The organism is Vibrio diazotrophicus (assembly GCF_038452265.1).
Classification (GTDB): Bacteria; Pseudomonadota; Gammaproteobacteria; order Enterobacterales; family Vibrionaceae; genus Vibrio; species Vibrio diazotrophicus.
Window position 1 is genome coordinate 115,344 of the sequence record NZ_CP151842.1, and the last position, 57,671, is coordinate 173,014.

Genomic DNA, 57,671 nt, shown 5'->3' on the forward strand with positions numbered 1-57,671 from the left:
GGGCATGGTCGTTGCGGCTGGATTGCTGATTTCATACTTCTGATTCAAAAACAAAAGGCATCCATTGGATGCCTTTTTTATCTTCGCTATTTTTATTTCACAAGATGCTGGTCGTATTGATAAATACTTTCTTGAATGGTCAGCCTTACTTCTGGATAAAGCATACCGTATAACTTCTTAGCCAGACGTTTTGTCTGCTCAACGTTACATTCACCATCATTGTCTAAATAGCCTTCCGATTTCAACGTCACAAACAGTGCTGAGAACACACCTTTGTCGAAGAACTCTGGAGCGTTAATGCCGTGCAGACGACCGAGACGCTGAGCAATCTCTTGGCTCTTCGCTTCTAAATCTGACTTACCAAGTTCTGGGTTCTCTACTAGCAAGTTCAGAGCAATCGCATAACGTTGCAGTGTTTCTGAAATCGTGCGACCTAGCAGCATCAACACTTGGGTTTTCGCTTGGTTAATCGTAACCATACCATAATTAATTGAGATTAAATCTTGGCGTTGTAACTCATCCAAGTAGTGTGTCACTTTCTCAGCTAATTGCTCGCTATCAAGACTTAGGAAAAGCTCTTGTTTCAAGAACGGGTAGATAAGCGCAACATTTTCCTGAATTTTCTCTACGCTGAGTTTCTGCTGACGAATCAGCATTTGAGCAATCAAAGACGGCAGTGCAAGTAAGTGAATGATATTGTTGCGATAGTAAGTCATCAGAATCGACTGGTTACGATCTAAAGAAATAATGTCGCCCATGGTATCGGACTCAATCACAAACTTGTCGAGCGATTCGGCATGATTCACCAAGCTTTCGGCATTGTCATCAGGAATCGTAGAAGTGTTGGAATAAGGAACATTACGCAGAATGTTCAAGTAGCAATCAATCTGGTTGATCAGTGTGTCTCTCGATAGAGCACGTTGACGAGAAGCAAGTAGAGCCGTTGCACACAACGTTAGCGCATTAGTTGCTGCTGCGTCGTTAATGTGCGTCATCATCTTAGTCGCAAGCTTGTTCACCACTGGGTTCATCCATTGTGGTTTCGTTGCTCCGATAGGGTCGATATCTTGAGTCCAAGTCGGTACTTGCTCATTCAAGAATTGGTTCAATGGAATTGGCTCACCAAAGTTCACATAACCTTTACCGAAGTTACGCAGTTTGCGAATAGTACGCAGTACTAAACCCGCGTTCTCTTTCTCTTTTTGCTTACCGCGCAGTTCTTTGGCGTAGGTACTGACTTCCATTACGTGCTCGTAACCAATGTAGACTGGCACAAGTGTTACCGGGCGATTTAATCCGCGCAGCATCGCTTGAATGGTCATTGCCAGCATACCTGTTTTCGCCGTCAGCAAGCGACCTGTACGTGAGCGGCCACCTTCACTGAAATATTCAACCGAGTAACCTTTAGAGAACAACTCCGCTAGGTATTCACGGAAAATGGTGGAATACAGCTTGTTGCCTTTAAAGCTGCGACGCAAGAAGAATGCTCCACCACGGCGGAATATCGGGCCTGCTGGGAAGAAGTTTAGGTTGATGCCCGCAGCAATATGCGGTGGTACTAAGCCTTCGTTGTACAAAACGTAAGACAGCAGTAAGTAGTCCATATGACTGCGGTGACAAGGAACATAAACTATCTCATGCCCGTCTTGCGCCAAGCGGCGTACGGTTGAAGCATTGTTGATGTTTAAGCCTTGGTATAAACGGTTCCAAAGCCAGCGCAAAACACGACTGCCTTTTTTCACTAAGGAGTAAGAGAAGTCTGCCGCAATTTCATCCATGATGTCATGGGCAGCTTTGCGAGCCTTCTCAATTGAAATGTTTTTAGCTTGGGCCTCGTCCCGAATCGCTTTATCAATCGCAGGGGACTGCATCAATCGGCGGAACAACACTTCTCGTTGAGGAAGATTAGGACCGGAAGCCGCTAATTTCTGACGAGAGAAGTGAATACGTGCCACGCGAGCGAGTTTATGTGCAATGGCTTCATCAGTACCGTGCGAATTTGCCATATGACGCAGTGATACCACTGGGCTAAAGCGCACCAAACAATCTCGTCCAGCGAGAATAACCGCTTGTGCTTTCTGTAAACCATTCATGGGTTGCAGGTATGGCTTTTCGCTGCCTTCTTTGCCCGGTTTTCTTCCCCATAGAACCGATGCTGGAATCACTTGTACATCAAGTTCTTGATCATTGTGATGTAGAGCCAGAAGCTCAGTGAACGTTGCGATGGAATCGCTTGGTACATGGCTATCATTCTGTAGCAACGTCGGACGAGAAGAGATAAACACGTAACGTTTTAGAGTCTTACCCTGAATTTCTAGTGGAGAAAGTGGATCCGGCAAGCCTGCGTCTTTCGCGTGAGTTTGCAGTGTCAGCAAATCAATATTTGAACGGAAAGGTAGTACGTAAATGATTGGCTTGCTAATATCGATGCCGATATCTTCAATCGGATTTGAAGGAATTACAGTCCCTTTTACTAGTAGCGTTGTCGGTAACTTTAAAAGCGAACGTGATAGTGATTGTCCAGAAGACATAAGAGTTCAAAGCCTCAAAAATCAGTACAAAAACTCAAGAGTATTTCCGTGTTCCTAAACCATAGGAGAAGGAAAATGGAGATGCACCTAAGTAGGTCTATATTTTTCGAGCTGCAAGAATACCAGAAACTGGTCAAACCTTTTAATTTTATTCAGTGATGTTTGATTTTTGCGCGGATATTCTGAATTTTTTTCAGATTGATTTTGCTAATACGTGGAACAGTAGTGTGTATAAAAAGAACCCCCAAGGGCTAATGCGCCTTTTTAAAGCAACAGGTTATTCGTACAAAGGTATCTGTGCGGCATTCAAACATGAAGCGGCCTTTCGTGAAGAAGTATTGCTAGCGGCTGTCGCCATTCCTTTCGCCATTTGGTTAGATGTGTCGCAAGTTGAACGCATTCTAATGATATCGAGCGTGCTACTGATTGTGTTGGTGGAGTTATTAAATAGCGCACTGGAAGCGGTGGTCGATCGTGTTGGTCAGGAGCACAATGAGCTATCAGGACGAGCCAAAGATATGGGGTCTGCTGCGGTATTTATTGCGATGATTATTGCTGGTTATATTTGGCTCGAAGCCCTATTTATCTAAAAAATAAGCAATTGGCTTTGCATTTAATTAATTACTGGATATACTCACAGTCAACTGTATAAAAAAACAGGTGAACTATGAAGCCGTTAACGCCACGCCAGCAACAAGTTTTTGATCTAATCAAAAGCAAAATAGATGAAACAGGAATGCCACCGACTCGTGCTGAAATTGCACGTGAACTGGGTTTTCGTTCTGCAAACGCAGCAGAAGAACATTTGAAAGCTCTTGCTCGTAAACAAGCAATTGAAATTGTGCCGGGAGCTTCTCGTGGTATCCGTATTCTATTGGAAGCGGCGAACGAAGAAGAGCAAGGTTTACCTCTAATCGGTCGCGTAGCGGCTGGTGAGCCTATCTTGGCTCAAGAGCATGTAGAATCCCATTACCAAGTGGATCCAAACATGTTCCGTCCACACGCTGATTTTCTATTACGCGTTCACGGCGAGAGTATGAAGGACATCGGTATTTTGGATGGCGACTTACTTGCTGTGCATAAAACTCAAGACGTACGTAACGGTCAAGTTGTTGTGGCTCGAGTTGAAGATGATGTGACGGTTAAACGTTTAGAGCGTCGTGGTTCAAAAGTGTTACTTCATGCTGAGAACGAAGAGTTTTCTCCAATTGAAGTCGATTTAACCTGTCAGAATCTATCTATTGAAGGTATTGCGGTTGGTATTATTCGTAATACTGACTGGATGTAATCATACCTTTCTGGCGTTATTTTTAGGTTTCACATCTGCGCGATGTATTCGAAATTTAAAGATTTGCAAATCTAATTGATATTCATTATCATCTTCTTTGTCGCGATACAAGGAAGATGATGATGCGCTCCCCCCACAAGCAAAACTCACAACGCTATCAAATCCCTACCAGTTTGGTTCAACCACTATGGCTACGCGGTCGTGAAAGCTTGGTCGATAACGGCCTTGTTTATGATCCTATTGCAGCCACCGCCTGCCAACGTTGTCATTTAGCACCGGATTGCATCAGTGGCGATATCGATCAGAAGCAACTCCTTCATGTCACCCTCACTCAACTGTGTGACAAACAAGTACATCAATTTTTAGATGCACATCCTGATGGATGGATTGTTAACGTCGGTGCTGGCTTGGATACACGTTTCTACCGAATTGATAACGGACGTTGTCATTGGATTGAGTTGGATGTGACTGAGAATCTGGTGTGGCGACAAAAGCTGTTTCACCGCAGTGAACGATATTTACATCAGTGTGGAAGTGTTGGGGAAATTGATTGGTTAGAACGTTTACCAATCCCAGAGTACGCGGCAGTTTTAATTCTGTGTGAACATGCGCTACTTGATTGTGATTCGATACAAGCATCGAGATTTATTCGATCTTTAGGACTCAATTTTGCTAATGCGAGCGCTTGTCTAGTGCTGGCAGGAGATAAAACCTGTACCCCCTTGGGACAGAAAATGGGTTCAGGCACGTATGCTCATGGATTTGCTACTCCAAAACAGGCGGTGATGAATTGTTTACCTTGGGCGCGACAAGTAACAATGGCTTCCCCATTAGATAGCAATTGTGGGCGTTGGAAATTCTGGCAACGTGTATTGAGTAAATTTGCTGGATTAAAACAACGATTTACACCAGTTGTTGTTCAAGTACATTGGTAGACGGTCGTAGCCGATAATCCTTAACTTAGTTACACTTTGTTCTCTAATGCAAGGAGCAAAGTAGTGGCATTCTTTATTCAAACTCTCTCTGATCGAGCTATGCATAGACAGGTACTGCTGCTAGCAATACCTATGGTGCTGTCAAACATTACTGTTCCTTTACTAGGTTTAGTCGACGCTGCGGTTATTGGGCATCTTGAACACGCTTGGTATCTGGGGGGTGTTGCTTTAGGTAGCACTATGATAAGCGTTGCCTTTTGGTTGCTCGGCTTTCTTCGAATGTCCACCACAGGACTCACCGCTCAGGCCTTTGGTGCCAATGACCCACAAAAACTGGTGCGAGTTTTACTTCAAGGCTGCTTGATGGCTTTAGGATTTGCCGTTGTTTTTCTTCTCCTTCATCGATTCATTTCCAACTGGATATTTTCGTTCAGTGATGCCAGTGAGCAGGTGAAATTTTATGGACAGCAATATTTTGTTATTCGAGCCTGGAGCGCACCAGCGTCGTTGATGAACTTTGTCATACTCGGCTGGTTGCTCGGTACACAGAATTCTAAGGCGCCTATGTGGATGGTGATTATCACGAATATCACCAATATTGCTCTCGATATCCTGTTTGTTGTTGGCTTCGGCTGGAAAGTCCAAGGCGCGGCTGCCGCTTCGGTTATCGCCGATTATGCCGGACTGAGCTTTGGTCTTCTTTGTATATGGAAGTATTGGCAAGCGAATCAATTACCGAGTCTGTGGAGCAAAATTCGTGGCAGCAGTGAAGGTTTGAGTCGTTTTGTAAAACTCAATCGAGATATCTTTCTTCGTTCTTTGTGCTTACAAGCTGCGTTTAGCTTTATGACATTCCAAGGCGCAGCGTTTGGTGACCATACTGTTGCAGCCAACGCCGTTCTTATGAGTTTTCTTATGATGATTTCCTATGGGATGGATGGGTTTGCTTATGCGATGGAAGCCATGGTTGGTAAAGCGATTGGAGCGAAAAGTGAAACACAACTAAAAGCGGCGATGGTTGGTAGTGCCTTTTGGTGCGTGATCATCTGTACTTTGCTAACGTTCGCCTTCGGTTATTGGGGATCGGCACTGATCCACTTGATCTCGGATATTCCGCAAGTACGAGAAGAGGCGAACGTCTATTTACCTTGGCTGGTTGCAATGCCTTTGTCTTCTATGTGGTGTTTCTTACTTGATGGTATTTTTATTGGGGCGACCAAAGGTAAAGAGATGCGTAACAGTATGGTGATATCGACAACGGCGTTTTTCTCAATGTTCTATTTGTTTTCGCAGTATGGAAATCACGCTTTATGGCTGGCCATGCTCAGTTTTATGATAATTCGCGGGTTAAGTCTGGCTATGGTTCTGGCTGGGCAGTGGAAACGAGGGGTCTTCTTTGCTTAACGCTGTTGTTTTCTGAACCAATAAAAAATCGCAGCCTATAGAGCTGCGATTTTACGTTTAACGGATGCTTCTGTTTTACTGTGAAAGCTAAAATAGGCGATTTAGACCATTCAATGCGGCTACGCGATACGCTTCTGCCATTGTCGGGTAGTTAAAAGTGGTATTGACGAAATACTCGATGGTATTTGCTTCCCCCTTTTGTTCCATGATGGCCTGACCGATATGGATGATTTCCGCAGCTCGTTCACCAAAGCAGTGAATACCTAAAATCTCTTTCGTTTCACGGTGGAAGAGAATCTTCAAGCTGCCAACATCTTTGCCTGAGATCTGTGCTCGTGCCAAGTGTTTGAATGAAGAACGACCCACTTCATAAGGTACTTTCGCGGCTGTTAATTCTTGCTCTGTTTTACCAACCGAACTGATTTCTGGAATGGTGTAAATACCCGTTGGGATATCTTCAATCAGTTTGTTGGTGGCTTGTCCTTGAGAAATCGCTTGAGCAGTGAAACGACCTTGGTCATAGGCTGCACTTGCAAGGCTTGGATAACCAATCACATCGCCCACAGCGTAAATATGGTTGACCTCTGTCTGGTAGTTGCTGTTAACACTTAGCTGACCGCGAGAATCCGCTTTCAGCCCAACCACTTCAAGGTTGAGTTTGTCTGTATTACCAGTTCGCCCGTTCGCGTAAAGCATACAGTCAGCTTTCATCTTTTTACCTGAGTTCAGATGAACGATAACACCATCTTCCGTACCTTCGATTTTGCTGTATGTCTCGTCGTTACGAATAACCACGCCGCTGTTCCAGAAGTGGTAAGAGAGTGCATCTGACGTTTCGTTGTCTAGGAACGAAAGCAAGCGGTCGCGTGTGTTGATTAAATCTGTTTTTACCCCTAAACCACGGAAGATAGAAGCATATTCACAACCGATGACACCTGCGCCATAAATAATGATGTGTTGTGGGTCGTGCTCAAGGTTCAAGATAGAGTCACTGTCATAAACGCGTGGGTGGCTGAAATCCACATCAGCAGGGCGGTAAGGGCGTGAGCCAGTAGCAATAACAAATTTATCTGCGGTGTAGTTTTCAACCGTGTGATCGCTTTTTGTTACTGCAACAGTATTGGAATCGACAAAACGTGCTTTACCAAAGATTAAGCTGCACTGGTTACGGTCATAAAAGCCTTGGCGTAGACGAGTTTGCTTATCAATAACGGTTTTAGCATGCCCAAGGATAGTTGAAAAAGTAGAGTGAAGACTTGAGTTGTTGTTGCAGAACAAAGGGTTGCTATTAAATTCAATAATACGGCTAACCGCATGACGCAATGCCTTGGAAGGGATAGTTCCCCAGTGTGTACAACCACCGCCTACGCTGCTTTCTTTTTCAATAATGGCGACATTCATCCCTGCTTTGGTTAACCCCATTGCAGCACCTTCACCGCCAGGTCCACTACCTATTACGATGACGTCAAAGTGGTTATTCAGTGCCATAGATGATCCTTGTTATAATTTGGTTAACATTGCGATAGCGAGATTTTAACTGATATGTGCTAAGCGTGAAACTTAAACCCCTTATAGAGTGGAGAGGATCACGAGATTAAAACAAATATCGTCGATTTAACGCTTAAGTCGGGCAGTTGATGAAAAATGCAACGGTTATGTTAGGAAATTGTCTGATGCTTCAAAATGGTCTGTTTTGCCTCTTAGACATGTTGGTTAATCGCGCTATAGTAGGCGACTTTAGTGACTGACTTGGCAGGGCTTGGCTTAAAATGAAATCCACGGGAATTCGCGCACAACAGAAAGAAAAAACGCGTCGTTCGCTGATTGATGCGGCATTTAGCCAATTAAGTGCTGATCGTAGTTTTTCGAACTTAAGCTTACGTGAAGTCGCACGAGAAGCGGGGATAGCCCCAACCTCTTTCTATCGCCACTTTAAAGATATGGATGAATTGGGTTTGACCATGGTTGATGAAGGCGGATTGTTACTGCGCCAGCTTATGCGTCAAGCACGCCAGCGTATTGTTAAAGAGGGAAGTGTGATTCGCACTTCAGTAGAAACGTTTATGGAGTTCATCGAAAGTAGCCCAAACGTGTTTCGTCTATTATTGCGGGAACGTTCTGGTACTTCGTTTGAGTTTCGTGCGGCAGTAGCGCGTGAGATTCAGCATTTTTCTGCCGAACTTTCTGAATATCTGATAGCGACAGGTATGAATCGTGAAGAAGCCATCACTCAAGCAGGTGCTTCAGTCACATTAGTATTTAGCTCTGGTGCAGAAGCATTAGACTTAGATCGACGTGATCGCGATGAGCTCGCAGAACGTCTGATCATGCAACTGCGAATGATAGCCAAAGGGGCTTTCTGGTATCGCAAAGAACGTGAACGAAATCGACTAAAAGGCGGGATGAATTAATGTCAAATGAAAGTAGCGGCTCAATCAATCATGGTTCAGAACGTAAAACACTGATACTTGCGTTAATCGCGGGTATGTGTGGTGACTCTTTACTGTCTTGGATGACCATCAGTGAAGTCTCTTTTTCTATTTTCCCTGTTATCGCTTTGGTGCTGTCTGTGCAGGCGTTGTATCAGGAATACCTACGTAATCCAGTTGCGGAAGACATTCCACTAGTAGGTTTGGCGTGCTTCTTTGTCGGTGCGTTTGGCCACTCGGCATTTGTTAAGGCTCAGTATCCAGAAGCGGGGTCTAACTTCTTTTCGATCATCGTAGCTTTGCTGCTCTTGTTATGGGTTGGAAAGAAGCTAGGATTTATCGGTCATTCTGAATAAGTGCACATCAGCTAATTACAAAAGTTAATTACAAAAAAACGAGCCAATCGGCTCGTTTTTCTATTTGTGAACTTTGGTTTTAAGCGTGAATTACGCTTTTCGCTCTAGCATTACACCCGCTTCCATGTGGTGGGTGTATGGGAACTGGTCAAACAGAGCAAAGCGAGTCACCTTATGTGTCTTACATAAAACATCTAAGTTTTCTTTTAGTGTTTCTGGGTTACATGAGATATAGAGAATGCGCTCATAGCCCTGCACCATCTTACAGGTATCAATATCCATTCCTGAGCGAGGCGGATCGACAAAGATGGTGTTGCAGTTGTAACTTTTTAAATCGATGCCTGCATCTTTCAGGCGGTTGAATTCACGTTTGCCTTCCATTGCTTCGGTAAATTCTTCTGCTGACATGCGAATGATTTGTACATTGTCGATTTTGTTAGCAGCAATGTTGTATTGTGCTGAATGTACCGATGGTTTTGCCAACTCAGTTGCCAAAACTCGCTCGAAGTTTTGAGCCAGTGCTAATGAGAAGTTACCGTTACCACAGTAAAGCTCTAGCAAATCGCCTTTGCTTTCTTGGGTACAATCGACAGCCCACTCCAGCATTTTTTCTGCGACTTTACCGTTTGGCTGAGTAAAACTGTTTTCAACTTGTTGGTAGATATAAGGTTGGCCGTTCACGTTCAGCTTCTCAATCACATAATCTTGGTCCAGCACAATCTTCATTTTGCGCGCACGTCCAATAATGTTCAGATTAAAGCCTTCATTTTGCAGTGTTTGTTTGAGCGCTTTAGCTGCCACAATCCACTCTTCATCAAGTTGACGATGATATAGAAGAGATACCAGAACTTCACCACTCAGAGTGGATAAGAAGTCCACTTGGAAAAGTTTACGGCGCAGAGTGTCGTTGCCTTTCATGGCGTCTATCAGCAGTGGCATTAAGTCATTAATAAGGCGACTTGCCGCAGGGAATTGATCAACACGGTATTTTTCGCGAGTTTGCTGGTTGAACATGATGTAGTACATATCATCACCTTCATGCCAGATACGAAACTCAGCGCGCATACGGTAAAACTGAGCCGGGGACTCAAAGACTTCCAACTCAGGCACACCATAAGATTCAAACATCTCTCCTAGTCGAGTGATCTTCTCATCCAGTTGCGCTTGGTAGTTGTCTGGGTTTACATCAAGAGTCGCCATTGCTTTACCTTTTTCTGGTACGTTCAAATAAAGAGCGCAGATTTTATTCAATCTCCCGCTCATGTCCAGTACTCTGACTAAATTGATAGCTTTATCGATCGTAAAAACTATAGCTTATACCAATCTAAGCTAGACAAGTTATCGATTGCTCAATACTATCAACCGCAAGCTGGTGTTATTTAGAAGCCTAGATGGCTAAATAAATAAACTTAAAAGGGAATCTGGTGGAAATCCAGAACTGACGCGCAGCGGTAAGAGAGAACGAATACTCAAATGACACTGCAATTTGTGGGAAGTCGAGTTAGTAGGTTAACAGCTCTCAAGTCCGAACACCTGCCAGCAGCTGAGCAAACCAATGGGATGGACCCATGCTCGGTAGGATTAACGCGATTTAGGACAATATAATGAATAAATCCCTTCTAGCGGTGGCAGTGGCGTCGCTGTTTTCTCATACCTCTTTTTCATACGCACAAGAAGCGACAGCTGATGAAACTGTTGTTGTAACGGCGAATCGTTTTGAAACTAAAGTAAACGAAACAATCGCACCAGTTGAAGTTGTCACACGTGAAGAAATTGATGCGATTCAAGCTCAATCACTAACGGACGTATTACGTCGTTTACCTAGTGTTCAGGTAGTGAACCAGGGTGGTGTAGGCCAAAACTCTGAATTGTATATTCGTGGGCGCGCCAGTAAAAACGTTTTGGTCATGATTAATGGTGTTCGAATCGGTAGTGCAACCTCGGGAGCAGCGGATTTGTCAGCTATTCCTCTGAACGGTGTGGAGCGTATTGAAGTACTGCGTGGTCCTCGTGCAGCGGTATACGGCTCAGATGCAGTTAGTGGTGTAATTAATATCATCACCACAAAAAACACTAACGGTTTTAACTCTGTTAAGTCTGGTTTTGGCAGCGATGGCGCGTACGATGTTGGAGCAAACTTTTCTACCGTTTCTGACTCCGGAAGTTGGTTTAACGCGTCTGCAACGTATAAAGCTGCAGAGGGGTATAATATAAAGCCATCAAGTAAAAACAGTTTCGATGCCGACAATGATGGCTTTCAGTCACAGTATTTATTAGTCGATGCAGGCACTAAGGTTTCTGATGAGCTGACTTTGAAAACGAATGGTTACTATCAAAAGCAAGATTCGGAGTTTGATAACTCTTGGGGCGGTGTTGATAGTACTGACAGCGATTTGTATAGCTTAGCGACTGTAGGTGAGTACAAAAAAGATAAATTGAACAGCCACTTTACATTAGCGACTAACCAAGATGACGCAGAGTCCTCTGGTCAAGGTGAATCAAGTCGATATACGACAAATCGATACGTAGCGTCTTGGGATAACCTATACGCAGTAAGTGATATTCTTTCTGTAGTCGGTGGCGCCGAGTGGTACGAAGATAAAGTTAAAGTAGAAGGCAAAAACTACACTCAAACCGATAGAGATAATGCGGCTCTTTATGTGGGTAGCTATCTAAATAAAGGTGACTTTTCAGCGGAGAGCAACTTCCGTTGGGATGATAACAGCGCTTACGGCACTTTCTGGACATACCAATTTGGCTTGGGTTATCAGCTTACTGAATCGCTAAAAGCTGTTGGTTTATATGGTACATCTTTCAAAGCACCGACGTTTAACCAACTTTATTATCCTTTGGAATGTGGTTCTTATGGTTGCTACCAAGGTAACGCTAACCTAGTTCCAGAAGAAACAGAAAGCTCAGAGATTGCATTAGAGGGCAATTTTGAATTGCTAACTTGGCGTTTAGCTGGTCATTACAGTGAAGTCGATAAAATGATCGCGAGTAATGGAACAACCAACGTCAATGTGAATAAAGCAGAGATAAAAGGTGTTGAAGTAAGCGGTCAGTTTGATACAGGACCTTTAGCTCATAACTTGTCTTATGACTACCTTGATACTAAAGATAAGTCTACGGGTAATGAATTGGTTCGCAGAGCCAAGCATAGTGCGAAATGGAATATGACATATTTGCTAGATGCTTGGAGATTTGATGTCAGTTATCTCTATCAAGGAAAGCGTTACGACGATGCTAAAAATACAAAGGAGCTAGACCCATATTCATTGGTCGATATCGCCACTTCGTATTATTTTGATAGCGGTGTAACTCTCAGCGGTAAGATTGGTAACGTGTTCGATGAAGATTACGAGACTGCTTTGGGATATAAAACTCAAGACCGTAATTACTACGCAAGTATTGCATACCAATTCTAACGAATCCTCAAACCGCCTTCGGGCGGTTTTTCGCTATTTGGCGTTTTAACAATCATTGCCAATTGATATAGAGCGAGTATGATCGCTGCGTTATCGTTGTTCTATCTGGTTCCCATGGTGTCTAATCAATCTATTCCTAAAGTCTTAATTTTCGACTCTGGTGTTGGTGGCTTATCTGTTTATAGAGAAATTGAAATGCGCCTGCCGCAGCTTTCTTATACCTATTTATTTGATAACGCGGCTTATCCATACGGAGAGCTAGACCAACAAGTCTTATTACAACGAGTTGAACGGTTAATCACAAGTCTAGTAGAACAAGAGGGTTTCGACATAGTGGTCATTGCGTGTAACACAGCAAGTACCATAGTACTTCCTACATTACGCTCAAAACTGTCCATACCAGTGGTAGGTGTCGTCCCTGCAATTAAACCCGCTTCCTCTATAGCGAATAAAGCTGTTGGGTTAATTGCTACCCCCGCTACTGTCACTCGCCAATATACACATGATCTTATTCGAAGCTTCTCAGCTGATAAAAATGTTGAGTTGTTGGGTTCGACACGCCTTGTTGATATGGCTGAAGAAAAGCTAAGAGGTAGAGCGATAGATTTGCAGGAACTGCAAATTATCTTAAGTCCACTGATCAGTCATATAGATGTCGCGGTACTAGGGTGTACTCACTTCCCTCTAATCAGAGATGAGATCCAGCAGGTGCTAGGAAAGGATGTATTGCTGGTGGATTCAGGTGAGGCTATTGCGAGAAGAGTAAAATCATTACTTGGTATAGAAGGAAGTGTTTGCTCAGAGAACAAACACACCATTTATTCTAGTGCACCTGCTTGGGAAGAAAGTGCACTGAATGAAAGATTAGAGCAGCTTGGGTTTTCCGCTATTCGTCAATATCCTCTTCTGGGTGTTTAGGGTCATTTGCAATTCTAACTTTAAGCGTTCTCTGCATGTAGTCGTGCTCATTTAATGCATCAATCGCAGATTGAGCATGTGTTGCCGCCATAACTACAAAGCCAAATCCTCGACGTTTACCTGTTCGCTTATCTTTCATTAGACGAACCGCAAACACATCACCATGCTGAGCAAATAAATCGCGTACATGAGATTCGTTTGCTTTGTATGGCAAATTGCCTACATAAAGAGTCTTGGTTGGTAAGGCTGAATCTTCATCTTGTTCGGTAATAGATGGGGTTGATAGGAAAAGTTTAAATACAATAGTTGCTGCCACAACACCCACAATAAAACTTACAGCTGAAGGAATGCCTGGAATTAGAGAAATTATTGCACCGCCAATAATCGCAATCGCGATATTTAAAAACATTGGTTTATTTAAGTTCATAAAAGAATACTACTTGTAAGAATAAAATTAGATGCGTATCTACGATTAACAAAATAGATACATCAATCTTACGTACATGCTTGAGTTTTTTCCAACCAATTGCTGTGACCCCCCTCAAATGTTGAAATTTTATTCGATAAACAGTACGTTGCTTGCTTTTTGAGCGAACGAAAAATTATTTGAAAAAAGTGCTTGTCATAATCTCGTACCTCCCTATAATGCCGCCACACCGACACGGAGTGAGACGAATATCACAACGTATCGAGTAAGAGAGAAAATAAAGTTTCAAATAAACGTTGACTCTCAAAAATTAAAGCGTATTATACGCACCCCTAGCGACGAGGCTTTAGAGGCTAAAATCGATAGAAAAGCTCTTTAACAATTTAAACCTATCAATCTGTGTGGGCACTCGTTGATGAAAATCAAAGTTAAGTCTTTGTTCTTGTAACAAAGCAACTTAGGTTTCAATGAACTGAGTGACCAATACAAATAACTTCGGTTATTTGGCACAGTCAATTCATTACCATTCTGTTGGAATGGTAATAGCTTTAAAATTACGTCTTACTTTCGAGTAAGAGCAGTTTTGAAGTCAGTATTCGTTGAGCCGACAAAATCTTAAATTGAAGAGTTTGATCATGGCTCAGATTGAACGCTGGCGGCAGGCCTAACACATGCAAGTCGAGCGGCAGCACAGAGAAACTTGTTTCTCGGGTGGCGAGCGGCGGACGGGTGAGTAATGCCTGGGAAATTGCCCTGATGTGGGGGATAACCATTGGAAACGATGGCTAATACCGCATAATAGCTTCGGCTCAAAGAGGGGGACCTTCGGGCCTCTCGCGTCAGGATATGCCCAGGTGGGATTAGCTAGTTGGTGAGGTAATGGCTCACCAAGGCGACGATCCCTAGCTGGTCTGAGAGGATGATCAGCCACACTGGAACTGAGACACGGTCCAGACTCCTACGGGAGGCAGCAGTGGGGAATATTGCACAATGGGCGCAAGCCTGATGCAGCCATGCCGCGTGTGTGAAGAAGGCCTTCGGGTTGTAAAGCACTTTCAGTCGTGAGGAAGGTGGTGTTGTTAATAGCAGCATCATTTGACGTTAGCGACAGAAGAAGCACCGGCTAACTCCGTGCCAGCAGCCGCGGTAATACGGAGGGTGCGAGCGTTAATCGGAATTACTGGGCGTAAAGCGCATGCAGGTGGTTTGTTAAGTCAGATGTGAAAGCCCGGGGCTCAACCTCGGAATAGCATTTGAAACTGGCAAGCTAGAGTACTGTAGAGGGGGGTAGAATTTCAGGTGTAGCGGTGAAATGCGTAGAGATCTGAAGGAATACCGGTGGCGAAGGCGGCCCCCTGGACAGATACTGACACTCAGATGCGAAAGCGTGGGGAGCAAACAGGATTAGATACCCTGGTAGTCCACGCCGTAAACGATGTCTACTTGGAGGTTGTGGCCTTGAGCCGTGGCTTTCGGAGCTAACGCGTTAAGTAGACCGCCTGGGGAGTACGGTCGCAAGATTAAAACTCAAATGAATTGACGGGGGCCCGCACAAGCGGTGGAGCATGTGGTTTAATTCGATGCAACGCGAAGAACCTTACCTACTCTTGACATCTACAGAATCCTGCGGAGACGCGGGAGTGCCTTCGGGAACTGTAAGACAGGTGCTGCATGGCTGTCGTCAGCTCGTGTTGTGAAATGTTGGGTTAAGTCCCGCAACGAGCGCAACCCTTATCCTTGTTTGCCAGCGAGTCATGTCGGGAACTCCAGGGAGACTGCCGGTGATAAACCGGAGGAAGGTGGGGACGACGTCAAGTCATCATGGCCCTTACGAGTAGGGCTACACACGTGCTACAATGGCGCATACAGAGGGCAGCGAACTAGCGATAGTAAGCGAATCCCAAAAAGTGCGTCGTAGTCCGGATTGGAGTCTGCAACTCGACTCCATGAAGTCGGAATCGCTAGTAATCGTGAATCAGAATGTCACGGTGAATACGTTCCCGGGCCTTGTACACACCGCCCGTCACACCATGGGAGTGGGCTGCAAAAGAAGCAGGTAGTTTAACCTTCGGGAGGACGCTTGCCACTTTGTGGTTCATGACTGGGGTGAAGTCGTAACAAGGTAGCGCTAGGGGAACCTGGCGCTGGATCACCTCCTTACGTAAAGATTCTCTTGATGAGTGTCCACACAGATTGATTAGGTTTAGAAAGATAAGAGTATCTTAGTGTCCCGTTCGTCTAGAGGCCTAGGACACCGCCCTTTCACGGCGGTAACAGGGGTTCGACTCCCCTACGGGATACCATCTTTAAGCATTCTTACGAGTGTGTTTAAAAATGGTTTTCGTAAACTCTTTGTTTATAAAAACTCTTGCTCTTTAACAATTTGGAAAGCTGACAAATAACGATTTGATTAATCGTTATTTATTAAAAGTTCTCAAATCCTATGTCTCTTAGAGATGTAGGTACCAATACACATTCAAGTGTTCTTGGGAATAACATCATTGATGTTGTTCATATTTGAGTCCGGCAAAATCGAAATGTCTCTCGCTCATTCAAATAATGAGAGACAACTAAACCTTGGTTGTTTGCCATACATAAGACCTCTTGGGGTTGTATGGTTAAGTGACTAAGCGTACACGGTGGATGCCTTGGCAGTCAGAGGCGATGAAGGACGTATTAACTTGCGATAAGCGTAGATAAGGCAGTAAAAGCCACTTGAGTCTACGATTTCCGAATGGGGAAACCCACTCACATAAGTGAGTATCATTAACTGAATACATAGGTTAATGAGGCGAACCGGGAGAACTGAAACATCTAAGTACCCCGAGGAAAAGAAATCAATTGAGATTCCGAAAGTAGCGGCGAGCGAAATTGGATTAGCCCTTAAGCTTTTAATGACACAGGTGAAGATTCTGGAAAGTATCGCGATACCGGGTGATAGCCCCGTAACCGACATGTCATTTTAAGTGAAAACGAGTAAGGCGGGACACGTGATATCCTGTTTGAATATGGGGGGACCATCCTCCAAGGCTAAATACTCCTGACTGACCGATAGTGAACCAGTACCGTGAGGGAAAGGCGAAAAGAACCCCTGTGAGGGGAGTGAAATAGAACCTGAAACCGTGTACGTACAAGCAGTAGGAGCCTCTTCGTGGGGTGACTGCGTACCTTTTGTATAATGGGTCAGCGACTTATATTCAGTGGCAAGGTTAACCGTATAGGGGAGCCGTAGGGAAACCGAGTCTTAACTGGGCGTTCAGTCTCTGGATATAGACCCGAAACCGAGTGATCTAGCCATGGGCAGGTTGAAGATTGAGTAACATCAATTGGAGGACCGAACCGACTAATGTTGAAAAATTAGCGGATGACTTGTGGCTAGGGGTGAAAGGCCAATCAAACTCGGAGATAGCTGGTTCTCCCCGAAAGCTATTTAGGTAGCGCCTCGGACGAATACTACTGGGGGTAGAGCACTGTTAAGGCTAGGGGGTCATCCCGACTTACCAACCCTTTGCAAACTCCGAATACCAGTAAGTACTATCCGGGAGACACACGGCGGGTGCTAACGTCCGTCGTGGAGAGGGAAACAACCCAGACCGCCAGCTAAGGTCCCAAATGATTACTAAGTGGGAAACGATGTGGGAAGGCTCAGACAGCTAGGATGTTGGCTTAGAAGCAGCCATCATTTAAAGAAAGCGTAATAGCTCACTAGTCGAGTCGGCCTGCGCGGAAGATGTAACGGGGCTAAGTAATCAACCGAAGCTGCGGCAATGCAATTTATTGTATTGGGTAGGGGAGCGTTCTGTAAGCCGTTGAAGGTGTGTTGTAAAGCATGCTGGAGGTATCAGAAGTGCGAATGCTGACATGAGTAACGATAAAGGGGGTGAAAAACCTCCTCGCCGGAAGACCAAGGGTTCCTGTCCAACGTTAATCGGGGCAGGGTGAGTCGACCCCTAAGGCGAGGCCGAAAGGCGTAGTCGATGGGAAACGGGTTAATATTCCCGTACTTCTTACAATTGCGATGGGGGGACGGAGAAGGCTAGGTGGGCCTGGCGACGGTTGTCCAGGTTCAAGTGCGTAGGCTTGAGAGTTAGGTAAATCCGGCTCTCTTTAAGGCTGAGACACGATGTCGAGCTACTACGGTAGTGAAGTCATTGATGCCATGCTTCCAGGAAAAGCCTCTAAGCTTCAGATTGTAAGGAATCGTACCCCAAACCGACACAGGTGGTCGGGTAGAGAATACCAAGGCGCTTGAGAGAACTCGGGTGAAGGAACTAGGCAAAATGGTACCGTAACTTCGGGAGAAGGTACGCTCTTGACGGTGAAGTCCCTCGCGGATGGAGCTGATGAGAGTCGCAGATACCAGGTGGCTGCAACTGTTTATTAAAAACACAGCACTGTGCAAAATCGTAAGATGACGTATACGGTGTGACGCCTGCCCGGTGCCGGAAGGTTAATTGATGGGGTTAGACTTCGGTCGAAGCTCTTGATCGAAGCCCCGGTAAACGGCGGCCGTAACTATAACGGTCCTAAGGTAGCGAAATTCCTTGTCGGGTAAGTTCCGACCTGCACGAATGGCGTAATGATGGCCACGCTGTCTCCACCCGAGACTCAGTGAAATTGAAATCGCTGTGAAGATGCAGTGTACCCGCGGCTAGACGGAAAGACCCCGTGAACCTTTACTACAGCTTGGCACTGAACATTGAACCTACATGTGTAGGATAGGTGGGAGGCTTTGAAGCGCAGACGCTAGTTTGTGTGGAGCCGTCCTTGAAATACCACCCTTGTATGTTTGATGTTCTAACTCAGACCCGTTATCCGGGTCGAGGACAGTGCCTGGTGGGTAGTTTGACTGGGGCGGTCTCCTCCCAAAGAGTAACGGAGGAGCACGAAGGTGGGCTAAACACGGTTGGACATCGTGTGGTTAGTGCAATGGCATAAGCCCGCTTGACTGCGAGAATGACAATTCGAGCAGGTGCGAAAGCAGGTCATAGTGATCCGGTGGTTCTGAATGGAAGGGCCATCGCTCAACGGATAAAAGGTACTCCGGGGATAACAGGCTGATACCGCCCAAGAGTTCATATCGACGGCGGTGTTTGGCACCTCGATGTCGGCTCATCACATCCTGGGGCTGAAGTCGGTCCCAAGGGTATGGCTGTTCGCCATTTAAAGTGGTACGCGAGCTGGGTTTAGAACGTCGTGAGACAGTTCGGTCCCTATCTGCCGTGGGCGTTGGAGAATTGAAGGGGGCTGCTCCTAGTACGAGAGGACCGGAGTGGACGAACCTCTGGTGTTCGGGTTGTTACGCCAGTAGCATTGCCCGGTAGCTAAGTTCGGAATTGATAACCGCTGAAAGCATCTAAGCGGGAAGCAAGCCCTGAGATGAGTTCTCCCTGGCACTTTAAGTGTCCTAAAGGGTTGTTCGAGACTAGAACGTTGATAGGCAGGGTGTGTAAGTGCTGTGAGGCATTGAGCTAACCTGTACTAATTGCCCGTGAGGCTTAACCATACAACACCCAAGGGGTTTTGTGGACTCAAAGCAAGAACAGAATTGAATGTGTAGAGAACATTAACAGCTTTCCGAATTTTAAATTTTGCTTGGCGACCATAGCGATTTGGACCCACCTGATTCCATGCCGAACTCAGAAGTGAAACGAATTAGCGCCGATGGTAGTGTGGGGTCTCCCCATGTGAGAGTAGGACATCGCCAGGCTCATATTCATGACTTGCTTACTTATTAAGCGAGTCAACATAGAGTTCTAAAATGTTTAGAATTTTATGTTGACTTTCAAAGCATGAAGCGTAATATACGCGTCCTGCCCAAGTGCTAAGGCACTGAAAGCAAAGCTCTTTAACAATTTAAACCTATCAATCTGTGTGGGCACTCGTTGATGAAAATCAAAGTTAAGTCTTTGTTCTTGTAACAAAGCAACTTAGGTTTCAATGAACTGAGTGACCAATACAAATAACTTCGGTTATTTGGCACAGTCAATTCATTACCATTCTGTTGGAATGGTAATAGCTTTAAAATTACGTCTTACTTTCGAGTAAGAGCAGTTTTGAAGTCAGTATTCGTTGAGCCGACAAAATCTTAAATTGAAGAGTTTGATCATGGCTCAGATTGAACGCTGGCGGCAGGCCTAACACATGCAAGTCGAGCGGCAGCACAGAGAAACTTGTTTCTCGGGTGGCGAGCGGCGGACGGGTGAGTAATGCCTGGGAAATTGCCCTGATGTGGGGGATAACCATTGGAAACGATGGCTAATACCGCATAATAGCTTCGGCTCAAAGAGGGGGACCTTCGGGCCTCTCGCGTCAGGATATGCCCAGGTGGGATTAGCTAGTTGGTGAGGTAATGGCTCACCAAGGCGACGATCCCTAGCTGGTCTGAGAGGATGATCAGCCACACTGGAACTGAGACACGGTCCAGACTCCTACGGGAGGCAGCAGTGGGGAATATTGCACAATGGGCGCAAGCCTGATGCAGCCATGCCGCGTGTGTGAAGAAGGCCTTCGGGTTGTAAAGCACTTTCAGTCGTGAGGAAGGTGGTGTTGTTAATAGCAGCATCATTTGACGTTAGCGACAGAAGAAGCACCGGCTAACTCCGTGCCAGCAGCCGCGGTAATACGGAGGGTGCGAGCGTTAATCGGAATTACTGGGCGTAAAGCGCATGCAGGTGGTTTGTTAAGTCAGATGTGAAAGCCCGGGGCTCAACCTCGGAATAGCATTTGAAACTGGCAAGCTAGAGTACTGTAGAGGGGGGTAGAATTTCAGGTGTAGCGGTGAAATGCGTAGAGATCTGAAGGAATACCGGTGGCGAAGGCGGCCCCCTGGACAGATACTGACACTCAGATGCGAAAGCGTGGGGAGCAAACAGGATTAGATACCCTGGTAGTCCACGCCGTAAACGATGTCTACTTGGAGGTTGTGGCCTTGAGCCGTGGCTTTCGGAGCTAACGCGTTAAGTAGACCGCCTGGGGAGTACGGTCGCAAGATTAAAACTCAAATGAATTGACGGGGGCCCGCACAAGCGGTGGAGCATGTGGTTTAATTCGATGCAACGCGAAGAACCTTACCTACTCTTGACATCTACAGAATCCTGCGGAGACGCGGGAGTGCCTTCGGGAACTGTAAGACAGGTGCTGCATGGCTGTCGTCAGCTCGTGTTGTGAAATGTTGGGTTAAGTCCCGCAACGAGCGCAACCCTTATCCTTGTTTGCCAGCGAGTCATGTCGGGAACTCCAGGGAGACTGCCGGTGATAAACCGGAGGAAGGTGGGGACGACGTCAAGTCATCATGGCCCTTACGAGTAGGGCTACACACGTGCTACAATGGCGCATACAGAGGGCAGCGAACTAGCGATAGTAAGCGAATCCCAAAAAGTGCGTCGTAGTCCGGATTGGAGTCTGCAACTCGACTCCATGAAGTCGGAATCGCTAGTAATCGTGAATCAGAATGTCACGGTGAATACGTTCCCGGGCCTTGTACACACCGCCCGTCACACCATGGGAGTGGGCTGCAAAAGAAGCAGGTAGTTTAACCTTCGGGAGGACGCTTGCCACTTTGTGGTTCATGACTGGGGTGAAGTCGTAACAAGGTAGCGCTAGGGGAACCTGGCGCTGGATCACCTCCTTACGTAAAGATTCTCTTGATGAGTGTCCACACAGATTGATTAGGTTTAGAAAGTAAAGAGACGATACTGGGTCTGTAGCTCAGGTGGTTAGAGCGTTCGCCTGATAAGCGAGAGGTCGGTGGTTCAAGTCCACTCAGACCCACCAATCTTTCCTTGTGAAGATTGAACAGTATCGACACCTGATGGGGTTATAGCTCAGCTGGGAGAGCGCCTGCCTTGCACGCAGGAGGTCTGCGGTTCGATCCCGCATAGCTCCACCATCTTTAAGCGCATTCGATGAGTGCTTTTAAAAATGGTTTTCGTTAGAAAATCTTGCTCTTTAACAATTTGGAAAGCTGACAGTTAATAATTTGATTGATTATTAACTATTAAAAGTTCTCAAATCCTATGTCTCACTCTTTTATTAGAGAAAGGATGTAGGTACCAATACACATTCAAGTGTTCTTGGGAATCTTACTTTATAAGTAAGTATTCATATTTGAGTCCGGCAAAATCGAAATGTCTCTCGCTCATTCAAATAATGAGAGACAACTAAACCTTGGTTGTTTGCCATACATAAAGACCTCTTGGGGTTGTATGGTTAAGTGACTAAGCGTACACGGTGGATGCCTTGGCAGTCAGAGGCGATGAAGGACGTATTAACTTGCGATAAGCGTAGATAAGGCAGTAAAAGCCACTTGAGTCTACGATTTCCGAATGGGGAAACCCACTCACATAAGTGAGTATCATTAACTGAATACATAGGTTAATGAGGCGAACCGGGAGAACTGAAACATCTAAGTACCCCGAGGAAAAGAAATCAATTGAGATTCCGAAAGTAGCGGCGAGCGAAATTGGATTAGCCCTTAAGCTTTTAATGACACAGGTGAAGATTCTGGAAAGTATCGCGATACCGGGTGATAGCCCCGTAACCGACATGTCATTTTGAGTGAAAACGAGTAAGGCGGGACACGTGATATCCTGTTTGAATATGGGGGGACCATCCTCCAAGGCTAAATACTCCTGACTGACCGATAGTGAACCAGTACCGTGAGGGAAAGGCGAAAAGAACCCCTGTGAGGGGAGTGAAATAGAACCTGAAACCGTGTACGTACAAGCAGTAGGAGCAGGCTTTGTCCTGTGACTGCGTACCTTTTGTATAATGGGTCAGCGACTTATATTCAGTGGCAAGGTTAACCGTATAGGGGAGCCGTAGGGAAACCGAGTCTTAACTGGGCGTTTAGTCTCTGGATATAGACCCGAAACCGAGTGATCTAGCCATGGGCAGGTTGAAGGTTGAGTAACATCAACTGGAGGACCGAACCGACTAATGTTGAAAAATTAGCGGATGACTTGTGGCTAGGGGTGAAAGGCCAATCAAACTCGGAGATAGCTGGTTCTCCCCGAAAGCTATTTAGGTAGCGCCTCGGACGAATACTACTGGGGGTAGAGCACTGTTAAGGCTAGGGGGTCATCCCGACTTACCAACCCTTTGCAAACTCCGAATACCAGTAAGTACTATCCGGGAGACACACGGCGGGTGCTAACGTCCGTCGTGGAGAGGGAAACAACCCAGACCGCCAGCTAAGGTCCCAAATGATTACTAAGTGGGAAACGATGTGGGAAGGCTCAGACAGCTAGGATGTTGGCTTAGAAGCAGCCATCATTTAAAGAAAGCGTAATAGCTCACTAGTCGAGTCGGCCTGCGCGGAAGATGTAACGGGGCTAAGTAATCAACCGAAGCTGCGGCAATGCAATTTATTGTATTGGGTAGGGGAGCGTTCTGTAAGCCGTTGAAGGTGTGTTGTAAAGCATGCTGGAGGTATCAGAAGTGCGAATGCTGACATGAGTAACGATAAAGGGGGTGAAAAACCTCCTCGCCGGAAGACCAAGGGTTCCTGTCCAACGTTAATCGGGGCAGGGTGAGTCGACCCCTAAGGCGAGGCCGAAAGGCGTAGTCGATGGGAAACGGGTTAATATTCCCGTACTTCTTACAATTGCGATGGGGGGACGGAGAAGGCTAGGTGGGCCTGGCGACGGTTGTCCAGGTTCAAGTGCGTAGGCTTGAGAGTTAGGTAAATCCGGCTCTCTTTAAGGCTGAGACACGATGTCGAGCTACTACGGTAGTGAAGTCATTGATGCCATGCTTCCAGGAAAAGCCTCTAAGCTTCAGATTGTAAGGAATCGTACCCCAAACCGACACAGGTGGTCGGGTAGAGAATACCAAGGCGCTTGAGAGAACTCGGGTGAAGGAACTAGGCAAAATGGTACCGTAACTTCGGGAGAAGGTACGCTCTTGACGGTGAAGTCCCTCGCGGATGGAGCTGATGAGAGTCGCAGATACCAGGTGGCTGCAACTGTTTATTAAAAACACAGCACTGTGCAAAATCGTAAGATGACGTATACGGTGTGACGCCTGCCCGGTGCCGGAAGGTTAATTGATGGGGTTAGACTTCGGTCGAAGCTCTTGATCGAAGCCCCGGTAAACGGCGGCCGTAACTATAACGGTCCTAAGGTAGCGAAATTCCTTGTCGGGTAAGTTCCGACCTGCACGAATGGCGTAATGATGGCCACGCTGTCTCCACCCGAGACTCAGTGAAATTGAAATCGCTGTGAAGATGCAGTGTACCCGCGGCTAGACGGAAAGACCCCGTGAACCTTTACTACAGCTTGGCACTGAACATTGAACCTACATGTGTAGGATAGGTGGGAGGCTTTGAAGCGCAGACGCTAGTTTGTGTGGAGCCGTCCTTGAAATACCACCCTTGTATGTTTGATGTTCTAACTCAGACCCGTTATCCGGGTCGAGGACAGTGCCTGGTGGGTAGTTTGACTGGGGCGGTCTCCTCCCAAAGAGTAACGGAGGAGCACGAAGGTGGGCTAAACACGGTTGGACATCGTGTGGTTAGTGCAATGGCATAAGCCCGCTTGACTGCGAGAATGACAATTCGAGCAGGTGCGAAAGCAGGTCATAGTGATCCGGTGGTTCTGAATGGAAGGGCCATCGCTCAACGGATAAAAGGTACTCCGGGGATAACAGGCTGATACCGCCCAAGAGTTCATATCGACGGCGGTGTTTGGCACCTCGATGTCGGCTCATCACATCCTGGGGCTGAAGTCGGTCCCAAGGGTATGGCTGTTCGCCATTTAAAGTGGTACGCGAGCTGGGTTTAGAACGTCGTGAGACAGTTCGGTCCCTATCTGCCGTGGGCGTTGGAGAATTGAAGGGGGCTGCTCCTAGTACGAGAGGACCGGAGTGGACGAACCTCTGGTGTTCGGGTTGTTACGCCAGTAGCATTGCCCGGTAGCTAAGTTCGGAATTGATAACCGCTGAAAGCATCTAAGCGGGAAGCAAGCCCTGAGATGAGTTCTCCCTGGCGCTTTAAGCGTCCTAAAGGGTTGTTCGAGACTAGAACGTTGATAGGCAGGGTGTGTAAGTGCTGTGAGGCATTGAGCTAACCTGTACTAATTGCCCGTGAGGCTTAACCATACAACACCCAAGGGGTTTTGTGGACTCAAAGCAAGAACAGAATTGAATGTGTAGAGAACATTAACAGCTTTCCGAATTTTAAAATTTTGCTTGGCGACCATAGCGATTTGGACCCACCTGATTCCATGCCGAACTCAGAAGTGAAACGAATTAGCGCCGATGGTAGTGTGGGGTCTCCCCATGTGAGAGTAGGACATCGCCAGGCTTTTATTTAGCACCAAGCGCTAACCAATGCGGAGCGGTAGTTCAGTTGGTTAGAATACCGGCCTGTCACGCCGGGGGTCGCGGGTTCGAGTCCCGTCCGCTCCGCCACTATTTGAAGCCTCGTCAGAAATGACGGGGCTTTTTTGCGTCTGGAGAAAGACGAACCAACACGAAGCGGCAGCTCAGTGGGTTGCTCTTGGTTGAACAAAAAGCCGACCTGTCACACTGGGGAAGTACCAATAAGGTGTATAAATTACGGTAGGCTCTTTTTTGGAATGACGAGCTTGTTACGTTTTAAGATATCGTTTTAGCAGGGCTAGTCTATATCGGCGGAATTCTTTGTATCCTTTTCATCCCACTCTTCAAATGTTTCACCATCTCAAAAAAACAGATATAAAAAAGCCGATGCATCGGCATCGGCTTCGAACGTATTACGCTTAAGCTCTTTTGGCTGCTTTCAGTTTAAGCGCTTCTTTTTCTGAGTCAGATAAAAATGCCAGTTCTAATCCGTTTATCTGAGCTTGGCGAATTTGCTCTTGAGACAGACCCGCTTGAGGCGCTGCGACTTCATACTCGTGTGGCAGTTCTATACCTTCTACTGCTGGGTCATCGGTATTTAGGCAAGCAAGCACACCATGCTCTAAGAATTGTTTAAGAGGGTGGCTATGTAAGCTTTCTACCGTACTTGTCTGTATGTTTGATGTTAAGCAAGATTCAATACCAATCTTATGCTCCGCAAGGTAGTCCATCAATTTTGGATCTTGAATAGCTTTAACACCATGTCCAATACGTGTAGCACCAAGATCTTGGATTGCCTGCCACATACTTTCTGGGCCAGCCGCTTCACCAGCATGAACTGTGATATTTAAGCCGGAATCACGAACTTGCTTAAAGTGGCTAGTGAAAAGCTCACCAGGTTGACCCAGTTCGTCCCCCGCTAAGTCCACTGCAATAATGTTATCTCGTTGAGATAGGATTGCGTTGAGTTCTTGCTGGCAGGCCTCTGTGCCAAACGTACGGCTCATGATGCCTATAAGGTTAGCCTTGATACCAAAGTCACGAATACCAGCTTTCACGCCATCAACGACGGCTTCTACGACACCTTCAACCGGTAAGTTGTGCTTCATCGCCATGTAATAAGGAGAGAAGCGAAGTTCAGCGTAGTCAATCTGAGCGTTCAGTGCATCTTCTACGTTTTCATAGGCTACGCGTTTGCACGCATCTAAATCGCCTAATACCGCTACACCCCAATCGAGTTTTGATAGGAATGCCACCAATGAGGGTTCTGCTTCTACTATCTGTACATGAGGTGTTAAATCGATAATGTTATTTGCAGGTAATTTCACACCAAACTTTGTGCCTAAATCTAGGATAGTTTGAGTGCGTATATTGCCATCTAAATGACGGTGTAAATCCGTTAATGGTAAGTTCTTGGTTATCATTATCTATCCCCATTGTTATCTGGGTGAAGTATAAGAATCAATGTTGCAGCTGTCAGTAGCTGATCGAGGCAAAATAAACCTAATTTGCTGTTTTTTGCCTCATGTTAACTAAGTTTGTTGGCCATTCTTGGTAAGGGATTGGTTTACTGAATAGAAAGCCTTGGCCTTGTGGGCAATTTAGCTGATGAAGCAAGTCTACTTGCTCCTGAGTTTCTATCCCTTCTGCGACAAGCTGTACTTTAAAACCTTTCATCATGTTGATAATGGCCGCAACGATACTTTCTTCAAGATGATCATGATTAAGCTGAGTAACAAAGGCTCTATCTATTTTCAAGCAATCAAAGGGCAGTTTATGAAGGTAAGATAATGAGCTGTAACCAGTACCAAAATCATCGATAGCAATGTGTATCCCAAGCTTTTTCAACGCAAGCATGTTGCTCAAAATAATAGGGTCGTTATCCACGATTTTAGATTCGGTAATCTCTAACGCTAGATTGCTTGGGCTTAATTTGGTGATACGTAGTATTTCTTCAAGTTGCGGTAGGAAGAGATAGCTGGAAAGCTGACTTACGGACAAATTGACGTGCATACGAAAATCGCATGCCCATTTCCCTTCTTCAATCCCTTTTACTGTGTCGATACAAGCTTGAAGGAGTATCTGTTCACCAATAGTGTTGATCAGCCCACTTTCTTCAGCCACAGGAATGAATTCGGTTGGCGGAACCAAGCCAAGTTCAGGTGAAATCCAACGAGCCAGAGCTTCTGCGCCTAGAACTTCACCACTGTTTAAGTCAACGATCGGCTGATAGAACGGAACAAATTCATGCTTCTCGATGGCGACTTTTAACAAGGTAACCATCTGCGTTCTTTTACGAGATATTCCCGCCATTTCCGGTGCATAGTAACTGATGCGAGTTGAATCAGATTTGGCATTGCTTAAAGCGATACTGCCATTTCTCAGCCAAACGGTCATATTGGTTGAGTCAGAGTTATGCACGATGCCGATAGATACGTTGACGGCTATAGGTTCGTTTGGCATTGAGTAAGGTGTCGCAAATAATTGCAGAATACGGTTCGCTTCATCTTGAATTTCCTGCTCGTCTTTTACGAGAGGAAGATATAGCGCAAATTCGTCGCCGCCAATTCGAGCGATATAGGCATCGGATGCATAAATGTTTTTAAGCCGTTGTGCGATAGCAATAAGCAGTTGGTCTGCCAATTGGTGACCCAAGCTATCGTTGATATCCCTGAATTTATCAATACCAATAAGGAACAAACAGCCGTTGAGTTTTTTTAGGTTACTGCAACTTTCAACTAAACCTTCGCGACTATATAGTTTAGTGAGTGAGTCATACACCAACTGAGTTCGCAGTGCTTTAAACGATGCTTTCAGGTTGTTGGCCATTTCATTAAACGCGTGAACCAGTAAGCTGGTTTCATAGATGTTGCCTGATTTTGGCATTGGCGTTGCCCAGTCACCACGTGCCAAATGTTGAGCGGCGGCTGCTGTTGATGTAATTGGCGCAGTAATACGGTTAAATGCGATGTAGCCGATACCGATACCAAGCATGCTAATTAACAGGCCTATATACCAAGCATTACGTTGATTGTAGGGCATTTCACCTAAGAGCTTGGGTTCAGAAATTGAGACACCAATAAACCAATGCAATCCAAATTCGTCTTCAAAAGGAGTGACTTTGTTGAAATAGCGATCACTGTTGACATATGTGACAAAGTTTTTAGTCGCAATACTTGTAGGCACATCAAGCTGTTTGAAGTGTTCAGCACTAGCTTTAATAACAGGACTGGCGTTCTCTGTAGCCATGAGACGCGTTCCTTTTGGTGATAAGCTGGTTCCCCAAGAAACCACGCCTCCAGCACTTGAGTGAGCAACTAATCGATGCTCATGATCAAAAATATAGACATCAGCTTCAGTCTGAAGCTTCATTTCGCGTAGAAAAGCATTAAAGGTATCGATTTTGACATCGGTAACGGATACACCGACAAACTGTTTATCTTGGAAAACCGGGCTTAATGAAGAAAGAGTGATTTCTTGTCGTTCATCGGCGTTGGTATAAATTGAAGACCACATTGGTTTATGGTGTTCAGCGACAGGAACATACCAAGGTCGCTCTCTTGGATCGTAGTTTTCAATGACAGTTCGAATATTATTGCTGATGATATCATTTTGATAAATAACGAGCTTATTGTGGGTTCTCTTGTCTTGAACCATCAATGTGTAGTTGTGATCGTTCTCTTTCCTGAACCCGACATACTCCGCGTTTATTCCGCCAAAACCAGCAGAATCTATTTGCGGGATAGATTTGTAGATCTGGGAAAAATTGAATCTGAAGAAGTCCTCTATTTTTTGCGTATCACCTTTTTGAAAGAGGTGACTGAAGCCAAGGTTGTGGCTCAGACTTAAGTTCGCTAAAAAAGGTTCTTCAAGAAAATTATAGAGGCGCTGCTCCACATTATTGGTGAGGTAGGTCAGTTGTTTGCTACTGATATCCTGAACCATTTGTTCGTAGTTGGCTTTTTGGACAAAAGCAATGACTCCGAACGTGACCGAGAAGATGATCACGAACGGTAGCAATACAGCGGTTTTTAATTTTATTTGCTTTTTAAAAGGCATATCCCTGATCTTAATAAAAGCACTATCCCTATGCTTACAGGAAAGGATCCTTCAAATGCCTGATAAAAATAAAATCAGTACAGTTCTTTGAGTTTCCTTGTAAGCGTGTTACGACCCCAGCCTAGTACTTTTGCAGCATCTTGTTTATGACCATTCGTATGATGTAGCGCTGCTTCTAGAAGTATACGTTCGAATTCAGGTAATGCGTACGAAAGAATTTCCGTTTCTCCCGATGCCAATGCTGATTTAGCCCACGACTCCAACTGCTTTTGCCAACTGGTGTCATTTTCAAAATCGACACTCTTCTTCTCTGAAATCAATTCTGATGGAAGATCACTTGGCAGAACCTCTGAACCGCTTGCCATGACCGTTAACCAACGACACATGTTTTCTAGTTGGCGAACGTTACCCGGCCAATCTAGACGGTTAAGAATTTCTACAGCTTTAGGATGAAGAGTTTTCATCTCGACACCTAGTTCTTTAGCGGCAAGTGCGAGGAAATGTTGAGTCAGCTTTTCGATATCTTGACGACGTTCACGTAAAGATGGAATTTGAATACGTATTACATTCAAACGATGGAACAAGTCTTCACGAAACTTACCTTGGTGAACCAGTTTTTCTAAGTTCTGGTGAGTCGCAGCTACGATACGTACATCAACCTTTATCGCTGAGTGACCACCCACACGGTAGAACTGACCATCTGCCAATACTCGTAATAAACGAGTTTGAATATCGAGTGGCATATCGCCGATTTCATCAAGGAACAGTGTACCGCCGTTTGCTTGCTCAAATCGACCTTGCCGCACGTTGTTTGCCCCTGTAAAAGCACCTTTTTCGTGGCCAAATAGCTCAGACTCAATCAGATCTTTAGGAATCGCAGCCATGTTTAGAGCGATAAACGGTTTTTGAGCGCGAGGGCTGTGACGATGCAGAGCATGTGCGACCAGCTCTTTACCCGTACCGGATTCACCATTAATTAATACGGAGATGGAAGAACGGGACAAGCGACCGATAGCGCGAAACACTTCCTGCATAGCCGGAGCTTCACCAATGATTTCTGGTGAATCATAGGACTGCTCTAGTTGTTTTGATTGTTCTTTACGTTGCTCTTGGCCGTGCGCAATGGCTCGTTCAACCAGAGTAAGCGTTTCATCCACATCAAACGGTTTTGGTAAATATTCAAATGCGCCTTTTTGGTAGGCGTTAACCGCCGCGTCCAAATCAGAGTGAGCGGTCATGATGATGACGGGCAGTTCTGGTGAACGCGAGTGTACTTGGTTAAGTAACTCGATGCCGTCAATACCCGGCATACGAATATCGGAAACTAACACATCAGGCGTTTCTCGCTCTAATGCCATTAAAACGCTTTCGGCATCGGAAAAAGTTTCACATTTGATATTGGCTGATGAAAGAGTCTTCTCCATAACCCAGCGGATAGAACTGTCGTCATCGACAACCCATACGTATCCTTTACTCATAGTTTTAATTCCTTAGCAGCAAATCTTGTGACTAATGTGTCTAAATAGGTAAATAAATGGTGAATGTGGTTCTGCCTGGCCAGCTTTCTACTTCGATTTTTCCATTATGCTGGTCGATCAGGTTTTGAGAGATTGATAGCCCTAGACCGGTACCGCCTTCGCGTCCACTGACCATCGGGTAGAACAAGGTGTCTTGCAGTTCCATAGGAATGCCCGGACCATTGTCTGTAATCTCTATTCTGGCCACTAACTTATGTCGTTGGCCTTGAATGGTTGCTTGATGAACGGTTCTGGTACGCAGCGTGATTTGTTGATGTTTTTGATTAGATAAGATTTGTGCTGCATTACTGACGATATTAAGCAGTGCTTGTTCAATTTGGTCTGTGTCCATCACGATGTCAGGTAGGCTTGGGTCATAGTCACGTTCGATGACTAATTCAGGCCCACCTTCGAGTTCAACAAGCTGACGAACCTTTTCCAAAATAAGGTGCAGGTTTTCCGATTTCTTTTTGCCCGGTTTTTGCGGACCCAGTAATCGGTCTACCAGAGCTCTCAGGCGATCAGCTTGTTCAATAATAATTTGGGTGTATTCGGTAAGGCTTTGATCGGGCAACATTCGCTCTAAAAGCTGCGCAGCGCCTCGTAACCCGCCTAGAGGGTTCTTAATTTCATGAGCCAATCCGCGAACCAGTAATTTGGCGGCTTGTTGCTGTGCATGTTGGTTGAGTTCTTGAGTTAGGCGTCTTTGCTGACCAATACGGCGCATTTCGACTAACAAATACAACTCTTTTTCCCACGACATTGGGCTAACCGTCACTTCAAGCATCAATGGTTTACCGTCGACAACAAAAGTCACGTCGCTATCAGTAATGCTCTGGCCACTTTGCAAAGGTTGAGTCAGTAATGCTAAATCCATTGATGCGTGTTGAATCAGCTTGGAAAGTGGTTGGTTGGTAATACGTTTGGCGCTTTGTGAGAACAGTTGCTCGGCTGCTGGGTTTGCATAACGTACGCACAACAATTCGTCCAACATTAAAGTGGCCGTAACGACGTTGTTTAAAATGGTGTGACTCAGTTCTGCATTCACAGTTTTTTCCTTGTCCGTGTTCCAAAATAATGCAACGCACCTTTTTGGTGCATTGAAATGTCAAGTATGGCGCAACGGTATGCAAAGAAAAAGAAAAACTCTTTGTGATATCAGGCTAATTAGTGGCTTATCGACTAATTCACGGACGCCCGATGAAGATACACCGTTACTCCAGAGGTAGATGCAATAACCTTGCCGCTTCCAACTGCCTGAATTGAAAAGTGATGAGTGCCTCGCTCGATGTTTTTTAGATGCCACACTGTTTTGGTGCTAGGTGCACTAATTGGCTGTCCATTCATCAACAATTGTAGCTGTTCGGGGTCAGTTAGTTCTCTGTTTAAGCCGATAGTGATGCTTATGTTGCCTGCATTGCTGCGAATGGTTTCACCATCACTGGGCGACAAGATACTGATACTGAGTGGTATTAAGGGTTTCTCAATACTTTGAGGTTTTGGTGGTTTAGTTGTGGCTAGTAAAGGGGTGTTATTGGGAGCTTTGAAACTCGATATTGCGAGAGGCGTTGCTTTTGGTTCTGGGGTATCACTGAAATGCTGTACATCCTTGTCGTCTAACCAAGTGTAGATCTCTTTGCTTGTTGCTGAGTCACTTAGGCTCAGCAGAAAGAATAGAAGTAGAGCGTTTTTCAATGTGATCTCCGATACGAAGTAGTACGAATGGTACTGGTTATGCTAAAGAGAATTTCGCATCTGAGAATATAAAAAAGGCCCGCCTGCGAGGCGAGCCTGATATATCGTTAAAGCGAATTCTTATACTGAGTAGTATAGTTCGAACTCTAGTGGGTGAACGGCTACGTTCACACGTTGTACGTCTTTAGTCTTCAGCTCGATGTAAGAGTTGATGAAGTCATCAGAGAATACGCCGCCAGCAGTTAGGAACTCACGGTCGTCACTTAGACATTGCAGAGCTTGTTGTAGAGACTCTGCAACTTTTGGAATCTCTGCTTCTTCTTCTGCTGGTAGGTCGTACAAGTCTTTATCCATAGCTTCGCCTGGGTGGATCTTGTTCTTAATACCGTCAAGACCAGCCATCAGCATAGCTGCGAATGCTAGGTATGGGTTTGCTGCTGGATCTGGGAAGCGAACTTCGATACGACGAGCTTTAGGGCTTGGTACCACTGGAATACGGATAGACGCAGAACGGTTACGAGCTGAGTAAGCAAGCATAACTGGCGCTTCGTAATGAGGAACCAAACGTTTGTACGAGTTAGTTGATGGGTTAGTCAACGCGTTCAGTGCACGAGCGTGTTTGATGATACCACCGATGTAGTAAAGCGCCATTTCAGATAGGCCGCCGTACTTGTCACCAGCGAATAGGTTAACGCCGTCTTTCGCTAGAGATTGGTGAACGTGCATACCAGAACCGTTGTCGCCAACGAGTGGTTTAGGCATGAAAGTCGCTGTTTTACCAAACGCGTGAGCTACGTTGTGAACAACGTACTTGTAGATTTGAATTTCGTCAGCTTTTGCTGTTAGCGTGTTGAAACGAGTTGCGATTTCGTTCTGACCCGCAGTTGCAACTTCGTGGTGGTGAGCTTCAACAACAAGGCCCATTTCTTCCATGATTAGACACATAGCAGAACGAAGATCTTGAGATGAATCCACTGGAGCTACTGGGAAGTAACCACCTTTAACGCCTGGACGGTGACCTTTGTTACCATCTTCGTAATCAGAACCAGTGTTCCACGCAGCTTCTACGTCATCGATCTTGAAGAAAGAACCAGACATGTCAGTTGAGAACTTAACATCGTCAAATAGGAAGAATTCTGGCTCTGGACCAACAAGAACTGTGTCTGCGATACCAGTTGAACGCATGTACTCTTCAGCGCGTTTAGCGATAGAACGAGGGTCGCGGTCGTAACCTTGCATTGTTGCAGGTTCTAGGATGTCACAACGGATGTTTAGCGTTGATTCTTCTGTAAATGGGTCTAACACAGCAGATGCAGCATCAGGCATCATCACCATGTCAGATTCATTGATGCCTTTCCAGCCAGCAACTGATGAACCATCGAACATTTTGCCATCTTCGAAGAAGTCTGCATCGATTTGGTGAGCAGGAATCGAAATGTGTTGCTCTTTACCTTTTGTATCTGTGAAACGTAGGTCCACAAACTTAACTTCGTTTTCTTGAATCAGCGATAGTACGTTTTCTACTGACATCTCGGATAACCTCCAGTGTTAATAAAGCGATTTGGGCTCGAATCAAAATTAGTTTCTTGCATCAATCAGTGCTTAAACCCATCTTAATCGATGTTGGTCACATGCTTGCGATATTCGTGCCAAACATTTTAGCCTATATAAATCAATGTATTACTTGCATTATGTTTTTTTTGGTGCTTACAGTTGCACCAAAAAGATCCTTTGATGAACCAAAATGGTGCAGCTACTTGTGCAGTGCACCAATTTCTATCAAAGCGTACACTATTCACACAATGATTCACTCAATTTTTTTAAGTGTAATTAACTATAATTTGTCACTGTTTGTTTTAAATCAGATTAACGACTAGGCTCTATAGAGTGAAAATCAGCGTGATAGATCACATATTCCTAGGTTTTTCGTCAAAATCTGGTACATTATTGCCCGTTTTTTGAACCAAATTAAGGCTACGTTTTTATATCCCATAAAGGCGGGCTATTTTGTGTATATAAGTGAAGCAAACTCCATGGCTACTCCACAGATAGATAAATTAAGAAATATCGCGATCATCGCGCACGTTGACCACGGTAAAACGACTCTTGTTGATAAACTACTCCAACAATCGGGTACGTTAGAATCACGCGGTGACATCGAAGAGCGAGTCATGGACTCGAACGATATCGAAAAAGAACGTGGTATTACAATTCTTGCTAAGAACACAGCAATTAACTGGAACGACTACCGTATCAACATCGTAGATACTCCGGGACACGCGGACTTCGGCGGTGAAGTTGAACGTATTATGTCAATGGTTGATTGCGTATGTTTGATCGTTGACGCTGTTGACGGTCCTATGCCACAAACTCGTTTCGTAACGCAAAAAGCGTTTGCTCACGGTTTGAAGCCAATCGTTGTTATCAACAAAATCGACCGTCCAGGTGCTCGTCCTGATTGGGTAATGGACCAAGTTTTTGACCTATTTGATAACCTAGGTGCAAGTGATGAGCAGCTAGATTTCCAAGTGGTTTACGCTTCAGCTCTTAACGGTTGGGCGACTCTGGAAGAAGGCGTAACTGGCGAGAACATGGAACCATTGTTCCAAGCTATCGTAGACAACGTAGAACCACCACAAGTTGACCCTGCTGGCGCATTGCAAATGCAGATCTCTCAGCTTGATTACAGCTCATACGTAGGTGTAATCGGTGTTGGTCGTGTAACTCGCGGTACGGTAAAACCAAACCAACAAGTAACAGTAGTTGGTGCTGATGGTAAGAAACGTAACGGTAAAGTAGGTACAGTTCTTGGCTACCTAGGTCTACAACGTTCTGAAACTGAGCAAGCAACTGCTGGTGACATCGTTGCGATCACTGGTCTTGGCGAGCTTAAGATTTCAGATACCATCTGTGACGTGAACACGGTAGAAGCACTTCCACCGCTAAGCGTTGACGAACCAACGGTAACCATGACTTTCCAAGTAAACACTTCTCCGTTTGCTGGTAAAGAAGGTAAGTTCGTAACTTCACGTAACATTCTTGAGCGTCTTGAAAAAGAATTGGTTCACAACGTAGCACTACGTGTTGAGCAAACAGACGATCCAGATAAATTCCGTGTTTCTGGCCGTGGTGAGCTTCACCTGTCAATTCTTATCGAGAACATGCGTCGTGAAGGTTTTGAGCTTGCTGTATCTCGTCCAGAAGTAATTCTGAAAGAAGAAAATGGTCAGCTAATGGAACCGTTTGAAACTGTGACTATCGACGTTCAAGAAGAACACCAAGGCGGTATCATGGAGAAAATCGGTATGCGTAAAGGCGAACTGAAAGACATGTCTCCAGACGGTAAAGGCCGTGTGCGTCTTGACTTCATGATGCCTTCTCGTGGTCTGATTGGTTTCCAAACAGAGTTTCTAACGCTAACATCTGGTTCAGGTCTTCTTTACCATACGTTTGATCATTACGCACCGCACAAAGGCGGCGAAATTGGTCAGCGTGTAAACGGTGTATTGATTTCAAATGCTACTGGTAAAGCATTGACTTATGCGCTATTTAACCTTCAAGAGCGTGGTCGTCTATTTACAGAGCACGCTGACGAAGTGTACGAAGGTCAAGTAATTGGTATCCATAACCGTTCAAATGACCTGACAGTTAACTGTTTGAAAGGTAAACAGCTAACTAACGTACGTGCATCTGGTACTGATGAAGCTCAAGTTCTGACTCCAGCTATCAAGTTTACTCTAGAACAAGCTCTAGAATTCATTGATGATGATGAACTAGTGGAAGTAACACCAGAGAGCATCCGTATCCGTAAGCGTCACCTAACGGAAAACGATCGTAAACGTGCATCTCGCGGTTAATTAACCCTATTCGGTTAACGTTTTTAAAGGCCCCTAGCTGTGTAAGCTAGGGGTTTTTTGTATCTAAATAGTGAGGCATTTATTATGTTTCCAGTGATTATCACGGGCGGTCCCGGCGCAGGTAAGACAACGCTGATCAACGCTTTGTCAGATAGAGGATTTACAACTTTTCAGGAATCTTCTCGTGATTTGATTGAGCAGCAAAGCCAGTTAAAAGATGGCATTCTTCCATGGGAAAATATGTCTGGGTTCGCCGCTTTATGTTTTGAAGTTATGAAACAGCAAAAGAGTAAAGCGAGTGAACATTCCATCGCCTTCTTGGATAGAGCAATACCGGATATATGTGGATATTTGAAAGGTGCTGGAATAGAGCCTGACAAACAGTATTTATTGGAAAGCAAGGGATACTTCCGTAAGGTTTTTGTTTGTTGCCCTCACCAAGATATCTATGTTCAGGATGAAATTCGTCCTTATCCTTTTGAGGAGGCTTTAGATATTCATTACAGGCTGGTGGACATTTATCAACAGTTTGGTTACAGCTGTATTGAAGTTCCGTTTAAGACGGTCAACGAACGAGTTGAATTTGTCTTGAATAATATTTCAACAACCTGATCAGGGAACATTGTTTGGTTTATCTATCAAAGTTAACCTTGAACTAAGCAAGTTGAGTTCCACTCTATTAAAATTAGTACGTTACAGACATACAAACTCTCACATCGTGAGTTTGTCCGGGTAAAAATAGTCAGGAGAGTGCAATTGGACTTACAGCACTCGGTCAAACAAACCTATGCATTTGGCCGATATTTAGTTTTAAGAATGAAACATGACCGTGTGAATGTTAACGCAGGGTATCTGGCGTATATCACTTTGCTTTCCATCGTGCCGATGTTCACGGTTTCACTCTCTATCATGTCGTCATTTGAGATCTTCTCTAATGTGGGTGAAACTCTGCAAGATTTTGTGATTGAACACTTTGTTCCCGCTGCTGGCTTAGCGGTACGCACTGCGCTGTCAGAGTTCATTACCAATACGGCGAAAATGACAGCTGTTGGTGGTGTATTTCTGTTTGTGGCTGCTTTAATGCTGATTTCCAACATAGATAAAAACTTGAACTATATATGGCGGGTGAGAAATAAACGACGTGTCGTTTTTTCTTTTTCTATGTACTGGATGATTTTGACGCTGGGGCCTCTTCTACTGGGGGCGAGTATCGCGATGACGTCTTATATCACTTCGTTGAAAATTATTGATAGCGAGGCTCTGGTTGGCGTTTACAACCTGTTTTTGCGTTGGCTGCCGTTCCTGCTTTCTTTTTTCGCTTTTGCTGGCTTGTACTTACTGGTTCCGAATAAAAAGGTCTATATTTATCATTCTCTTGTTGGAGCGCTGGCCGCTGCCATTCTCTTTGAACTGAGTAAGAAAGCCTTTGCCGCCTATATTACCCATTTCCCCTCATATCAGCTTATTTATGGGGCGTTGGCAGCGATACCCATTCTTTTTGTCTGGATATACCTGTGTTGGATGATTGTCTTGATCGGTGCAGAAGTCACGGCAGCTTTGGGTGAGCGTGAGTGCTGGAGTGAGGAAGAAGACGTGATAAACTCGAATGCCCTTTCAAAGAGTGACAAGGAAGAGAATTCCAGTGATAGCGTTGATTCAACGAGTAAGTGAGGCTGCAGTACGCGTCGACGGTGAAGTCGTCGGTGAAATTGAAAAAGGTTTATTGGTATTACTTGGTGTTGAACGTGAAGATGACGAAGCAAAAGCTAAGCGTTTGATGGAGCGCGTGACTTCCTACCGAGTATTCGAAGACCAAGCTGGCAAAATGAATTTAAGTGTGAAAGATGTGGGTGGCAGTGTGTTGGTTGTTTCTCAATTCACTCTGCCCGCTGATACAAAAAAAGGGACGCGAGCGGGGTTTTCTCGTGGTGCTCATCCACAAGATGCAGAGCGTCTGTATAATTACTTTTCTGACTTATGTGAAGAAGTATTGCCAACGGAGCGAGGACGCTTTGCGGCAGACATGAAAGTCTCACTGGTCAACGATGGTCCTGTGACATTCTGGTTGCAGGTATAATGTTTGGGAACGGAATCTATGTTTAAACTTATTACGCCGACTACGGATAATCAGCTCAATAAGTATTACCACTTCCGCTGGCAGATGTTGCGTGAGCCTTGGCGAATGCCTATCGGCTCAGAGCGCGATGAATATGATCCTATGAGTCATCACCGCATGATTGTTGATAGTAGAGGAAGACCTATCGCAATCGGCCGTTTATACATTACTCCTGACAGTGAAGGTCAGATTCGCTATATGGCAGTGAAAGCGAGTCGCCGCAACAAGGGGATGGGCTCACTAGTATTAGTCGCTCTAGAGTCGCTCGCGCGTCAGGAAGGGGCAAAGCGTCTGGTATGTAATGCTCGTGAGGACGCGATTTCATTTTATGAAAGAAACGACTTTGAACGTCGTGGTGAACTGAGTGATGAGCGAGGGCCTGTCCGCCATCAACAGATGGTGAAACATCTTGACCCAATGGCGAATGTGTTACGCAAGCCTGAATGGTGTACTGAGCTACAGGAACGTTGGGCGACGCAAATTCCGATCAGCGATAAAATGGGCATCAAAATTCAGCAATATACTGGCTATCAGTTTCAATGTTGCGCGCAGATAAACCCGAATCTCAATCCACACAATACTATGTTTGCTGGTTCTGCCTTTACGTTGGCAACGCTGACTGGCTGGGGAATGGCGTGGTTGTTGATGCGTGAACGTGGCCTAGAAGGTGATATTGTGCTGGTAGATAGCAATATTCGCTATCGTCACCCCGTGGTGCATAATCCAGTTGCTTCCACATCCTTAGACGGCATCAGTGGTGACTTGGACCGTTTAGCGTCTGGCCGTAAAGCCCGAATCGTGGTGAATGTGAACATATCAAGTGGTGATGTTGACGCTGTAGCTTTCGTTGGAACCTACATGCTTATCCCGAACTATCAAGAGATCCTAACAAAAGCGGGTGCGAGTTAACGCCGCGCTTTAGTTGGGGCAAGGCAGCCGTTGTTGTGTATTTCTGATCAAATCGTAGCTGACTTTCTCACATCCCTGAGTTACATCAATGCTAAATTGCCCTTCTTGAGGTGAAACCAAATCAAGTTGGGCAACAATATCTGCTTTCAGACCAAATCCTTTCAACGGCGTTTTCGCGAGGCTGATACGGCCTCTGTCGGCAATCAATTTAAGGTTATCAACGTCAAACGGCTGAACAACCAGTGAGTCTGGAGTTTTCAGAACGATAATGCCGTCACGCATGCTACCATTCAGTTCCCCAGTGATAGAGTGGGAAAGCATGGAATAGTCACCTGCCAACCCTTCAGCATTGATGTCAAACTCAGTAATTGCGTCGATTTTTACTGGCAGTTGGACGAAGTGGTTTATTACAGGAAATGGCAGACCATCAGCATGCGCCGTCAAAGACCAAGGTGCGCTGGGCTGAGTGAAATCCCAATTAGCGTTTGCTTCTAGATAACCTTTTTCAAGCGGGATAAAGGCTCTGTCGAGTTGCCAGTTACCTTTGTTACTGTGCATTTCAATGACCCCTTGAGTGCTGATTAGCTCTCCGACACTTGCACTGTTAGCGCTGACAGATAGTTTTCCGTCCCACAAGCCCCACTGAGCGTTTTTAACCAGATGAGTATTTGTTCCTTCAATGGTTAATCCGGACAGTTGCCAGAAAGGTTTGCTGATAAGCTGAATCAGTTGCAGATTATTGATAGCCAAGTTATCTATGGCAAGCTCATTGAGCTGTGGCCATTGTTCTGGTACCCAAGCTAAATCTTGCTGTGTTTCAGCAAACCATTTAATGCCTCTCGCATTAAGCTGTTTCAAGTGGATACTGGTTGGTGTCACGGTGCCTGATAACTGAACACTACCTTGTAAAACTTCGGTTGAAAAATCGCTGATCGAAATGGTTTGGTCAGAAAAATCGAGTTTGATACTTGGTTCGACCCATTGTAGGCCTTTCCATGAAATCGAGTCCGCGTTTAATGATAAGTAACCTTTATCTTGTTGCCAGACAGATTGAGTGAGAGAGAAGTTCTCTAACGAAGCGGCAGTGTTTTCAAGTTCAAAGCCAGCGACCGTGATCTGACTGTTAAGAATATCCAGACTGTTGATATGTGTGATGTATTTGATCGCTTGTTGCCACAGTTTATCTGCCGTGCTGCTTAATGATTCTGGTAGCTTTAAGTGGCTGACGGTGGTGTTAATCAATGACCATCCCGAATCAAACTGTTCAGCTTGACCTGAAAAATCCGCGCCTCGCCATTTAAATGATGCGCCATAAACTGTGCTGTCATTCGCTTTGTAATCTGCATCAATCAAAACTTTGTCGAAAGCTTCACCATCCCAATAAAACTGATCTGCGGAAAGCTGAAGTTCACCATAAGGCAGTAGCTGTTCGTTGTCTTTCCATTGAGGGTGCTTCACCTGAAGATTGACTCCTCGGGCAATTAGCCCTTGATGCGAGAAGTCCACATTGTGCAGAGCAAGTTGGTTCAACTGTAAGTTTTGAAGGAAGTCTGAAGACGGCAGACCTTGAGAAAAGTTCGCACCATCGAGCAACAAACTATCAATGACGAGCTTGTCTTTTTTGATCAGCTTTTCGTTTAGCCAGATATCAACTTTGGAAAAAGAGAGTGGTTGTTCTTTCGTCTCAATACTGACGTTGTGTAAGGTGAAGTGAGCTGGATATGCGTAATCGAGCTCAGAAAATGAGAGCTTGTCCGGCCATAACTGTTGAGTTAACCATTGCGCTGAAGGGGTGAAATAGCGGGTGTGCATAACACCAAATACCACCAACGTTAACGTAAGTAGTAAGGCTATAACTCCAATCCCTAGTGCTAACAGCTTTTTCATGGTTTGTATCGGCTAAACGGAACAAGCTAACAGCTTTGATCAAATATCGATTCGCTTCAACAAAAAAGCCCCTAAAAATAGGGGCTTGCTAAGTTTTTAAACGTCAAATGCTGAGGTGACCGTTTTAGTCTAGTTGCGGACCCGCTGCGACTAGTGATTTACCTTCTGCATTGTCTGTGTACTTATCGAAGTTGTTGATGAAGCGAGTAGCAAGATCTTTTGCTTTGCTTTCCCATTGTAGAGGGTCAACGTAAGTATCTCGTGGATCTAAAATTGAAGGATCAACGCCAGGCAGTGCGGTTGGAATTTCTAAATTAAAAATCGGCACATGTTTAGTTTCTGCCTCTTCAATAGAACCATCCAAAATAGCATCAATGATGCCGCGAGTATCTTGAATTGAGATACGTTTGCCTGAACCGTTCCAACCTGTATTCACGAGGTAAGCTTCAGCGCCTACTGCTTCCATACGTTTTACCAGTACTTCTGCATACTTAGTTGGGTGTAGCGTTAGGAACGCCGCGCCGAAACAAGCAGAGAACGTTGGTGTTGGTTCGGTAATACCACGTTCAGTACCTGCTAGTTTCGCAGTGAAGCCTGACAAGAAGTGGTATTTGGTTTGTTCTGGAGTCAATTTAGATACAGGTGGTAGTACACCGAACGCATCCGCTGACAAGAAGATAACTTTATTCGCGTGGCCGCCTTTTGAAACTGGTTTAACGATGTTATCAATATGATAGATAGGGTAAGAAACACGAGTATTTTCGGTTTTCGAACCGTCATCAAAGTCGATAGAGCCATCGGCACGAACCGTCACGTTTTCTAGTAGAGCGTCACGACGAATTGCGTTGTAGATATCTGGTTCTGCTTCTTTAGAAAGCTTGATAGTTTTCGCGTAGCAGCCGCCTTCGAAGTTGAAGACACCGTCATCATCCCAGCCGTGTTCGTCATCACCAATCAATGCACGTTTAGGGTCGGTAGAAAGCGTGGTTTTACCTGTGCCAGATAGACCAAAGAAAATCGCTACGTCGCCATCTTTACCCATGTTCGCAGAACAGTGCATAGACGCGATGCCTTGAAGAGGAAGGAAATAATTCATCATTGCGAACATACCTTTCTTCATCTCACCGCCGTACCAAGTACCGCCGATAAGTTGCATTTTTTCAGTCAGGTTAAACACAGTGAAGTTTTCAGAGTTCAGACCATGTTCTTGCCATTTGGTGTTGGTGCACTTAGCACCATTCATGACAACGAAATCAGGTTTGAAGTTCGCTAATTCTTCATCGCTTGGGCGGATGAACATGTTTTTCACGAAGTGTGCTTGCCAAGCTACTTCAGTAATAAAGCGCACACATAAACGCGTATCAGCGTTAGCGCCACAATAACCGTCAAATACGAACAGACGTTTGCCAGAAAGCTGTTGGTTTACTTGAGCTTTCAAGTCATTCCAAATTTCTTGGCTGATTGGTTTGTTATCGTTTTTCGCTTGTTCTGATGTCCACCATAGCGTGTCACGCGTGGTGTCATCTTTAACGATAAACTTATCTTTAGGTGAACGACCAGTAAAGATACCAGTGTCTACTGCGACTGCTCCCAGTTCAGTAACTACGCCTTTCTCGTAGCCTTCTAAATCTGAGCGTGTTTCTTCAGCGAATAACGTTTCATAACTTGGGTTGTGTATGACTTCAGTTACGTTGGTAATTCCGTATTGGGTTAGGTCTAATTGTGCAGCCTTTGTATGTTCCATAACGGTCATAGGTGCTCCTTATAAGGATTTTTGTAGGGATTTTGTAATAATGTTTTTAATTGTTATCTGCTAACCATGCTATCAACGGGCTGGGGGGAAAACAGGGAGATAGTTCAAAAAATACCCACTTATTTCCTATGGTTTTAGGTAACTCGTCACATATCTTAGCCAGAGTATTTTATCTTGTAGTTGGCAAGAGATACCAGAGGAAATCGTTAATAATTTTTAGAAATTAAGTATGCTGTACGGCGTTTGCGAGCCTTGATTTTATTGGGTTTTGATCACAAAAAAAGCCAGCGTTAGGCTGGCTCTTGCGGGAGAATGATGTGCTTGTTAATCCTAGTGAATTAATGCAGCGTTTTTGAGTCACTTTGTGCTTGTGAGTACAACTCAGCGACTTGCGCTGAATCGAAAGAATACGTTGTACCACAGTAATCACAATGTAAAGAAACCGATCCTTCTTCTGCCAAAATGTCGTTTATTTCATCTCGGGAGATAGTCACAATAGCCGCACCGCTACGATCACGCGAACAACCACAAAGGAACTCAACTTCTTGAGGTTCAAACAATTTCACTTGTTCTTGGTTGTATAAGCGGTATAGCAACTCGTTCGCTTCAAGAGTGAAAAGCTCTTCGTTTTTCACTGTATTTGTTAGTTGCTCTAAGTGCTCAAAATCTTCTGGTGAACCAGTGCCGTCTGGAACGACTTGCAGCAGCATACCTGCAGCATGACGTTTGCCTTCATGCTCGCCCGTGCGAATCCACAAACGTGTTTTTAACTGCTCAGAGCGCAAGAAGTAGTTCTCAATCACTTGAGCGATGTTGTCACCTTCAAGACCTACCACACCTTGGTAACGTTCGCCTTTTTTCGGTTCGATGGTAATGACCAGATGACCTTTACCCATCAAATCGTGTAAACCAGCGTCGTCGGCGATGTCGCCTTCCCAGCGTGCAACACCACGGATGCGTTGGTTATTGTCGCCATTGATTACCGCTAAAGATACAGGACCATTACCTTGCAGTTGCATGGTAATTGAGCCTTCAAATTTTAGTGTTGCGGTTAACAGAGTAGTGGCTACCAGTAGCTCGCCCAACAGAGTTTGGATAGGCGCTGGGTATTCCTTGCTAGTGATAATTTGTTGGTACGCTTTATCTAGCTGTACGAGCTCACCGCGTACTGATAAGTCTTCAAATAGGTAGCGATTTAATACGTTGGTCGCCTTTGCGCTTGTAGTCATAAGGAATAATCCGGCTATTTACTGATGTTTAAATTTTAGAAGATCTCGACGCTGTTTTTTATCTGGGCGGCGATCTGGGCTTGGGTTGTGAGCATTTAGCTTGCGTGCTAACGCTTGACGCTCACGTTTTTCTATACTCTCAGGCGTTTCTGAATAGAGGGTTTGCGCTTCCGGTGCACCGCGCCTTTGATCCGAAATCCTGTCAATGGTAACGGTTTTTTCTTCTTGACCTTGGCGCAGGGTTATCACTGCACCAAGCTCGACAATCTTGCTTGGTTTTGAACGTTGGCCATTATAATGAACTTTGCCACCATCGACCATATTTCGTGCAACTGAACGAGTTTTATAAAATCTCGCGGCCCAAAGCCATTTATCGAGCCGAACTTCTTCGTTAGTGGAACTCATTTTGTTTAATGACCTCTAATCAATGCTCTTTACTCTTCGATTGGGAATAAAGTGGTGCTTAAGCATCATATTTTCAACCGAATCGAAAATTTAATAATAGAAAAAAACATGCTCTGTTGTTTAATGTTATATTGTTCGACTGCTGTTTATTCGGCGGTAGCGGGTAGGGATTTAATAAAATCAAATGATTAATCAAGGAAAGCGAGAAGAATGCAGTTAAGCAAATTAATTTTCGACTGCGTGGCAAATTAATATGTTGAAAAATATCTCTCAATGGCAGAACCCAGCCAGTGTCTTCTTCACTCTTGTATTGCTTTCTGCTTCTGCATGGATGCTGGGGAAAATGGTCTGGACGCTTCAAAGCGAGCCAGCTCTTATCTCTGCTTGGAATCCTTCCAATGTCGGTTCCGCTCAAACCAAATCTAGCACTATTGATATTAGCACTTTGCAAACCGGCAGCCTGTTTGGCCAGTATTCAGAATCAACACCTGTGGTTGATACGCCGAAAGTTGTCGATGCACCAAAAACTCGTTTAAACCTAGTCCTTGTTGGTGTTGTGGCAAGCAGCAATGTAAACAAAAATTTGGCTGTTATTGCAAACCGAGGTGCTCAGTCGACCTACGGAATCAACGAAGTTATAGAAGGCACAAGGGCAAAGCTGAAAGCAGTATTTGTTGATCGCGTCATTATCGACAATTCAGGTCGAGATGAAACTTTGATGTTGGATGGTATTGATTACTCAGCGAGAAATTCAGCTTCCAGTACTAACCAACCTAGAGCTCAACGTCCGGCAACTATTGATGCAAGACAAAGTGAAGACAAACTGGATGCGATTCGTGAAGCCATTCTCAAGAATCCACAAGAAATTTTCCAATATGTTCGTCTTTCTCAAGTAAAAGAAGACGATACCATCGTCGGGTACCGAGTTAGTCCGGGTAGAGACACGGCGTTATTTGAGTCTGTTGGCCTGCAAGATGGTGATATAGCGATTGAATTTAACGGGTTTGACCTAACCAAACCAGAAGTAATGAATGAATTAGCATCTGCGGTGTCAGAGATGACAGAGATTAATCTGTCAGTTCTTCGTGACGGTCAACAGCATGATATCTATATACAATTGTAAGACTGATGCATCAGCTTCAGCCTAGGGAGTATTTGTGAAACATTGGCTTAAAAAAAGTGCGTGGCTGATTGCCAGCAGCTTATTGATTTCACCTGCAGTATTAGCCAGTGAATTTAGTGCGAGCTTTAAAGGCACTGATATTCAAGAGTTCGTCAACATCGTTGGTCGTAACCTTGAAAAAACCATCATTGTAGATCCTTCGGTGCGAGGGAAAATCGATGTGCGCAGCTATGACACACTCAATGAAGAACAATATTACAGCTTCTTTTTAAATGTCCTTGAGGTGTATGGTTTCGCCGTGATCGAAATGGATAACGGTGTCCTTAAAATCGTTAAAGCAAAAGATGCCAAAACATCGCCAGTTCCGGTTTTAGGGGATAATGACCGAGCATCTGGCGATAGTGTTGTGACTCAAGTGGTTGCGGTTAAAAACGTATCCGTTCGAGAGCTTTCGCCATTACTGCGTCAGCTGATTGATAACGCAGGTGCTGGCAACGTAGTGCATTATGATCCTGCGAATATCATTTTGATTACAGGTCGTGCTGCGGTGGTCAATCGTCTGGCTGAGATAGTGCGCCGTGTTGACCAAGCGGGAGATAAAGACATTGAAGTGGTTGAGCTCAAAAACGCTTCAGCGGCTGAAATGGTTCGTATTGTTGAAGCGTTAAATAAAACCACCGATGCGAAAAACACACCTGAATTTTTGCAGCCTAAGCTGGTGGCTGATGATCGTACCAACTCGATTCTCATTTCTGGCGATCCTAAAGTTCGTCAACGCCTAAGACAATTAATCAAGCAGCTTGATGTTGAGATGGCGACCAAAGGCAACAACCGCGTTGTGTATTTGAAATACGCGCAAGCGGAGGAGTTGGTTGATGTTCTGAAAGGTGTATCTGAAAACCTACAAGCAAAAGATCAGCAAGGCGGACAGAAAGCGACAAGTTCAAAAAATAACGAAGTGATGATTTCTGCCCATAAAGGAACAAACTCACTCGTTATTACTGCGCCGCAAGACATTATGAATGCGATGCTGGATGTGATTGCTCAATTAGATATTCGTCGTGCTCAGGTACTTATTGAAGCTTTGATCGTGGAAATGTCAGAAGGTGACGGCATCAACCTTGGTGTTCAATGGGGTTCGCTGGAAAGCGGTTCTGTTATTCAATATGGCAACACTGGGGCTTCAATCGGTAATGTAATGGTTGGTATAGAAGAAGCGAAAGACCAAACCACTACCGAATATTATTACGATTCAGCGGGTAATCGTCGTCCTTATGATTCAACAACTTCTGGCGATTACAGCACATTGGCTTCTGCTCTTTCGGGAATTAACGGTGCTGCCGTCAGCATTATGATGGGCGATTGGACTGCTTTACTGAGTGCGGTATCAAGCGATTCCAACTCTAACATTCTGTCATCTCCAAGTATTACTGTTATGGATAACGGTGAAGCATCTTTTATTGTTGGTGAAGAAGTGCCGGTATTAACAGGTTCGACATCGAGTTCAAATAACGAAAACCCATTCCAGACGGTTGATCGTAAAGAAGTTGGTATCAAGCTTAAAGTCGTTCCTCAGATTAACGAAGGGGATTCGGTTCAACTGAAGATTGAACAAGAAGTCTCTAACGTTTTAGGTGCGAATGGCGCTGTAGACGTACGTTTTGCAAAGCGTCAGCTAAATACCTCAGTAATGGTTCAAGATGGTCAGATGTTGGTACTGGGCGGTCTGATTGACGAAAGAGCCTTGGAAAGTGAATCCAAAGTGCCATTTCTCGGAGATATTCCAGTGCTGGGCTATTTGTTTAAATCAACCAGTACTCAAGTTGAAAAGAAAAACCTGATGGTGTTTATCAAGCCAACCATCATCCGCGATGGCATGACGGCGGATGGTATTACTCAGCGTAAATACAATTACATCCGTGCCGAGCAGCTATTCAAAGCCGAAGAAGGCTTAAAACTGATGGATAACAATAATATTCCGGTATTGCCTAAGTTTGGTGAAGATCGCCGCCATCCAGCGGAAATCCAAGCATTTCTGGATCAAATCAATTCCGGTCAGATGGAAGCGAAGCAATGACAGAGGTAGTGGCGTCTATTGTTCGACGATTGCCGTTTAGCTTTGCCAATCGCTTCAAGATGGTTTTGGAGTGGAGCCAGACTTCGGCTTCAGTCTATTACGTCGCGCCAGTTTCGATCTCTGCTCTCGCGGAAGTGAAGCGTGTTGTTCGTGGTCATTTTCAGTTAGTAGAACTGAATGCCAGTGAGTTTGAAAGTAAACTCACTCAGGTATATCAGCGAGACTCTTCTGAAGCTCGTCAGTTGATGGAAGATATCGGTGCCGACAGTGACGATTTCTTCTCATTAGCGGAAGAATTGCCTCAAAGTGAAGACTTGCTCGAATCAGACGACGATGCGCCTATCATTAAATTGATTAACGCGATGCTGGGTGAGGCAATTAAGGAAGGCGCATCCGATATCCATATCGAAACGTTTGAAAAATCATTATCGATTCGTTTCCGTGTGGACGGTGTGCTGCGTGAAGTATTAAGTCCAAGCCGTAAATTAGCACCGCTGTTGGTTTCTCGTGTGAAGGTGATGGCGAAACTCGACATTGCCGAAAAACGTGTTCCTCAGGATGGCCGCATTTCCTTACGTATCGGCGGCAGAGCTGTGGATGTTCGTGTTTCGACTATGCCGTCTTCCCACGGAGAACGTGTGGTGATGCGTTTGTTGGATAAGAACGCTACGCGTTTGGATCTGCATAGCTTGGGCATGACACAAACCATCCAAGAGAGTTTCCGCAAACTGATAGAAAGGCCGCATGGCATCTTGCTGGTTACTGGTCCTACAGGTTCTGGTAAATCGACGACCTTGTATGCAGGTTTGCAGGAGATTAACTCAAATGAGCGCAATATCCTTACCGTAGAAGACCCGATTGAATTCGATATTGACGGCATTGGTCAGACACAGGTAAACCCTAGAGTCGATATGACCTTTGCTCGTGGTTTGCGGGCGATTTTACGACAAGACCCCGATGTGGTGATGGTCGGAGAAATTCGTGACTTAGAAACAGCCCAAATTGCTGTTCAAGCCTCGTTAACCGGTCACTTAGTGATGTCCACTTTGCATACCAATACAGCAATCGGTGCTGTTACGCGCTTACGAGATATGGGTATTGAGCCTTTCTTACTCTCTTCTTCGTTGCTGGGCGTACTTGCACAGCGTTTGGTGCGTACATTGTGCCCCGACTGCAAACAAGCTTATGAAGCGGATGAGTCACAGAAAAAGCTGTGTGGCGTGAAGAAAAAGTCTCAACTGACACTCTATCGAGCCACTGGCTGCCCACATTGTAATTACAAGGGATATCGTGGAAGAACCGGCATTCACGAGCTGTTGCTGGTGGATGACAAAGTGCAGGCACTAATACACGACGAGGTCGGCGAACAAGCGATAGAAAAACACATTCGCGATTACACACCAAGTATTCGTCAAGATGGTTTGGATAAAGTGATTCAAGGCATCACATCACTGGAAGAAGTGATGAGAGTGACCAAGGAGTCATAATGGCGGCGTTTGAATATAAAGCTCTTGATGAGAAAGGGCGAAACAAAGCCGGAGTCATTGAAGGTGACAGTGCGCGTCAGGTTCGCCAACGTCTGAAAGAACAAAATTTAGTGCCTGTTGAAGTAGTTGAAACCAAAGTGAAATCACAGCGTGCACGTGCCTCTTCTTTCAGCTTTAAAAAAGGCATAAGCACTGCAGATTTAGCGCTGATTACCCGCCAGCTTTCAACTCTGGTTCAGTCAGGAATGCCATTAGCTGAGTGTTTGATGGCTGTGTCTGAGCAAGCAGAAAAGCCGCATATTCGAAACATGCTTTTGGCTGTTCGCTCAAAAGTGACCGAAGGCCATACATTGGCAGACAGTTTTAACGACTATCCTCACGTGTTTGATGATCTGTTCCGCTCTATGGTAGCGGCCGGAGAAAAATCAGGTCATTTAGATTCAGTTCTAGAACGCTTGGCGGACTACGCCGAAAACCGCCAAAAATTGCAGTCGAAACTTCTGCAAGCCATGATTTATCCAATTGTGTTGGTTGTGTTCGCGGTAGGTATTGTTGCCTTCCTTTTAGCGTCGGTAGTACCGAAAATTGTCGGCCAATTTGTTCAGATGAATCAACAATTGCCAGCGTCGACTCAGTTTTTGCTCTCAGCGAGCGAGTTCGTACAAAACTGGGGGCTAGCAGTACTGTTCGGTGGAATTGCGATCTTCTCTCTGTGCAAGTGGATGCTGCGTAAGCCGGATGTACGCATGGGTTGGGACAAAAAACAGATGCATTGGCCAGTGATTGGCAAGATTGTGCGAGGTTTAAATGCGTCCCGATTTTCTCGCACCTTGTCGATATGCGCTTCCAGTGCCATTCCTATTTTAGACGGTATGAGAATCGCGGTGGATGTGATGCCAAACCACTATGCTAAGCACCAGGTCACTATTGCGGCAGACAAGGTTCGAGAAGGTATTAGCCTTAGAAGGGCACTAACGGAAAGCAAACTTTTCCCGCCAATGATGCTGCATATGATTGCCAGTGGTGAACAAAGCGGTGAATTGGAGAGCATGCTGACTCGGGCAGCAGATAACCAAGATGCCAATTTTGAATCAACGGTGAACATCGCATTAGGCATATTTACACCGGCGTTGATTGCGGTGATGGCAGGGATGGTGTTGTTTATCGTTATGGCGACATTAATGCCTATCCTAGAAATGAACAATTTAATGACGAGATAACACTTTCTTGGCTTTTGATGAGTAGCTGAGTGTTATTTTTAGCAAATACAAAAATTACAAATTTGCGAAACGGAGCAGAAATGAAAAAACGTAATAAAACGCAGGCTGGTTTCACTCTTTTAGAAATCATGGTTGTTATTGTGATCTTAGGTATTTTGGCAAGCCTTGTGGTACCCAACTTAATGGGCAATAAAGAAAAAGCGGATCAGCAAAAAGCTGTTACGGATATTGTTGCATTAGAGAATGCTCTGGATATGTATAAGCTCGACAACAGTGTTTATCCAACTACAGACCAAGGTTTAGAGGCGTTGGTGACCAAACCATCTAGCCCTGAGCCTCGTAACTATCGCGATGGTGGCTATATTCGTCGTTTACCAAAAGATGCTTGGGGTAACGATTACCAATATTTAAGCCCAGGTGACAACGGTGCTATTGATATTTTCTCTCTAGGTGCCGATGGTCAGGAAGGCGGAGAAGGCGCAAACGCCGATATTGGTAACTGGAATATTCAGGATTTTCAATAACACCGATAACTAAGGACAGGGGGCGGTAGCCCCCGCTTTTCTTTCATGAAGCAATCTCACGGCTTTACATTACTGGAAATACTTTTGGTGCTCGTACTGATATCGGTCAGTACCGTTGCCGTTATTGCCACATTTCCAGTTTCGCAGAAAGATGAAGCCAAGCTGGCAGCGCAGAGCCTGTTTCAGAGAATTCAGCTTATCAATGAAGAAGCCATTTTAAGTGGCCGCGATTTTGGTTTGAGAGTCGATGATCTAAACCGTGCTTTTCTCTTTGTTGAGTTATCTGAGGATGGCTGGAAGAAGCTTGAAAAACGCCAGTTTGGTTCCGAGTTGCAGCTCCCTTCTGAGCTAGTGATCGATTTTCAGCTGGGTGGTAATGCTTGGGTTAAGGATGAGCGTATGTTTGACCCAGAACCTTTGTTTGATCAAGAGATGTTTGCCGAGAAAAAGCAGCTACCACCACCGCAAGTTTACATTTTATCGAGCGGTGAAGTGACGCCATTTGTGGTCAGTATTCATCCAAAGCAGTCACCTACTGAGAGCTGGCGTATTGTCGTTGAAGAAAATGGGCAAATACGTTTATTTGCACCGGGAGAGCAAGATGAAAAAGCATAAAGGCTTTACTTTGCTTGAGGTGTTAGTTGCGTTAGCCATTTTTGCTACCGCGGCGGTCAGTGTGATACGAGCGGTGAGTCAACACATTAATACGGTTCAATATCTGGAAGAAAAAACTTTTGCTTCCATGGTGATAGACAATCAAATGGCGTTAGTGATGCTGGCTCCAAACGAACTGCGAGCAAAAAAAGGCACAGAGTCACTGGCGGGACGAACTTGGTCTTGGAAAGTCACGCCTATCGATACTTCCAGCGGCTACTTAAGAGCTTTTGATATCAGTGTATCGGCAGAAGAGACCGCAAGCCCTATAACAACGGTGAGAAGTTATGTCGCAAAGTAGAAGAATGCGAAATAACGGTTTTACGCTGATTGAAGTGTTGGTGGCTATCGCTATTTTTGCCAGTTTGAGTGTCGGTGCTTACCAGGTTTTAAATCAGGTACAACGAAGCAATGAGCTTTCACAACAGCGAACAACACGGCTGAATGAAATCAATCGAGCTGTGGTGCTTATGGATGCAGATTTTCGCCAAATTGCGGCGCGTCAATTTCGTACTCAAGGTGATGAACCAAGTAACCAGTTTTTGATTTGGCAAGATGCCCTATTGGGATCGGATCAAAAGGGAATCATATTTACCCGTTTAGGTTGGAGTAACCCACAGCAACAGTTTCCCCGTGGTGAAGTAGCTAAAGTTGCTTACCGAATCAGAGACGGAGTTTTGGAAAAAATTTGGTGGCGTTATCCAGATTCGCCAGTAGGACAAGAAGGTATTGTTACGCCAATACTGACCCAAGTAGATAGCTGGAGCATGCGTTTCTATTTCGAAGGCAAATGGAGCGATACTTGGGAACAAAGTATGACTCTACCTAACGCAATAGCAGTAAAGCTGACGCTGGCAGATTATGGTGAGATTGAGCGTATCTATTTAGTGGCTGGAGGCGTTGTGCTAGGGGGCGAAGATGCTTCGTAATGGTATGCAGCAAACCCATGCACAGCAAAATCGAGCGCACCGAGGTTCTTCTAAACATCGTCGCTCTCAACACGGCGTTGCACTGATTGTTGTATTGCTACTGCTGGTTATTATGGTTTCTATTGCGGCAACCATGTCTGAGAGATTGTTTACTCAGTTTCAACGCGCTAGCCATCAAGTGAGCTACCAGCAAGCCTATTGGTATAGTGTAGGCGCTGAAGGTTTGGCGAGTGTCGCGATTGAACAGAGTTACAAGGATAGCGATACGATTAACTTGAGTCAGGTATGGGCGTTAGAAGAGCAAACTTATCCGTTGGATTATGGTCAGTTGCGCGGGCGCATTTACGATAAACAAGCCTGCTTCAATCTCAATGTGTTGGGTTCGATTGAATCCAGCTCAGGTGCCAACACTAAGCCCTATCCTCTGCGTGTTTGGCAGACACTGCTTGAGACGCTAGAAGTGGATAATTATTCGGCGGAAGTAATCGCAGATTCCACAAGAGAGTTCGTTGACAGCGATAACCGAGTACAAACCACTTACGGCGTAGAAGACAGCTACTATGAGTCAATGTCACCGGCTTACATGAGTGCCAACAGCTTGATTGCCGATAGCAGCGAGTTACGTGCTATTCAACAAGTCAGTGGAGATGTGATGCTGAAAGTGGCTCCTTATGTGTGCGCATTACCCAGTGATGACTGGCGATTAAATGTGAATACATTGGCTCCTGAACATGCTCAGTTATTAACGGCGATGTTCAGTCCGAATTTATCTGAATCGAATGCGGAAGCGGTGCTGAAAAATCGTCCTTTTGATGGATGGGCCAGTGTTGATGCATTTTTAGCTGAGGCTCAAATCGTTGCGACAGGCGAGAGTGTCATCGATCAGGCTAAAGGTTATTTAACCGTCGATAGTCAGTATTTTGAATTAGATGTACAAGTGTTAGTGGATGAGGCGCGCGTGAGACTTCGCAGCCTGTTTTTTAGTGATAATCGAGAAACTGCAACGGTGGTTCGCCGTCGCTTTGGAGGGATCAGTGAGCGAGTTTCTGACCGTTCGGCTGAGTAGTCAAAAAGAAGCCATTATCCCTTGGTTGGTGTGGTCTTCAGTACAGCAAGAAGTGATTGCGAGCGGAGAAATTTCAGGTTGGGAACAACTTGAACAACTGAGTTCATACGCTGAACAGCGTTCAATCATTGTCTTGATGTCGGCTAGTGATGTGGTTCTGAGCCAAGTGGAAATTCCCGCTGGTGCAAATCGCAAAATTGAATCCATGCTGCCTTATCTGATTGAAGATGAAGTGGCTCAAGATGTTGACGATATGCACTTTAGTATCCTGAAAAAGACAGGAAATATCGTCGAAGTGGCTGGTATTGACCGCGATTTCTTACAATCTTGTATTGATGAACTTGCTTCGTTGGGCATGACGGTCAAACGCGTAATTCCTGATGTACTTACCGTGCCTGTCCAGCAAGGGTTAGCAGCAGTACAGTTGGGAAAAGAGTGGCTGATCCGCAAAGGTGACTCTCAGGGGATTTGCGTTGATAGCGAGTGGCTGGAGTTATTTAGTCAATCTGACTGGGTCAAAGAGGGTGACAACTTTTTACCTTTAACTGCTTATACGCCTCTACCAGAACTTGGCTTAGCTGATGGTCAAGATTGGCATTTCACACCTTCGCCATTAGTCATGCAATTACTGACTGAGCAGGCTCTGCAAAGCAAAGTGAATATGTTAACGGGCAGCTTTAGAGTGAAATCTTCCTCTATGAAGTATTGGCGTATTTGGCGGAAAGCGGCGTACGCTGCGCTTGTGTTCCTTGCTGTGCTTATTGGCTATAAGCTTTTAGAAACTCACCGCCTTGAGCAACAAGTTCAGACTTATCGTGCGGAAAGTGAACGCATATTCCGTGTTGTGTTTCCTGAGCGAGAGAAAATCCCCACAGTGAGCTATCTGAAGCGCCTTATGAATGAAGAGCTGAATGCTCTGCAAGGTGGAAGCGCTCAGGGTTCTGTTTTGCAATGGTTGACACCACTGCCAGCAACGCTGAGAAGTATTCAGGGCATGGAACTGCAAAGTATTAAGTTCGATAGCAATCGTGGTGAAGTCCGACTAGAAGCCACCAGTAAAGATTTCCAAAGCTTTGAACAAGCGAGAGTGAAATTGGCAGAGCAGTTTGTTGTTGAACAAGGTCAAGTGAACAAAAATGGCGATGTGGTTGCGGGTTCATTTGTGTTGAAGCAGAAGTAGGTGTTGGCAATGAGTGAGCAAATAGCGAATAAAGTAATAGCGCCACTTCAACATTGGTGGCAAAGCATTAATCATCGTGAAAAGGTGATGGTATCGATCTGCGGATTTTTAGTGACCGTTGCGATTATTTTTTGGGGAGTATTACAGCCGCTCAACGAGCGAAGTGTACAAGCCCAAAACCGAATTCAAACTGAGAAGCAACTGCTGACTTGGGTTACTGACAGTGCAGATAAAATAACGGCTTTGCGTAAACAAGGTGGTGTGGTGCGAACTTCTACGCCGCTGAATCAAGTGATCACAACCTCTACTCGTCAATTTAAGATTGAGCTAATTCGCATGCAGCCTCGCGGAGAGATGATGCAGGTGTGGATACAACCTGTTCCGTTTACTCAACTGGTTGCTTGGGTTGCTTACCTTAAAGAGCAGCAAGGTGTGGATGTGGATTTTATGGATATCAAACGCGGCAAACAAGCCGGTGTGGTTGAAGTGCAGCGCTTACAGTTAAAACGAGGCGGTTAAGTTGAAAAAAGTTGTTGGCTACGGGATGGTGTTTGTTGCGGTATTCGTCACCAGTGCTTTCGTTCACCTTCCTGCACAGTTTGTGTTTAAGCACCTGCCATTACCTTCGCAAATGCAGGTAACTGGAGTTCAAGGTTCTATATGGCAAGGTCGAGCGGAGCAAGTACGTTGGCAGAATCGCAACTTCGGTGAGGTGAGTTGGCAGTTTAAACCTTCGGCTTTGCTTGAGGCAAAAGCTGAAGCGGAGGTCCGCTTTGGCCGTGGCAGTGAACTGAGTTTACGTGGAAAAGGTACGATTGGTTATGGCTTAGCGGGTCTTTATGCTGAGAATACACTGGTTTCTATTCCAGCGGATGTGGCTCTTCAACAAATGCCGATGGCTGTTCCTATTGTCGCTCAAGGCCAGTTGGAACTATCGATCAAAGAGTACCTTTATCAAGCGCCATTTTGTTCAACTGCTCAGGGCGCAATCGCGTGGAGTTCCGCCAATGTGGAGTCGCCACTAGGCTCGTTAGAGTTGGCACAAGTGATTGCGGATTTAGAGTGCAGTGGGAATACGTTGAAGCTCAAGGGCAGCCAAGAGAGTGCTCAAGTGAACAGCGAATTTTCAGCTCAGTTGAATCCTGACCGAACTTATCAGTCTGATGGCTGGTTTAAGGTGGGTGCAGAATTTCCTCAGCAGTTAGCACAGCAACTTAAATGGTTGCCTAAGCCTGATGCACAAGGTCGTTATGCGTTTAAGCGTCAAGGTCGCTTATAGCTAACCTAAAATGTATTGTGGCAAATGTGCAAAAGGCGAGAACTGGGTTCTCGCCTTTTTAACTTCAAACTCGCTTGATTAGCATTTCAATATTTTATCCCAAGGAAGGTCCGCATCGCCTAACACGATGAAATTCGGATTCTCCAAGGTTTCTCTCTCATTGTATGAAAGCGGTTTTAGGTTGGTATTTAAAATACGTCCGCCAGCTTCTTCAACAATACATTGTGTCGCTGCGGTATCCCACTCACCGGTTGGACCCAAGCGTAAGTAACAGTCCACCGCGCCTTCCGCCACTAAGCACGCTTTTAGCGCGGCAGAACCCAAAGGTACTAAATCATAGTTCCAAGCACTGCTGAGTTTGCTGGTGATGCGGTTGATGTCCTGGCGACGACTAATCGCAATCGCAATCGACTGGTTAGGCAGTTCATGGGTGTGAGTACGGATGCGCAGGCTTTCAGACATATCAGGAATTTTCCATGCCCCTTTGCCAGCATAAGCGTAATAAGTCACGCCTGACACTGGGCCATAGACCACCCCCATCACTGGTTTGTTGTGTTCAACTAAAGCAATAATCGTAGCGAAATCGCCGCTGCGAGCGATGAACTCTTGAGTACCATCTAACGGATCTACCAGCCAGTATCTCTGCCAAGTCTCACGAGTTTGCAAACTGATATCTGCGTCTTCTTCAGAGAGAATTGGAATATCCGGTGTTAACTCTTTCAAACGTTCCATCACCAGTTTGTGTGCAGCTAGGTCTGCGCTGGTGACAGGGGTTTCGTCTTTCTTCGTAAAGGCTTGGTAAGATTTTTTCTCGTAGATATCGAGGATCAGTTGACCGGCAGAGCGAGCAATTTCGATGACGTCTGGTAATAGATGAGAGAGATCTTTGGCTGTTGGCATAATCTTTCCTATAACTCTGGCGGTAATTATTGTAAGTAACGCAGAGTAAGCATCAGGGCGGTGATACTGCGAGCTTCACAGAAATCTATATGAGTAAGCAGCTCTTCAGCTTGGGCTAAAGGCCAGCGAACCACTTGAAGAGGCTCGGGTTCATCACCTTCCAATTGTTCAGAGTATAGATCTTGTGCAATAAAGAGCGTCATTTTGCTCGAAAAATAAGAGGGAGCCAGTACCACTTCTTTTAACGCGGTAAGTTTGTGTGCGCCGACGCCAACTTCTTCTTTCATTTCACGGTTTGCTGCTGCTTCGGCAGTTTCTCCCGGATCAATCAGACCTTTTGGAAAGCCTAATTCATAGCGCTCTGTTCCGGCACAGTATTCGCGGACTAATAACAGGTCACCTTGCTCGGTCACAGGAACCATCATCACGGCATTCCGGCCGCTGGGCTTCATTCGTTCGTAAGTGCGTTGTTCTCCATTTGAAAAACGAAGATCGAGTGCTTCGATAGAAAATAGCTTTGACTTAGCCACTACGTTCTTGGCGAGAATCTCCGGTAATTTGGATGACATTCACTTACTCCTTCACTGCATTAGTTTTCTTACTATATGAGAAAATGTCTCAACTTAAAATATCACTTTCATCGCTGACAGAAATAAAACCTGTTGGAAAGAAGAAACCGCTGGAAATAAAAAAAGCTGATGCTTGTTGGCATCAGCTTTTCTGTCGTGACTCATTAGTAGTATGAGTGGTCACCACGGTCATGCTCT

General features: G+C 45.2%; 43 protein-coding genes, 4 tRNA genes, 6 rRNA genes and 1 riboswitch (2 of these 54 cut by a window edge). Of the genes, 36 read left to right on the forward strand and 17 right to left on the reverse strand.

Features of this window, described 5'->3' with window-relative positions:
* Positions 1–43, forward strand: partial view of a 4-hydroxybenzoate octaprenyltransferase gene (gene ubiA, locus AAGA51_RS00530; RefSeq protein ID WP_042489733.1) — the 3' end only. It extends 812 nt beyond the left edge of the window; only the last 43 of its 855 coding nucleotides appear in the window; the start codon falls outside the window, past its left edge; it ends in the stop codon at positions 41–43.
* Between the two features lie 49 nt (positions 44–92).
* Here the strand turns inward: ubiA and plsB are convergent, their stop codons facing one another.
* A complete protein-coding gene (gene plsB, locus AAGA51_RS00535) occupies positions 93–2,531 on the reverse strand; it encodes a glycerol-3-phosphate 1-O-acyltransferase PlsB (protein WP_042489731.1) in 2,439 nt (812 codons plus the stop codon).
* Positions 2,532–2,785: 254 nt separating this feature from the next.
* Between plsB and AAGA51_RS00540 the strand changes: the two genes are divergently transcribed.
* From AAGA51_RS00540 to dinF, 4 genes are all read left to right on the forward strand, one after another.
* On the forward strand, positions 2,786–3,121 hold the full coding sequence (locus tag AAGA51_RS00540) for a diacylglycerol kinase (protein WP_167828622.1): 336 nt from the start codon (positions 2,786–2,788) through the stop codon (positions 3,119–3,121).
* A 77-nt stretch (positions 3,122–3,198) separates the two neighbouring features.
* Positions 3,199–3,819, forward strand: coding sequence for a transcriptional repressor LexA (gene lexA, locus AAGA51_RS00545; protein ID WP_042489729.1), 621 nt, complete (start codon positions 3,199–3,201; stop codon positions 3,817–3,819).
* Between the two features lie 122 nt (positions 3,820–3,941).
* Positions 3,942–4,754, forward strand: coding sequence for a class I SAM-dependent methyltransferase (locus AAGA51_RS00550; RefSeq protein ID WP_081878780.1), 813 nt, complete (start codon positions 3,942–3,944; stop codon positions 4,752–4,754).
* Positions 4,755–4,853: 99 nt separating this feature from the next.
* Positions 4,854–6,158, forward strand: coding sequence for an MATE family efflux transporter DinF (gene dinF, locus AAGA51_RS00555; protein WP_042489797.1), 1,305 nt, complete (start codon positions 4,854–4,856; stop codon positions 6,156–6,158).
* A gap of 87 nt (positions 6,159–6,245) precedes the next feature.
* Here dinF and sthA read toward each other — a convergent pair whose 3' ends face one another.
* Positions 6,246–7,646 (reverse strand): Si-specific NAD(P)(+) transhydrogenase, encoded by a 1,401-nt coding sequence (sthA, locus tag AAGA51_RS00560; protein ID WP_042489725.1) that lies wholly within the window; start codon positions 7,644–7,646, stop codon positions 6,246–6,248.
* Between the two features lie 281 nt (positions 7,647–7,927).
* On the opposite strand from sthA, the gene fabR reads away from it, so the two are divergent.
* Complete coding sequence (fabR, locus tag AAGA51_RS00565; RefSeq protein WP_042489723.1) at positions 7,928–8,569, forward strand: HTH-type transcriptional repressor FabR; 642 nt, start codon at positions 7,928–7,930, stop codon at positions 8,567–8,569.
* Positions 8,569–8,943, forward strand: a complete 375-nt coding sequence (locus AAGA51_RS00570) for a YijD family membrane protein (RefSeq protein ID WP_042489721.1) — start codon at positions 8,569–8,571, stop codon at positions 8,941–8,943. Before fabR ends, AAGA51_RS00570 begins: the two co-directional genes overlap by 1 nt.
* 90 nt (positions 8,944–9,033) lie before the next feature.
* Here the strand turns inward: AAGA51_RS00570 and trmA are convergent, their stop codons facing one another.
* A complete protein-coding gene (trmA, locus tag AAGA51_RS00575) occupies positions 9,034–10,143 on the reverse strand; it encodes a tRNA (uridine(54)-C5)-methyltransferase TrmA (protein ID WP_042489719.1) in 1,110 nt (369 codons plus the stop codon).
* A 153-nt stretch (positions 10,144–10,296) separates the two neighbouring features.
* Positions 10,297–10,498, forward strand: a riboswitch (cobalamin riboswitch).
* Between the two features lie 49 nt (positions 10,499–10,547).
* Here trmA and AAGA51_RS00580 point away from each other — a divergent pair.
* Entirely contained in the window at positions 10,548–12,371 is a 1,824-nt protein-coding gene (locus tag AAGA51_RS00580; protein WP_042489718.1) for a TonB-dependent receptor domain-containing protein, read from the forward strand.
* 117 nt (positions 12,372–12,488) lie between these two features.
* Positions 12,489–13,289 carry a glutamate racemase gene (murI, locus tag AAGA51_RS00585; protein WP_174435429.1) on the forward strand — a complete coding sequence of 267 codons (801 nt, stop codon included), beginning with the start codon at positions 12,489–12,491 and terminating at the stop codon, positions 13,287–13,289.
* Here murI and AAGA51_RS00590 read toward each other — a convergent pair.
* On the reverse strand, positions 13,258–13,716 hold the full coding sequence (locus AAGA51_RS00590) for an RNA recognition motif domain-containing protein (RefSeq protein WP_042489715.1): 459 nt from the start codon (positions 13,714–13,716) through the stop codon (positions 13,258–13,260). The genes murI and AAGA51_RS00590 overlap by 32 nt on opposite strands.
* Before the next feature lie 617 nt (positions 13,717–14,333).
* Between AAGA51_RS00590 and AAGA51_RS00595 the strand changes: the two genes are divergently transcribed.
* The 10 genes from AAGA51_RS00595 (at position 14,334) to AAGA51_RS00640 (ending at position 25,128) form a co-directional block, all read left to right on the forward strand.
* Positions 14,334–15,876 (forward strand): 16S ribosomal RNA (locus AAGA51_RS00595).
* 67 nt (positions 15,877–15,943) lie between these two features.
* A tRNA-Glu gene (locus AAGA51_RS00600) sits at positions 15,944–16,019 on the forward strand.
* A gap of 313 nt (positions 16,020–16,332) precedes the next feature.
* A 23S ribosomal RNA gene (locus AAGA51_RS00605) occupies positions 16,333–19,222 on the forward strand.
* An 88-nt stretch (positions 19,223–19,310) separates the two neighbouring features.
* Positions 19,311–19,426 (forward strand): 5S ribosomal RNA (gene rrf / locus AAGA51_RS00610).
* 380 nt (positions 19,427–19,806) lie between these two features.
* Positions 19,807–21,349, forward strand: a 16S ribosomal RNA gene (locus tag AAGA51_RS00615).
* Positions 21,350–21,415: 66 nt separating this feature from the next.
* Positions 21,416–21,492: transfer RNA gene (locus tag AAGA51_RS00620), tRNA-Ile, on the forward strand.
* A 39-nt stretch (positions 21,493–21,531) separates the two neighbouring features.
* Positions 21,532–21,607 (forward strand) — tRNA-Ala (locus AAGA51_RS00625).
* Between the two features lie 318 nt (positions 21,608–21,925).
* A 23S ribosomal RNA gene (locus tag AAGA51_RS00630) occupies positions 21,926–24,816 on the forward strand.
* Between the two features lie 89 nt (positions 24,817–24,905).
* Positions 24,906–25,021 (forward strand): 5S ribosomal RNA (rrf, locus tag AAGA51_RS00635).
* Together the 16S, 23S and 5S rRNA genes with 4 tRNA genes alongside form the textbook arrangement of a ribosomal RNA operon.
* Before the next feature lie 30 nt (positions 25,022–25,051).
* A tRNA-Asp gene (locus AAGA51_RS00640) sits at positions 25,052–25,128 on the forward strand.
* 329 nt (positions 25,129–25,457) lie between these two features.
* Here the strand turns inward: AAGA51_RS00640 and add are convergent.
* From add to glnA, 6 genes are all read right to left on the reverse strand, one after another.
* Positions 25,458–26,462: an adenosine deaminase gene (add, locus tag AAGA51_RS00645; protein WP_042484773.1), complete on the reverse strand. Its 1,005-nt coding sequence runs from the start codon at positions 26,460–26,462 to the stop codon at positions 25,458–25,460.
* A gap of 79 nt (positions 26,463–26,541) precedes the next feature.
* A complete protein-coding gene (locus AAGA51_RS00650) occupies positions 26,542–29,097 on the reverse strand; it encodes a GGDEF and EAL domain-containing protein (protein WP_042484776.1) in 2,556 nt (851 codons plus the stop codon).
* 74 nt (positions 29,098–29,171) lie between these two features.
* Positions 29,172–30,575, reverse strand: coding sequence for a nitrogen regulation protein NR(I) (gene glnG / locus AAGA51_RS00655; protein WP_042484779.1), 1,404 nt, complete (start codon positions 30,573–30,575; stop codon positions 29,172–29,174).
* A 40-nt stretch (positions 30,576–30,615) separates the two neighbouring features.
* Positions 30,616–31,662: a nitrogen regulation protein NR(II) gene (gene glnL / locus AAGA51_RS00660; RefSeq protein WP_042484782.1), complete on the reverse strand. Its 1,047-nt coding sequence runs from the start codon at positions 31,660–31,662 to the stop codon at positions 30,616–30,618.
* Positions 31,663–31,796: 134 nt separating this feature from the next.
* Positions 31,797–32,309, reverse strand: a complete 513-nt coding sequence (locus tag AAGA51_RS00665) for a DUF4124 domain-containing protein (RefSeq protein WP_042484785.1) — start codon at positions 32,307–32,309, stop codon at positions 31,797–31,799.
* A 120-nt stretch (positions 32,310–32,429) separates the two neighbouring features.
* A complete protein-coding gene (gene glnA / locus AAGA51_RS00670) occupies positions 32,430–33,839 on the reverse strand; it encodes a glutamate--ammonia ligase (protein ID WP_042484788.1) in 1,410 nt (469 codons plus the stop codon).
* A gap of 503 nt (positions 33,840–34,342) precedes the next feature.
* Here glnA and typA point away from each other — a divergent pair.
* The 5 genes from typA to AAGA51_RS00695 all read left to right on the forward strand — a co-directional run bounded on the left by typA (position 34,343) and on the right by AAGA51_RS00695 (position 39,191).
* Complete coding sequence (gene typA / locus AAGA51_RS00675) at positions 34,343–36,166, forward strand: translational GTPase TypA (protein ID WP_042484791.1); 1,824 nt, start codon at positions 34,343–34,345, stop codon at positions 36,164–36,166.
* An 84-nt stretch (positions 36,167–36,250) separates the two neighbouring features.
* Complete coding sequence (locus AAGA51_RS00680; RefSeq protein ID WP_042484793.1) at positions 36,251–36,778, forward strand: AAA family ATPase; 528 nt, start codon at positions 36,251–36,253, stop codon at positions 36,776–36,778.
* Between the two features lie 144 nt (positions 36,779–36,922).
* Positions 36,923–37,837 (forward strand): virulence factor BrkB family protein, encoded by a 915-nt coding sequence (locus tag AAGA51_RS00685; RefSeq protein WP_042484798.1) that lies wholly within the window; start codon positions 36,923–36,925, stop codon positions 37,835–37,837.
* Positions 37,809–38,243, forward strand: a complete 435-nt coding sequence (dtd, locus tag AAGA51_RS00690; RefSeq protein WP_042484802.1) for a D-aminoacyl-tRNA deacylase — start codon at positions 37,809–37,811, stop codon at positions 38,241–38,243. The genes AAGA51_RS00685 and dtd overlap by 29 nt, the downstream gene beginning before the upstream one ends.
* Positions 38,244–38,261: 18 nt before the next feature.
* Positions 38,262–39,191 (forward strand): bifunctional GNAT family N-acetyltransferase/hotdog fold thioesterase, encoded by a 930-nt coding sequence (locus AAGA51_RS00695; RefSeq protein ID WP_042484804.1) that lies wholly within the window; start codon positions 38,262–38,264, stop codon positions 39,189–39,191.
* Positions 39,192–39,200: 9 nt separating this feature from the next.
* Here AAGA51_RS00695 and AAGA51_RS00700 read toward each other — a convergent pair whose 3' ends face one another.
* From AAGA51_RS00700 to hslR, 4 genes are all read right to left on the reverse strand, one after another.
* Positions 39,201–41,078: an AsmA family protein gene (locus AAGA51_RS00700; protein WP_042484808.1), complete on the reverse strand. Its 1,878-nt coding sequence runs from the start codon at positions 41,076–41,078 to the stop codon at positions 39,201–39,203.
* 124 nt (positions 41,079–41,202) lie between these two features.
* Positions 41,203–42,831 carry a phosphoenolpyruvate carboxykinase (ATP) gene (gene pckA, locus AAGA51_RS00705; RefSeq protein ID WP_042484813.1) on the reverse strand — a complete coding sequence of 543 codons (1,629 nt, stop codon included), beginning with the start codon at positions 42,829–42,831 and terminating at the stop codon, positions 41,203–41,205.
* A 338-nt stretch (positions 42,832–43,169) separates the two neighbouring features.
* Positions 43,170–44,060, reverse strand: coding sequence for an Hsp33 family molecular chaperone HslO (gene hslO, locus AAGA51_RS00710; RefSeq protein ID WP_042484815.1), 891 nt, complete (start codon positions 44,058–44,060; stop codon positions 43,170–43,172).
* Between the two features lie 18 nt (positions 44,061–44,078).
* Positions 44,079–44,465, reverse strand: coding sequence for a ribosome-associated heat shock protein Hsp15 (gene hslR / locus AAGA51_RS00715; RefSeq protein ID WP_042484817.1), 387 nt, complete (start codon positions 44,463–44,465; stop codon positions 44,079–44,081).
* 253 nt (positions 44,466–44,718) lie between these two features.
* Between hslR and gspC the strand changes: the two genes are divergently transcribed.
* From gspC to AAGA51_RS00775, 12 genes are all read left to right on the forward strand, one after another.
* On the forward strand, positions 44,719–45,588 hold the full coding sequence (gene gspC / locus AAGA51_RS00720) for a type II secretion system protein GspC (protein ID WP_042484819.1): 870 nt from the start codon (positions 44,719–44,721) through the stop codon (positions 45,586–45,588).
* Positions 45,589–45,622: 34 nt separating this feature from the next.
* Positions 45,623–47,665: a type II secretion system secretin GspD gene (gspD, locus tag AAGA51_RS00725; protein ID WP_042484821.1), complete on the forward strand. Its 2,043-nt coding sequence runs from the start codon at positions 45,623–45,625 to the stop codon at positions 47,663–47,665.
* On the forward strand, positions 47,662–49,152 hold the full coding sequence (gspE, locus tag AAGA51_RS00730; RefSeq protein ID WP_042484824.1) for a type II secretion system ATPase GspE: 1,491 nt from the start codon (positions 47,662–47,664) through the stop codon (positions 49,150–49,152). Before gspD ends, gspE begins: the two co-directional genes overlap by 4 nt.
* On the forward strand, positions 49,152–50,372 hold the full coding sequence (gene gspF, locus AAGA51_RS00735; protein WP_042484827.1) for a type II secretion system inner membrane protein GspF: 1,221 nt from the start codon (positions 49,152–49,154) through the stop codon (positions 50,370–50,372). Before gspE ends, gspF begins: the two co-directional genes overlap by 1 nt.
* An 80-nt stretch (positions 50,373–50,452) precedes the next feature.
* A complete protein-coding gene (gspG, locus tag AAGA51_RS00740) occupies positions 50,453–50,896 on the forward strand; it encodes a type II secretion system major pseudopilin GspG (RefSeq protein ID WP_042484831.1) in 444 nt (147 codons plus the stop codon).
* Positions 50,897–50,941: 45 nt separating this feature from the next.
* Positions 50,942–51,511, forward strand: coding sequence for a type II secretion system minor pseudopilin GspH (gene gspH, locus AAGA51_RS00745; RefSeq protein WP_042484834.1), 570 nt, complete (start codon positions 50,942–50,944; stop codon positions 51,509–51,511).
* Entirely contained in the window at positions 51,498–51,851 is a 354-nt protein-coding gene (gene gspI, locus AAGA51_RS00750; protein ID WP_042484837.1) for a type II secretion system minor pseudopilin GspI, read from the forward strand. The genes gspH and gspI overlap by 14 nt, the downstream gene beginning before the upstream one ends.
* Complete coding sequence (gene gspJ, locus AAGA51_RS00755; protein WP_042484840.1) at positions 51,838–52,479, forward strand: type II secretion system minor pseudopilin GspJ; 642 nt, start codon at positions 51,838–51,840, stop codon at positions 52,477–52,479. The genes gspI and gspJ overlap by 14 nt, the downstream gene beginning before the upstream one ends.
* 4 nt (positions 52,480–52,483) lie before the next feature.
* Positions 52,484–53,545 (forward strand): type II secretion system minor pseudopilin GspK, encoded by a 1,062-nt coding sequence (gspK, locus tag AAGA51_RS00760; RefSeq protein WP_042485415.1) that lies wholly within the window; start codon positions 52,484–52,486, stop codon positions 53,543–53,545.
* Positions 53,514–54,725, forward strand: a complete 1,212-nt coding sequence (gspL, locus tag AAGA51_RS00765; protein WP_042484842.1) for a type II secretion system protein GspL — start codon at positions 53,514–53,516, stop codon at positions 54,723–54,725. The genes gspK and gspL overlap by 32 nt, the downstream gene beginning before the upstream one ends.
* A 9-nt stretch (positions 54,726–54,734) precedes the next feature.
* Positions 54,735–55,244, forward strand: coding sequence for a type II secretion system protein M (locus AAGA51_RS00770; RefSeq protein ID WP_042484844.1), 510 nt, complete (start codon positions 54,735–54,737; stop codon positions 55,242–55,244).
* A gap of 1 nt (position 55,245) precedes the next feature.
* Complete coding sequence (locus AAGA51_RS00775; protein WP_042484845.1) at positions 55,246–56,004, forward strand: type II secretion system protein N; 759 nt, start codon at positions 55,246–55,248, stop codon at positions 56,002–56,004.
* A 78-nt stretch (positions 56,005–56,082) separates the two neighbouring features.
* On the opposite strand, the gene cysQ is transcribed toward AAGA51_RS00775, so the two are convergent.
* The 3 genes from cysQ to nfuA all read right to left on the reverse strand — a co-directional run.
* The gene (gene cysQ / locus AAGA51_RS00780; protein ID WP_042484848.1) at positions 56,083–56,904 is read right to left on the reverse strand and encodes a 3'(2'),5'-bisphosphate nucleotidase CysQ; all 822 of its coding nucleotides are present in this window, start codon (positions 56,902–56,904) and stop codon (positions 56,083–56,085) included.
* Between the two features lie 26 nt (positions 56,905–56,930).
* Positions 56,931–57,473: an ADP compounds hydrolase NudE gene (gene nudE / locus AAGA51_RS00785; RefSeq protein ID WP_042484849.1), complete on the reverse strand. Its 543-nt coding sequence runs from the start codon at positions 57,471–57,473 to the stop codon at positions 56,931–56,933.
* Positions 57,474–57,637: 164 nt separating this feature from the next.
* A protein-coding gene (nfuA, locus tag AAGA51_RS00790) for a Fe-S biogenesis protein NfuA (protein ID WP_042485419.1) crosses the window boundary here: on the reverse strand, positions 57,638–57,671 show its end. The gene runs 551 nt beyond the window's last position; only the last 34 of its 585 coding nucleotides appear in the window; the start codon falls outside the window, past its right edge — the gene reads right to left on this strand; the stop codon is at positions 57,638–57,640.

Bases quoted from the DNA above. Each gene is read 5' to 3' on its own strand.
- hslR (WP_042484817.1), bottom strand. From the start codon at position 44,465: ATGAGTTCCACTAACGAAGAAGTTCGGCTCGATAAATGGCTTTGGGCC.
- gspI (WP_042484837.1), top strand. From the start codon at position 51,498: ATGAAAAAGCATAAAGGCTTTACTTTGCTTGAGGTGTTAGTTGCGTTA.
- gspJ (WP_042484840.1), top strand. From the start codon at position 51,838: ATGTCGCAAAGTAGAAGAATGCGAAATAACGGTTTTACGCTGATTGAA.
- AAGA51_RS00700 (WP_042484808.1), bottom strand. From the start codon at position 41,078: ATGAAAAAGCTGTTAGCACTAGGGATTGGAGTTATAGCCTTACTACTT.
- AAGA51_RS00680 (WP_042484793.1), top strand. From the start codon at position 36,251: ATGTTTCCAGTGATTATCACGGGCGGTCCCGGCGCAGGTAAGACAACG.
- sthA (WP_042489725.1), bottom strand. From the start codon at position 7,646: ATGGCACTGAATAACCACTTTGACGTCATCGTAATAGGTAGTGGACCT.
- typA (WP_042484791.1), top strand. From the start codon at position 34,343: ATGGCTACTCCACAGATAGATAAATTAAGAAATATCGCGATCATCGCG.
- AAGA51_RS00540 (WP_167828622.1), top strand. From the start codon at position 2,786: ATGCGCCTTTTTAAAGCAACAGGTTATTCGTACAAAGGTATCTGTGCG.
- glnA (WP_042484788.1), bottom strand. From the start codon at position 33,839: ATGTCAGTAGAAAACGTACTATCGCTGATTCAAGAAAACGAAGTTAAG.
- AAGA51_RS00550 (WP_081878780.1), top strand. From the start codon at position 3,942: ATGCGCTCCCCCCACAAGCAAAACTCACAACGCTATCAAATCCCTACC.
- fabR (WP_042489723.1), top strand. From the start codon at position 7,928: ATGAAATCCACGGGAATTCGCGCACAACAGAAAGAAAAAACGCGTCGT.
- plsB (WP_042489731.1), bottom strand. From the start codon at position 2,531: ATGTCTTCTGGACAATCACTATCACGTTCGCTTTTAAAGTTACCGACA.
- AAGA51_RS00770 (WP_042484844.1), top strand. From the start codon at position 54,735: ATGAGTGAGCAAATAGCGAATAAAGTAATAGCGCCACTTCAACATTGG.
- AAGA51_RS00590 (WP_042489715.1), bottom strand. From the start codon at position 13,716: ATGAACTTAAATAAACCAATGTTTTTAAATATCGCGATTGCGATTATT.
- gspF (WP_042484827.1), top strand. From the start codon at position 49,152: ATGGCGGCGTTTGAATATAAAGCTCTTGATGAGAAAGGGCGAAACAAA.
- AAGA51_RS00580 (WP_042489718.1), top strand. From the start codon at position 10,548: ATGAATAAATCCCTTCTAGCGGTGGCAGTGGCGTCGCTGTTTTCTCAT.
- lexA (WP_042489729.1), top strand. From the start codon at position 3,199: ATGAAGCCGTTAACGCCACGCCAGCAACAAGTTTTTGATCTAATCAAA.
- glnG (WP_042484779.1), bottom strand. From the start codon at position 30,575: ATGAGTAAAGGATACGTATGGGTTGTCGATGACGACAGTTCTATCCGC.
- trmA (WP_042489719.1), bottom strand. From the start codon at position 10,143: ATGGCGACTCTTGATGTAAACCCAGACAACTACCAAGCGCAACTGGAT.
- gspH (WP_042484834.1), top strand. From the start codon at position 50,942: ATGAAGCAATCTCACGGCTTTACATTACTGGAAATACTTTTGGTGCTC.
- hslO (WP_042484815.1), bottom strand. From the start codon at position 44,060: ATGACTACAAGCGCAAAGGCGACCAACGTATTAAATCGCTACCTATTT.
- AAGA51_RS00695 (WP_042484804.1), top strand. From the start codon at position 38,262: ATGTTTAAACTTATTACGCCGACTACGGATAATCAGCTCAATAAGTAT.
- nudE (WP_042484849.1), bottom strand. From the start codon at position 57,473: ATGTCATCCAAATTACCGGAGATTCTCGCCAAGAACGTAGTGGCTAAG.
- cysQ (WP_042484848.1), bottom strand. From the start codon at position 56,904: ATGCCAACAGCCAAAGATCTCTCTCATCTATTACCAGACGTCATCGAA.
- gspK (WP_042485415.1), top strand. From the start codon at position 52,484: ATGCAGCAAACCCATGCACAGCAAAATCGAGCGCACCGAGGTTCTTCT.
- gspE (WP_042484824.1), top strand. From the start codon at position 47,662: ATGACAGAGGTAGTGGCGTCTATTGTTCGACGATTGCCGTTTAGCTTT.
- AAGA51_RS00570 (WP_042489721.1), top strand. From the start codon at position 8,569: ATGTCAAATGAAAGTAGCGGCTCAATCAATCATGGTTCAGAACGTAAA.
- gspC (WP_042484819.1), top strand. From the start codon at position 44,719: ATGTTGAAAAATATCTCTCAATGGCAGAACCCAGCCAGTGTCTTCTTC.
- pckA (WP_042484813.1), bottom strand. From the start codon at position 42,831: ATGACCGTTATGGAACATACAAAGGCTGCACAATTAGACCTAACCCAA.
- dinF (WP_042489797.1), top strand. From the start codon at position 4,854: ATGCATAGACAGGTACTGCTGCTAGCAATACCTATGGTGCTGTCAAAC.
- AAGA51_RS00650 (WP_042484776.1), bottom strand. From the start codon at position 29,097: ATGCCTTTTAAAAAGCAAATAAAATTAAAAACCGCTGTATTGCTACCG.
- gspG (WP_042484831.1), top strand. From the start codon at position 50,453: ATGAAAAAACGTAATAAAACGCAGGCTGGTTTCACTCTTTTAGAAATC.
- add (WP_042484773.1), bottom strand. From the start codon at position 26,462: ATGATAACCAAGAACTTACCATTAACGGATTTACACCGTCATTTAGAT.